Below are 56,017 nucleotides of genomic sequence, written 5' to 3' on the forward strand. Positions count from 1 at the left end.
TTACTGACGCGGTTGGATTTGCGCTGCTGGTGCCGCAGTTACGACAGGCCGCGTATCGGGCGATACGCGCGCGGGTGCATGTACAGGGGTTCGGCACGCCCGGCACGCCGCAGGACCGGGCCGGGCCCCGCCCAGACGTAATCGAAGGTGACTATCATGAGGTGTCGCCAGACCAGGCGAAAGACAAAGGCCCATCAGGCTGGACTAAGCATTGAGCGGCGCGCGCCAAACTGCTAAGCCCGGCTGGATTTTATTTCAAGTTTAGGAAACCAGACTATGGCCGAAGCCGAAGCAACACCACCCGTCCAGCCGCAGATGCGCGTTCTGGGCCAGTTCATCCGCGATATGTCGTTCGAAAATATCATGGCACAAAAGGGCGCGCCGGCCGACGTGCAGCCCGACGTGCAGGTACAGGTCAATCTGGACGCCAAAAAGCGCAAAGATGACAACCAGTATGAAACCGCGATCAAACTGAACATTTCGTCCAAGTCCAAGGATGGCGGCACCACGCTGTTTCTTCTGGAAATCGACTATGTCGGCATTTTCCACATCGACAACGTGCCAGAAGAGCAGCTGCACCCCTTTCTGCTGATCGAATGTCCACGGATGATCTTCCCATTCCTGCGCCGCGTGGTCAGCGACGTTACCCGCGATGGCGGCTTCCCGCCACTGAACCTGGAAAATATCGACTTCCTGTCGCTGTACCGGAACGAAATTGCACGTCGTCAGGCGGAAAACCCGCCAAAAGCCGACGCTTAATTATTCCACAATGCGCCGTTGCCCAGTTTGCTGATAAACTCAGCGTGGGCAGCGGCTTCTTGCTCCGACATACGGCTGGGCAGGGGCGCGGGCCGTGGCGGCGGGCTCCATTTCGTGTCGACCTCGCCGGTATTCTGCTGTGGCTGTGTCGACAAGGCAAAATCAGGCTGACGACCGCCGATCAATTCCAGATAAACTTCAGCCAGAATTTCACTGTCGAGCAAGGCGCCGTGCAGGGTACGCGATGCGTTGTCGATGCCAAACCGTCGGCACAGTGCATCCAGCGAGGCCGGCGAGCCCGGAAACCGTTTGCGCGCAATCGCCAGCGTATCAAGTGCCTGTTCCCACGGGATCTGTGGCAACCCCATCCAACCCAACTCAGCATTCAGAAACTTGATATCAAAGGCGGCATTGTGAATGATCAGCTTAGAATCCCCAATAAAATCGACGAAAGCTTGGCCGATTTCCGCAAACTTCGGCTTGTCGCGCAGAAAATCATCGCCCAGTCCATGCACCTGAAACGCCTCGTCAGGCATGCTGCGTTCGGGGTTGATATATTGGTGATAGGTGTTGCCAGTGGCGACATGCCCCATCAATTCTACCGCCCCGATCTCGACAATCCGGTCGCCGCTTTGTGGATCAAAACCTGTCGTTTCGGTATCGAGCACGATTTCACGCATGGCGTAGTTTTTCCCTGATATCCTGGATTACCGCCTGCACTTGGGCGCGGGCATGTTCAAGAGTGTCGGTTTCTATCACGTAATCCGCACGGGCGCATTTCTCTTTTGCGGGCATCTGCTTGGCGCGTATCGCGTCAAACTGCGCCTCGGTCATTGTGCCGCGCGCCAATACGCGGTCGCGCTGCACCTGCGGCGGGATGATCACGCAGGCGACAGCATCCATATGGGCATCACCGCCAGTTTCATACAGCAGCGGGATATCCAGCACGGCGATATCTGCCGTGGCGTTGGCCAGAAAAGCGGCGCGGTCGGCGGCCACCAGTGGATGCACAATGGCCTCGATCTGGGGCAGGGCGGCAGGATCTGCGGCAATGATGGTTTTCAACACATCGCGTAACACTGCCCCGTTAGCCACAGCATTCGGAAAAGCGTCTGACATGGGCAACACAGCCCCGCCGCCCACCGCATAAAGCCTATGAACCGCCGCGTCCGCATCCCATACGGCACAGCCTGCATCCGCGAACATCTGCGCCGTGGTGGATTTACCCATGCCGATCGACCCGGTTAGCCCGAGATGGAACATCACCGCAACGCAGCGGCACGGGTGGCGCGATCGACCTCCGGGCGTTTGCCAAACCAACGCTCAAAAGCCGGCACCGCCTGATGCAGCAACATGCCCAAGCCGTCAACGGTGACACAGCCCATCTGCTCGGCCGTTTCCAGCAGCCGTGTCTTGAGCGGGGCATAAACCAGATCTGTCACCACGGTCTGAGGGCGCAAGCCGTCCAACGGCACCCGCAGTTCTCCTTTGCCGATCATCCCGAGTGATGTGGTGTTCACCACCAGATCAGCATAATCCAGCATATTTCCCGCCTGTACCCAATCGGTGATCTGCACCCGGCTGCCGAAATCGCGTTGCAACCGTTCGGCCCGCACGCGGGTTCTGTTTGACAGGTAAATCTCTGGCACGCCCGCATCCAGCAGCGACGCGATAACAGCCCGCGCTGCACCACCTGCGCCCAACACTGCCGCTGGCCCGGCTTTGGCCCGCCATCCCGGCGCGCCGGCTTTCAGGTTTTCAATAAACCCATAACCATCTGTATTATCGGCATGAATCTTGCCGTCTTTACGAAAGATCAGGGTGTTCGCTGCGCCAATCAACGTCGCGCGATCGGTCACCAGATCGGCAATCTCCAGCACCGCTTCCTTATGGGGAATCGTGATGTTGACCCCGACAAAACCCATCTTTGGCAGGGCACGCAGCACCTCGCGCAGATCGTCAGCCGCAACATCAATCGGAATATAACGCCCCGCAATGCCATAGGTCTTGAGCCAGTGACCGTGCACCTGTGGAGATTTGGAATGTGCAATCGGTGATCCGATCACGCCGGCAAGGGGAATTTTTGGCAGGCTCATGTTTCGAGGTCTCCGCGCAAAGTCAGATAGTTTAACAGCTCAAGAAATGGCATACCCAGCACGTGAAAGTAATCCCCTTCAATACTACTGAACAGACGCACACCCTCTTCCTCTAGTTTATAGCAGCCCACAGCGTGACGGATGCTGTCCCAGTTACGCGCCACATAATCGGCAATATAGCTGTCGCTTGCCTCGCGCATCCGCAAGCGTACCTGCCCCACATGACGCCAGATCGGTTTGCCATCCTCGCAGATCACCGCCGCTGACAGCAGGCTGTGTCGATCACCGCGCAGTTGTGAAAGCTGGGCAATCGCATCTTGCGCGTCAACGGGTTTTGAAAGCAGCGCACCGCGATGCTCCAACACCTGATCACATCCCAGCACCAAGGCACCGGGGTGCTTTTCGCTGATCTTGCGCGCCTTCATTTCTGCCAGCGTATCTGCTATATCGCGGGGCTTGGCAGCCTCGGCCAAAAGCGCTGTTGTGATCATCTCTTCGTCGATACGCGCCACGTCGACCACGTGATCGACGCCCGCCTGCGCCAGCAGTTGCCGACGGATTTCCGAACCAGAAGCAAGGATGAGTGGCTGAGGCATGTGGATAACCCTGTGTGGACCTTAAGGAAATCTTAAGGACTTGTTCTGCAAAATTCGCGTTGACAGCACAAGTCCGCAAAACCGGGCAACTTCCGCCCGGTTGCTCGCGATTCCCACCCCGCTGAACAAGGATAACCACCAAGCCTGTGTAATCGTGACATTGCAAAGCTTATCCACAAAACCATACAGTTTTATCTGCCTAAATTTCATATCTATCTATTTGAAAATATTAGATTTTAAGTCCCGCGCCTTCGAACGTCCCCACGGGCGGTGTAAACTTGTTCACCTGTAGATAACTGAGCTGATAAAACAGTAATCCACAGGAATCCGGGTGCCTACATACAACATCATCTATCTTCTTTTCTTATTTATTATAGAAAGACAGGGATCACCCGGAGCACCTGCATGACCGACCTCTTGGCGCTGGCCTATCCTTGGACCAAAGCCTTTCATATCATTTCTATCATTTCTTGGATGGCTGCGCTTTTCTATTTACCGCGCCTTTTGGTTCACCATACCGAACGTGCCGGAACACACGGCGAGACACATGATCTTTTTTCGATGATGGAAGACAAACTGGCACGATTGATCATGCGGCCTGCCATGATCGCCAGTTGGGTGTTTGGCCTTTGTCTGGTCTTGACCCCAGGCATTGTCGACTGGTCGATGGTGTGGCCCTGGCCCAAGGCCCTCAGCGTCCTTCTCATGACGGCGTTTCACGTTTGGCTGGCGCAGCAGGTAAAAATCATGGCTCGCGGTCAGAACCGCGTTACAGGGCGCCAGTACCGCATCATGAACGAAGTGCCGACCCTGCTGATGATCGTGATCGTGATCTCGGTGGTGGTGAAATTCTGACCGGATTGACTTGGGTCACCCCGCCGCTTATATCTGCGCAACCGCCCCGTCCGGGGATGGTGCTTGCCTGCCACATTCATACCATCGAACAGCCAGCCGTCGTGCTGTGGCTGAACAGGATATTCCATGACAATCGAAACGCTGAACCTCGCTGATCTCAAGGCGCAAACGCCGAAAAACCTGCTGGCCATGGCCGAAGAGCTGGAGATCGAAAACGCATCAACAATGCGCAAGGGCGAGATGATGTTCCAGATTCTGCGTGAACGCGCGGATGAAGGTTGGGAAATATCCGGTGACGGTGTGCTCGAAGTGCTGCAAGACGGCTTCGGCTTCCTGCGTTCGCCCGAAGCGAACTATCTACCGGGCCCCGACGACATCTATGTGTCCCCAGACATGATCCGCAAATGGTCGCTGCGCACCGGTGATACCATTGAGGGTCTGATCAAGGCACCCGATGACACCGAGCGCTACTTTGCCCTGACCGAAGTGACCAAAATCAACTTCGAGGAGCCAGAAAAGGCGCGCCACAAGGTCGCCTTTGAAAACCTCACACCGCTGTATCCCGATGAGCGTCTGACGATGGAGGTCGACGATCCCACGATCAAAGACCGTTCGGCCCGGATCATCGACCTGGTTTCGCCTATCGGCAAAGGCCAGCGTTCCCTGATTGTGGCGCCGCCACGTACCGGTAAAACCGTACTGCTGCAAAATATCGCCAACAGCATCGAAAAAAACCACCCCGAGTGTTACCTGATCGTCCTGCTGATCGACGAACGGCCCGAAGAAGTCACCGACATGCAGCGTTCGGTAAAGGGCGAGGTGGTTTCTTCTACCTTCGACGAACCGGCAACGCGCCACGTGGCTGTCTCTGAAATGGTTATCGAAAAGGCCAAACGTTTGGTCGAACACAAGCGTGACGTGGTAATCCTGCTCGATTCGATCACGCGCCTTGGCCGTGCGTTCAACACCGTGGTGCCGTCGTCTGGTAAGGTTCTGACCGGTGGTGTCGATGCTAACGCCCTGCAACGCCCCAAGCGTTTCTTCGGCGCTGCACGCAACATCGAAGAAGGTGGATCGCTGACCATTATTGCTACCGCGCTGATCGACACCGGCAGCCGGATGGACGAAGTGATTTTTGAAGAATTTAAAGGCACAGGTAACTCCGAGATCGTGCTTGATCGCAAAATCGCCGATAAGCGCGTGTTCCCAGCCATCGACATCCTGAAGTCCGGCACCCGGAAAGAGGACCTGTTGGTCGACAAGATTGATCTGCAGAAAACATTCGTGCTGCGCCGGATTCTGAACCCAATGGGCACGACAGACGCCATTGAATTCCTGATCGGAAAATTGAAGCAAACCAAAACGAATTCGGATTTCTTCGACTCCATGAACACCTAAGTTATTTAACAATAACAGTGGGTTAATGAAATATGGACACGATATTCGCCCAAGCTACGGCACCGGGTAGGGCTGGCGTATCCGTCATTCGGGTCTCCGGGCCTTCTGCATTTGTCATAGCTGGTAAACTCGCTGGAACGCAGATAGCTAATCGCGCGACCACCTTACGCGCACTGCGTGATAACGATGGAGAGGTGATAGACCAGGCTCTGGTTCTGAGTTTTGTCGCACCACACTCCTTTACCGGTGAGGATGTTGTTGAGTTTCATCTGCACGGCAGTATTGCCGTGGTGGGTGCTGTACTAGGCCTCTTGGCTGACTTTCCAGATACACGCCTCGCTGATCCGGGCGAATTCACCCGGCGGGCACTGGAAAATGAAAAGCTAGATCTGGCGCAAGTCGAAGGGCTTGCCGATTTAATTGAATCTGAAACAGAGGCGCAGCGGAAGCAAGCCGTTCGGGTTCTTTCAGGGCACCTTGGTGCGCGAGTCGAGATATGGCGTAGAGATTTAATTCGCGCTGCGGCCTTGCTCGAGGCGACTATTGATTTTGCGGACGAGGATGTTCCTGTCGATGTTACGCCCGAGGTTAAGGCGTTATTGGCCCAAGTCGCCGAGGCTGTGACGAAGGAAATAGCCGGGACCAAAGTGGCGGAGCGGATTCGCGTCGGATTTGAGGTGGCCATTGTTGGTCCGCCAAATGCGGGCAAGTCTACTTTGCTAAATGCTTTGGCAGGGCGCGATGCAGCGATTACATCCGAAGTTGCCGGCACGACCCGCGATGTGATTGAGGTACGCATGAACCTCGGCGGGTTACCTGTAACCCTGCTGGATACAGCAGGCCTGCGCGACAGCAGTGACCGGGTAGAGAGTATCGGCATCGAACGCGCCATTTCACGCGCCGTTCAGGCGGACCTGCGGGTTTTTCTGGCACATCCAGATGAAAAATTGATCGTCGCCCCAGAACCGGACGACATCGTTTTGCGGCCTAAGGCTGATATAGGGGTAGGCGGGGAAAATTCTGTTTCTGGAAAAACAGGCCAGGGCGTTGCCGATCTGATAAACCGAATTCAGACCATTCTCGCGACGCGCAGTGCACAGGTCGGTCTTGCCACACATGAGCGCCATCGCGTCGCGCTGGAAACCGCCGCCTCGTATCTGGCGGAGGTTGATGTTATCCTTCGCAGAGGGCCCGATAACTATGATCTCGCAGCGGCTGAGTTGCACTTTGCGATCCGCGCGCTGGAATCGCTCGTTGGTCGAATAGACGTGGAAAACCTGCTGGACGAAATCTTCTCCAGCTTTTGTGTAGGTAAATGATGGAGTGTTTCACGTGAAACATTTTGATGTGATCGTCATAGGTGGCGGACATGCGGGCGCCGAAGCGGCGCACGCCGCGGCGCGGCTCGGCGCACAGACCGCGCTTGTAACGATGTCCCGCGATGGCATTGGGGTAATGTCGTGCAACCCGGCGATTGGCGGCCTTGGTAAGGGTCACCTCGTACGAGAAATAGACGCCCTGGATGGCGTAATGGCGCGTGTTGCAGATCGCGCTGGAATACAGTTTCGTCTATTGAACCGCCGCAAAGGCCCAGCGGTCCAGGGACCCCGAGCGCAAGCTGACCGAAAAATCTACCGCCAAGAGATGTTGCGCGAGATTGAGCAGCAGGCGAATTTGGAGATTATCGAAGGCGAAGTTGTTGATTTCTTGATGCGGGACGGCGCCCTAACCGGCGTCGAACTTGCCGATGGTCAAAAGATTGCCGCCAACTCGGTTGTGCTTACGACGGGTACGTTTCTGCGCGGCGTCATCCATATTGGGGACGAATCGCGGTCGGGTGGACGGATGGGCGATAAGGCGTCAGTACGTCTGGCCGAGCGAATGGATTCCTTTTCTCTGCCTATGGGCCGGTTGAAAACCGGCACCCCACCGCGATTGGATGGGCGCACTATTAACTGGGACGTCCTCGATAGTCAGCCCGGTGACGAAGATCCTGTGCTGTTTTCCTTCCTTTCTGATACTCCGATTGCCCGCCAAATATCGTGCGGGATCACTCATACTAATGCGGAAACGCATCGGATTATCCAGGAAAACCTTTCACGGTCAGCGATGTACGGAGGTCATATTGATGGTGTCGGGCCTAGGTATTGTCCTTCGATAGAGGACAAAGTCGTGCGTTTTGCAGATAAGGACTCCCATCAGGTATTTCTTGAGCCTGAAGGCATCGACGACCACACGATATATCCAAATGGGATTTCGACCTCTTTGCCTCAGGATGTGCAAGAACAGTATGTTCGATCTATGGTGGGGCTAGAAAACGCGGTTATCTTACAGCCTGGTTATGCCATTGAATACGATTACGTAGATCCACGTGCACTGGGTCTCGACCTTCAAGTGCGATCTGTACCCGGTCTATATCTGGCAGGGCAAATCAATGGTACAACCGGCTACGAAGAAGCGGCCGCGCAGGGGTTGGTCGCGGGGCTCAACGCCGCGCTGGCCGCACAGGGACTGGAGAAAGTCATATTCAGCCGTTCGGACAGTTACATCGGCGTGATGATCGACGATCTAACAACGCGGGGCGTGAGTGAACCCTATCGCATGTTCACATCGCGCGCAGAATTCCGGCTGTCATTGCGTGCTGATAACGCGGATCAGCGGCTGACGCCGATTGGACTGGCATTAGGTTGCGTGTCGCGCACGCGGGAAGCTGTATTTGTAGATAAGATGAGACGCTTGGAGGATGCAAAAGCAGACCTGACTGCGGTATCTTTCACGCCAAAGGATTTGCGACAGGCCGGAATTCAGGTCACTGAAGATGGCAGCCGACGCAATGCATTTCAGATTCTGTCGTTCCCCGACGTGGTATTTGAAGACCTTCTGCCTTTGAACGCCGCCTTTAAGAGTGTTGCAACAGATATTCGGCGACAGCTGGAGCGGGACGCCCTCTACGCAAATTACATTTTGCGGCAACAGAAAGATATTGACCTTCTGAAGAGGGACGAGGCATTGAAGATCCCTGGAGAATTCGATTTTGATGCGCTTGTTGGCCTTTCAAACGAGTTGAAAACCAAGCTTCAGGCAAGCCGACCGGCTACCTTGGCCCAAGCGGGCCGAATTGATGGGATGACGCCAGCCGCGTTGACGCTAATCCTTGCGCGCTTACGCCGTGGCGTTGGGAAAAAATCTGCATGACCAAGTGTGATATCGCAAATGTTTCACGTGAAACATCGGAAAAGCTGCACGCCTTTGCATCACTGGTCGAGAAGTGGAACCCGACCATAAATTTGGTGTCCAAGTCGAGCCTCCCTGACTTGTGGGAACGGCACATTTTGGATTCGGTCCAAGTGTATGATATTGCTTCTGGTGATGGGCATTGGGTTGATATAGGCAGCGGGGGCGGCTTTCCTGGAATAGTTGTCGCCATATTAAATGGCGAAGAATCTAGATTTAAGGTCACGCTGGTGGAAAGCGATCAGCGCAAATGCACATTTCTGAGGACTGCGCTGCGGGAGCTCGACATAGCGGCGACCATCCAAACCGCGCGGATTGAAACTATGGCACCTCAAAAGGCGGATGTGTTGTCGGCGCGCGCTTTGGCGGATCTTTCGAAATTATTGGGCTTCGCGAACCGTCACCTTTTGCCGACAGGCACCGCCTTGTTTTCCAAGGGGGAAAATTGGAAGTCAGAGCAAGAAGAGGCGCAGCGGATGTGGTCATATGAGTGCGAAGCGATTACAAGTAAAACGAACCCTGCTGCCGCTGTGTTGAAGATCAAGGATATCGCGCGTGTCTGACCTTTCCCGCCCATCAGGACCAAAAATAATCGCTATCGCCAATCAGAAGGGTGGTGTGGGCAAGACGACAACAACGATAAATCTCGCTGCTGCTTTGGCGGAGGGCGGAAAGCGCGTTCTTGTTGTGGATCTTGACCCCCAAGGAAATGCGTCAACCGGGCTTGGAATCGAGGTGGAAGACCGCGAGTTTACGACCTATGAGCTTCTTTTAGACGATGTCGAGCTGACTGAGGTTGTGCAGACAACTGCGAACGACGGCTTGTACATCGTGCCAGCCACGGTTGACCTAAGCTCTGCGGATATCGAACTGATTTCGAATGAAAAACGTAGCTTTCTGCTGCATGATGCGCTGCGACAGACGCAGATGGACAGCTATGCATTTGATTTCATTCTAATAGATTGCCCGCCGTCGTTAAATCTTTTGACGGTCAACGCAATGATCGCAGCACATTCCGTTTTGATCCCGCTGCAAAGCGAATTTTTTGCGTTGGAGGGTCTGTCCCAGCTAATGCTAACGATCCGCGAGGTCCGCCAGAGCGGGAATAAATCGCTGCGGATTGAGGGTGTGGTTTTGACAATGTACGATAAGCGCAACAACCTGTCGCAACAGGTGGAACATGATGCGCGTAGCAATCTGGGCGACGTCGTTTTCAAAACGGTCATCCCGCGCAACGTCCGGGTAAGCGAGGCGCCAAGCTTTGCTATGCCAGTCTTGAATTACGATAGCCTGTCCAAGGGCGCGGTGGCGTACCGTGCTTTGGCCAAGGAATTGATCGAAAACAATAGCTAACAGGGTGTTGCAAAATGGCAGATAAACACGATCGCAAGCGTGGGTTGGGGCGCGGGTTGTCAGCATTGATGGCCGACGTTGCCGAGGCAGAAGCACCGAAATCGCAGCCCGACGGCGGCGCAGAGCGGTTTGTGCCGATTGAACGTATCGTCCCGAATCCTGATCAGCCGCGTCGTCGATTCGATCAGGACAACCTTGACGACCTTGCCGCGTCTATTCGGGAAAAGGGCGTGATTCAGCCTCTGATTGTACGTGCGATGCCGGCTGGGAACTTCGAGATTGTTGCTGGTGAACGCCGCTGGCGTGCCGCCCAGATAGCGCAGCTGCACAAGCTACCTGTAATCGTGCGTGAATTTACTGACGTTGAAGTGCTGGAAGTTGCCATAATCGAAAACATTCAGCGCGCGGATCTGAATGCGATTGAAGAGGCGGCCAGCTATCGTCAATTGATGGATAAGTTCGGACACACTCAGGAAAAGATGGCCGAAGCGCTGGGAAAAAGCCGGAGCCATATTGCAAACCTGCTACGACTTTTGAACTTGCCCGAATCCGTGCTGGAGATGATCCGTGCTGGTGAGTTGAGCGCCGGCCATGCGCGCGCTCTTGTCCCGTCCGAAGACCCACTGAAACTTGCGAAGCAGATTGTGAAAGGTGGGCTATCGGTGCGCGCGACTGAGGCTTTGGTCAAGAAAGAGCAGTCGCCTGAGCCAGATAATATGTTTAAAAAGGAGCCTCTCTCGTCGCGCTCAGCTAAGGATGCTGACACTGTGGCGCTTGAGGGCGATCTGTCGGCCAATCTGGGTTTAAAGGTCGTTTTGGACCATAAAACAGGTGAAGAAGCCGGTCGAATGACACTGCATTATACATCACTGGACCAATTGGACGAGATTTGCCGGCTGCTAAGCGGCAGTTAAGGCAAAAGGGTCTCGATTACTGCGTTGAGTACCATAACCCCCTGATCTGTAACGACTAATCTGTTTCCCAAGACCTTTGCCATACCGATATTATCGAGGTGTGACAGAGCGTCGGGGGACAGATTTCTGCCGGTTAGAGCGGTATATCTGTCCATGTCGATCCCTTCGCGCAGGCGTAGGCCCATCAAAAGGAATTCCGTCGCCTGATCATCGCGCGAGAGCTGGGCGCGGGGTTTTTCGCTGGCGCCGGTGCTTACGCCGTCTAGCCAACGCTGCGGATTGCTATAAGCCACGGTTGCCCATTTTTCGTCGTCAATCGTGAGGCGCCCATGAGCGCCCGGCCCGATCCCGATGTAATCGCCGTAACGCCAATAGATCAGATTGTGCCGCGATGATGCGCCGTCGCGGGCGTGGTTCGATACCTCGTAAGCAGGCATGCCCATGTCGTTACAAATGTCTTGGGTCATGCTGAACATGTCCGCACCCAGGTCTTCGTCCGGGAGGCCACGCAGCTTGCCACGGGCATAGCGATCGCCAAATGCGGTGCCGCTTTCTATGGTCAGTTGATAGAGTGATATATGGTCTATAGCTAAGGATAGAGCCTGTTTCAGCTCTGATTTCCACTCGGCGGCTGTCTGGTTCTGACGCCCATAGATTAGATCAAAACTAACCCGTTCAAAGGCATTGCGCGCGACATCAAAGGCCGCCAGAGCTTCGTCAGCTGAATGAATGCGACCCAAGCGTTTGAGGTCGGGATCATTGAGGGCCTGAATGCCCATCGAAACACGTGACACACCAGCCTGACGGTAGGCCGCAAAACGGCCCGCCTCAACCGAGCCGGGGTTTGCTTCGAGCGTGATTTCCAGATCATTCGCTGTGGGCCAATGGCTGCGGATGGCGACGATGACGTCGGCGACGACATCGGGGTCCATCAAGCTGGGCGTGCCGCCGCCAAAGAATACCGCATTGAGCACGCGGCCGGGCGTTTCGGCGGCAGCGCGTTTCAGTTCGATCAGATAGGCATCGCGCCATGCCAATTGATCAATGCTGCGGCTGACATGCGAGTTAAAGTCGCAATAGGGGCATTTTGCCTCGCAAAACGGCCAGTGGATGTAGAGGCCAAAGCCGCCCTGTTGCCAATCCTCAGCCAAAGCAGCCTGCAATCAGTTTGGAAAAGGCATCTGCCCGGTGGCTGATACGGTTTTTCTGATCGGCGTCCATCTGGGCAAACGTGATATCGTGCCCGTCGGGCTGGAACATCGGGTCATAGCCATGCCCCTGCTTGCCGCGCATCGGCCAAACCAGCGTTCCGTTTACTTTGCCGGCAAAAACTTCGTCGTGGCCATCAGGCCAGGCCAGCACCAACGTGGCACAAAATCGGGCGCGGCGGGGGTGTGGCGCGGATTTCTCTTCGAGCAAACTATGGGTCTTGGTCATAGCCATGATAAAATCACGGCCATTTTTAGTTTCTGCCCAATCAGCGGTGTAGACGCCGGGCGCGTTGTCCAGCGCTTCGACTTCGATTCCGGAATCATCGGCAAGGGCAGGCAGGCCGGTGGCGCGTGCCGCTGCATGGGCCTTGATCCGGGCATTACCGATAAATGTGTCTTCGGTTTCATCCGGCTCTGGTAGGCTCATCTCGGCCGCGCCAACTACGGAAACCCCATGGGGTGCGAATAGCTGGCCCATCTCTTCCAGCTTGCCGGCATTATGCGTGGCAATAAGGATGCGGGTTTCCGTGAATTTGCGTGTCATGCGGTGGCGGCCTTTTGGATTTCGACCAGTTCGTTAACGCCTTTTTCAGCGAGATCCATCAATTGGTTCATCTGTGCGCGAGAATAGGTGGACCCTTCGGCGCTCATTTGAACTTCGATCAGTTTGCCCGATCCGGTCATGATGAAATTGCCATCAACGCCCGCTTCTGAATCTTCGGGGTAGTCGAGGTCAAGAACGGCCTGGCCCGCGTAGATGCCACAGCTGACCGCGGCGACCGGATCAACCAGCGGATCAGAAATGACATCGCCGGCTTTCATCAGCTTGTTCACGGCAAGGCGCAGGGCCATCCAGCCGCCAGTGATGGAGGCGCAGCGGGTGCCGCCGTCAGCCTGCAACACGTCACAATCGACGGTGATCTGACGTTCACCCAGCGCCACACGATCAACGCCGGCGCGCAGGGCGCGGCCAATCAGGCGTTGGATTTCAACGGTGCGACCGCCTTGCTTGCCCGAAGCGGCTTCGCGGCGCATGCGGGTATTGGTGGCGCGCGGTAGCATACCGTATTCAGCGGTAACCCAACCCAGACCCGACCCCTTGATAAAGGGAGGCACCCGGTCTTCGATGGTGGCGGTACAAAGCACATGGGTATCGCCCACCTTGATCAGTACCGAGCCTTCGGCATGTTTGGTAAATCCCGTTTCAATCGAAACAGCGCGCATTTCATCGAGTTTCCGGCCAGAGGGACGCATGATAAATCCTTTTTGATGTTGCCCGGGGATACCGCCCTAGCCATCATTGATGCAACCCCGATTGACGTTTGCAGGTGGGGTACCTTTAGTAGGCGTGATACAGGAAGCGCATGAGCAATAAGCCAGATCTGCTGAAAGACATGAATGACCGCTCGCGCGAGGTGTTTCGGCGGGTGGTTGAAGGCTATCTTGCGAATGGTGATCCGGTGGGGTCACGCACGCTGACGCGAGATTTCAGCGAAAAGGTATCGGCAGCGACGATCCGAAATGTGATGCAAGATCTGGAATATCTTGGCCTGCTCGACAGCCCACACGTCAGCGCCGGGCGTATTCCGACGCAATTGGGCCTGCGGATGTTCGTTGACGGCATGATCGAAATTGGCGATCCGTCGGACCTGGATCGCGAAAAGATCGACGCGACACTGGGCGATAATGCCGCGGATGTGGGTGGATTGCTGGATCGGATCGGGTCGGCGCTTTCGGGTGTGACCCACGGCGCATCGCTGGTTTTGACGCCGAAACATGAGGCGCCGATCAAACACATTGAATTTGTGTCACTTTCCCAAGACCGGGCGCTGGTCGTATTGGTGTTTTCGGATGGGCATGTTGAAAACCGCCTGTTTACACCGCCGGCCGGGCAGACACCCAGTTCGATGCGCGAAGCAGCGAATTTTCTGAATGCCCTCGTCGAAGGCAAGACCATCAGCGAGTTGCAGCGCGGTATTGCCCATGAAATTGCCAAGCGGCGTCAGGAAATCGACATTCTGGCACAGCAGCTGGTTGAAAGTGGTCTGGCTCTTTGGGGGGGCAACGACGAAAGCACCGAACGTTTGATTGTGCGGGGACGGTCAAACCTGCTGGGCGGTGAGGGCGAGGCCGAAGATCTGGCGCGCATCCGCAGTCTGTTTGACGATCTGGAGCGTAAGCGGGACATCGCCGAATTCCTCGAACTGGCCGAGGGAGGTGAGGGTGTGCGCATTTTTATTGGCTCTGAGAACAAACTTTTCTCACTTTCGGGTTCCTCTCTGGTGGTTTCCCCTTATATGAACGCTGATCGTAAGGTGATCGGAGCCGTGGGTGTCATTGGCCCGACCCGCCTGAATTATGGACGTATCGTGCCGATTGTGAATTACACGGCACAACTGGTGGGAAAGCTGATTTCCGACCGGAACTAGAGGTGGAAGATGGCAGAGTCTAAGGAAAACGAATTTCTTGACGATATCGACGGCGCCGAAGCCGAAGAATACGCAGAAGAGATGGCAGAGATTGACGATGAGGCGTTGGAGCTGGACGAGTTGCGCGCAGAGCGTGACCAGTTGCGCGACCGCTTCATGCGTGCACTTGCCGATGCTGAGAATGCGCGCAAGCGGTCTGACAAGGATCGTCGCGAGGCCGAGAATTATGGCGGGTCCAAGCTTGCCCGCGATATGTTGCCTGTTTACGACAACATGAAGCGCGCCTTGGAGGCCGCCACCGAAGAGCAGCGCGGCGTTTCCGGCCCGTTGCTAGAGGGTGTCGAGCTGACAATGCGTGAATTGCTGAGCGTGTTCAAAAAACACGGGATTGATGTGATCGCGCCAGAGGTTGGCGACAAGTTCGATCCGCAGCACCATCAAGCCATGTTCGAGGCACCGGTGCCAGGGACCAAAGCCGGCGAGATTATTCAGGTTGCCGCCGAGGGGTTCATGCTGCACGACCGTTTGCTGCGCCCCGCGCAGGTTGGCGTATCGTCCATGCCCGCAAGCTAAGGCGTGCGGCGCTGACGGCGTGAGCCTACGGCGAGAGCCATTTTAGCAAGGTTAAGAAGGGGGCGGTCAGGTTTTGGCCGCCTCTTTTAGTTTATAGATCAGATCGAGCGCTTCGCGTGGAGTCAGCTCGTCGGGGATGATCTCTTTCAGGCGTTCTTCTACCGCCGAGGCTTTGGTGGGTTTTGGTGGGGGCGCTGGACTGACCGAGAACAACGGCAAGTCGTCGATCAGTGTTTTCTGCGTGGCGCCGCCTTCGCGTTCGCCTTTTTCCAGCGCTTCGAGGACCACGCGCGCGCGCGCGATCACGGCAGCGGGCAGGCCGGCGAGTTGGGCGACCTGCACCCCGTATGATCTGTCTGCGGCGCCTTTGCGGACTTCGTGCAGGAACACAACCTCGCCTTCCCATTCCTTGACCGCAACAGTGGCATTGTCGACGCCCGGCAGCTTGCCGGCCAGCGCGGTCATTTCGTGATAATGCGTGGCAAACAGGGCGCGGCTGCGGTTCACGTCGTGCAGATGTTCCAGTGTTGCCCAGGCGATGCTAAGCCCGTCATAGGTCGCTGTCCCGCGGCCAATCTCGTCGAGGATGATCAACGCGCGATCGTCGGCCTGATTGAGAATTGCAGCGGTTTCGACCATTTCGACCATAAATGTAGAGCGGCCCCGTGCCAGATCGTCGGACGCACCAACGCGGCTGAACAACTGGCTGATCATACCGATGTGGGCCGAACTCGCAGGTACGTAGCTGCCGATCTGGGCCATCAAGGCGATCAGAGCGTTCTGGCGTAGGAACGTTGATTTACCGGCCATGTTCGGGCCAGTCAGCAGCCAGATATTGGCGCTTTTTTCGTCCGCACTCAAATCGCAATCGTTGGCGATAAACGGCTCGCCGGATTGTTGTGCCAGCGCGCGTTCGACGACGGGGTGGCGGCCGCCGTGGATCGCAAAGGCGCGGCTGTTGTCGACCCTGGGGCGGACCCAGTTTTCAGTCTGCGCCAGATCGGCGAGTGCGGTGGCCATATCAATCCGTGCAAGCCCGGCAGAGGCAACGCCAATCTCGGCTGCGTGATCGAGTACCGCGCCTTTTAGGCTTTCATAGAGCCGCTTTTCGATCTCTTGCGCGTGGTTGCCTGCATTCAGGATACGCGTTTCCAACTCGGACAGTTCAACTGTGGTAAAGCGCACCTGATTGGCCGTGGTTTGTCGGTGGATGAATGTTTCGGACAGTGGTGGCGACAGCATTTTTTCAGCGTGCGTGGCGGTGGTCTCGATGAAATAGCCCAAGACATTGTTGTGCTTGATCTTGAGCGCGGAAATACCCGTCTGAGTGACAAATTCCTGCTGCATCCGTGCGATCACACTGCGGCCTTCGTCCCGCAATTGTCTCGCACTGTCCAGGTCGTCGTCATAGCCCGGCGCGATAAAGCCTCCGTCGCGTACCAACAGGGCCGGTTCAGCAACAAGCGCATGATCCAGAAGGTCGATCAGCGTGTCATGCCCTTGCAACCCGTCAGCGGCGTCTTTCAGGTAGGGGGGAAGGTCGTGTTGGGTCAGGGCGCCGTGCAAAAGTGCCGCTTCGCTTAGACCGTTGCGGATCGCGGCCAGATCGCGGGGGCCGCCGCGGTCGAGCGATAGGCGCGACAACGCGCGGTCCAGATCGGCAACATTGCGCAGGCGGTCTCGTATATCCTGACGCAAGCGGTTGTTATCAAAAGAAAAAGTAACTGCATCGGCGCGGTCTGTCACGACATCGAGGACGCGAGAGGGACTTGAAATGCTGCGCTCTAGCAGACGTCCGCCGCCGGCGGTAACCGTACGGTCCATGATCGACAGCAAAGATCCGGCGCGCCCGCCGTTGAGGCTGTGGGTCAATTCGAGATTGCGGCGCGTGGCCGCGTCGATTTGCACGGTGCGGGCTTCGGCCTCCTTTTGCGGCGGGCGCAGCAGGGGCAGTTTGCCCTTTTGAGTGATCGTCAGATACTCGATCAGCGCGCCCATGGCCGACACCTCGGCTCGGGTAAACGTGCCAAAAGCCTCAAGTGTTGCGATGTCGAACAGGTCGCAGATGCGTTTCTCTGCGCTGGTGCTGTCAAATGCAGCGCGACCTAGCCCCGTCAAGGCGATGCCAAATTCAGAGACTAACTGGCCTAATTCGGCTTCTTTTGTCTCGGATACGATCAGTTCCGACGGGGCTAGGCGCGCCAGCTCGGGGCCAAGCCGCACCGGCGTCAGAGGCATAACGTGAAAGGCACCAGTTGATATGTCCACCCATGCCAGCGCAGTGGCATCGCGCACGTCAGCAAAGGCAGCGAGGTAGTTGTGGCGGCGCGCGTCAAGCAGCGATTCCTCGGTCAATGTGCCGGGCGTTACAAGGCGGACAACATCGCGTTTGACCACGGATTTATGACCGCGTTTCTTGGCCTCTGCCGGGCTTTCCATCTGTTCGCAAACGGCAACGCGAAACCCCTTGCGGATCAGGGTCAGCAGATAGCCCTCGGCGGCATGTACGGGAACGCCGCACATTGGGATGTCGTCACCTTGGTGCTTGCCGCGTTTGGTCAGGGCAATATCCAGCGCTTCTGCCGCGGCCACGGCATCGTCAAAGAACATCTCGTAAAAATCGCCCATTCGGTAGAACAGCAGGGCGTCTGCATAGTCTGCCTTTAGGTCGAGATATTGCGCCATCATTGGCGTGACTTTTTCTGTCTGCACCGACTGCCCCCTGTTGCAGACCGGACCCTACAAAACCCCCCGCTGCAGGGAAAGGGGTGAACGCAATAGACGGTTTGCCATGATGTGATACAAGTGGGGTAACATCCGTCATCACCACAGGAAAGCGCTGTCACCCTTGCGGAACAAGATTGACCTTTCGCTGCCGCCAGAAGCAGTTTTTCTGAACCCCTGGCAGGATGAGGGTATCGCCCTACTGCGCCGTCCTGAATTCTATTGGCGCCCTATCGCGCCCGCCCTGATCGAAGGGTTCTCCGTCAGCGCACATGTGGCGATCCATGACAAGATAACCAGTTTTCTCGCGGTGACAAAAAAGCACCGGTGCTTTGCGCAAGCGCTTGAATTCAATTCGGTGCCCGTGCTGTTGCACGAGGCCGGTTTTCGCAAGTCCTTTGTGATGGCGCAGGATCGGTTGCTGTTGAGCGGGGCCGCAGGCGTGCGCAGTCTAAACAGCTATCGCTGGGAAAACGAAGGCGAGGGCAAAGACCCCGAGGCGGATCTGGTGGCCTATTTCGAAGCATGCCAGATGGCCAATACCGAAGCTGATCTGCCCTTGGCGGCAGAGCTGTTTGACCCCGATCTGCCCTTTGCGATCGAGTGTCGCAATACGTTCAACTATTTTCATTTCGTGACGGAATCGCTGTCACAACTTTGCTTGCTGGATGATCTGGGTCATCGCGGGCCAATCTTTTTTCATTTTCCCAACGCCGAGGAGAAGCGCAGGCCCTTCGCACGGGCATTTGTCGATGCATTGTTTCCTGATCTGGCGGATCGGGTGGTGTTCGAACGGACGCCGAAAGACTATGAAAAAGTGCTGACCGCTTTTGATTTGTTGGGCGGGATATTTCAGGCACCTGACGCCGTCGTGGCGGGGCTGGATGCGCTGGCCCCATCCAACCACATATGGAAGGGTCGCGAAGCCCGCGTTTCGGCGCAAGGTATGTTGGCGGCAAACGCCGTCAGCAGCAGTCTGATCGCCTTGCGCGAGCGTGGGTTGCGCGCCATCCAAGGGCAGGATTTCACCCATTTGCCCCGCCGCTTTTTCGTTGGGCGCGATACGCGGCATAGTCGGTCGCGGGTGGTGCAGGGCGAGGATTTGCTGTTCGAGCATCTTCAGATGTTCGGGTTTGAATATGTGGTGTTCGAAAGCCTCAGCCCGGCCGAGCAGGTGGCGATCATGGCCAATGCAGAGATGATGGTTTCCTATCATGGGGCCGGCTTTGCCAATATGATCTTCGCCAACCCGGATGCCTATCTGATCGAAGTCGGCACCTTGCAGACTGCGCAGTTTCGCTGGGGAGATTTTTGGCAACACGCCCATGTATCGCAATGTCGATACATCAGTTTTTTTGCGGATTTCAACCAGGCTGACCCGCTGGTCGAGCCGAATTTTTCCAAGGATGGTATTGTGCCGGTTGCGATGTCTGCGGGCGCAGTTGGGCAGATCATGGGATTTGTCGTAACCCTTTTGGGCCATGTGCCGGACCTGCCCCGCGTTGATGATTTGCTGGTTCTCGCGCGCCAATTGTTTCAGGTCCGTGCCTTTGCGCAGGCCGAAGCGCTGTTGGCGCAGCATGATAAATTATGCATGTGGAGCGTCGACCTTTGCCTGCTCAAGGCCGATTGCCACAAGGAACTGGACGAGCCGAAGTCGGAACTGGTGGCGCTGGACCGCGCGTATAAGGCCGACAGGAAGCGCTGGCAGACGCTGATCCGAATGATCTGGTGCGCCAATCGTTGCAAGCGGCCTCAGGTTATCCGCTGGGCGCTGACGCGGTTGCAGGCCGATTTCCCAGAGCGGCACGATGCATTTGTGTCCAACCATGAATGGGTCCGCTACGTCGTGTGATGATCCCGTTGGCCGATTGTACCGCTGCGCGTTCCTAGCTATGACTTGGGCAAACAGCAGGAAGGGCCGCATCCCGTGACGAGAAAGAACCGTATCACCTCTGAAGAGGCGCTTGCCTTTCACCTTGAGCCAACGCCGGGCAAGTTTGAGATTTCCGCAACGGTTCCGATGACCACGCAGCGGGATTTGTCGCTGGCCTATTCGCCCGGTGTGGCCGTCCCGTGCGAGGCGATCGCGGCGAACCCAGAGACAGCTTATGACTACACCAACAAGGGCAATCTGGTTGCGGTAATTTCCAACGGGACCGCGGTGCTGGGCCTGGGCAATTTGGGGGCGCTGGCTTCCAAGCCGGTGATGGAAGGCAAGGCGGTTCTGTTCAAGCGTTTTGCAGATGTGAATTCGATTGATATCGAGTTGGACACAGAAGACACCGAAGCCTTTATCAATGCCGTGAAACTCATGGGCCCGACTTTTGGCGGCATCAACCTTGAGGACATCAAGGCACCGGAATGTTTCATCATCGAACAACGTCTGAAAGAGGAGATGGATATCCCCGTCTTTCACGACGATCAGCACGGTACGGCGGTGATCTGTGCGGCAGGGCTGATCAACGCGCTGCATCTGTCGGGCAAGAAAATTGAAGATGTGCGCATCGTGCTGAACGGTGCCGGGGCGGCAGGCATTGCCTGTCTGGAACTGTTGAAATCCATGGGCGCGCGTCATGACAATTGCATCATGTGTGACACCAAGGGCGTGATTTATCAGGGCCGCACCGAAGGCATGAACCAGTGGAAATCGGCTCATGCTGCCAATACCGAACTGCGTAGCCTCGAAGAGGCGATGCGGGGGGCGGATGTGTTCCTGGGCGTTTCTGCCAAGGGCGCCGTGACGCCTGACATGGTTGTCTCGATGGCTGATAACCCGGTGATCTTTGCGATGGCCAACCCTGATCCAGAAATCACACCCGAAGAAGCCCATGAAGTGCGCGTGGATGCGATTGTCGCTACGGGGCGCAGCGATTATCCCAATCAGGTGAATAATGTTTTGGGCTTTCCCTATCTCTTTCGGGGGGCGCTGGATATCCACGCCCGCGCCATCAACGACGAGATGAAAATCGCCTGCGCTCATGCACTGGCAAAGCTTGCCCGCGAAGACGTGCCGGACGAGGTGGCGCTGGCCTATGGCAAGACACTGACCTTTGGGCGCGATTACATCATTCCGACACCTTTCGACCCGCGTTTGATCCACCGCATCCCGCCGGCCGTGGCGCGCGCGGGGATGGACACTGGTGCGGCGCGGCGCCCCATCATCGACATGGACGCATACGAGTTGAGCCTGAAGTCACGGATGGACCCGACGGCGAACATCCTGCGCGGTATCAACGCCCGCGCGCGGGCCAATCAGGCGCGCATGATATTTGCCGAGGGCGACGACCCCAAGGTACTGCGTGCTGCGGTGATGTATCAGCGCGCCGGTCTGGGAAAGGCGCTGGTTGTGGGCCGCGAAGACGACGTGCGCGCCAAGCTGGAAATCAGCGGCATGGAGGATGCGGTGCGCGAGCTGGAGGTGGTGAACGCCGCCAATACGCAGCACTTGGAGGTGTACAAAGAGTTTTTGTATGAGCGTTTGCAGCGCAAGGGGTTCGACCGGAAGGACATCCACCGCCTTGCTTCGCGGGATCGGCATGTTTTTGCGGCATTGATGCTGGAGCACGGGCACGGCGACGGGTTGGTCACCGGTGCAACACGCAAATCGGCGCATGTGTTGGAGCGGTTGAACCATGTCTTTAACGCCGATGCCGAACATGGCGCGGCGGGCATTACAGCATTGCTTCACAAAGGGCGGATCGTGTTTATCGCGGATACGCTGGTGCATGAATGGCCCGATGAAAATGACCTGGCAAATATCGCAGAAAGCAGCGCACGTGTGGCGCGGCATATGGGGCTCGAGCCGCGGGTCGCCTTTGTCAGCTTTTCGACATTCGGCTATCCAGTGTCGGAGCGGGCAGAAAAGATGCATCTCGCGCCCGAAGTTCTCGACAGGCGCGGCGTCGATTTTGAATACGAAGGCGAGATGACCGTTGACGTGGCATTGAACGCTGCCAGTCAGGCGAACTATCCGTTCTCGCGCCTGACCGGGCCTGCCAATATCCTTGTCGTGCCTGCGCGCCATTCGGCCAGTATTTCCGTCAAACTGATGCAGGAAATGGCGGGGGCAACGGTGATCGGGCCGATTTTGACCGGGCTGGATAAATCTATCCAGATATGTTCATCGACCTCGACGGCGAATGACATCCTAAACATGGCCATTCTTGCAGCCTGCAAGGTGGGCTGATGATCTGGAACCTGGGGTCGATCAACGCGGATAACTTTTATCAATTGTCGCATCTGCCCGGCCCCGGTGAAACCATTTCTGCCTTGGATTTTCGACAGGGGCTGGGTGGTAAGGGGGCCAATATGTCGGTCGCCATCGCACGGGCAGGGGCGCGGGTCATGCACATTGGTGCGCTGGGCGCGGATGGGGCTTGGGGGTTGCAGCGACTGCTGGAATACGGCGTTGAAACGCCGCACATCACGCTGATGGAGGGGCCAACAGGCCACGCAAACATCGCGGTGGATGCTGCGGGTGAAAACAACATCGTGCTGTTTGCCGGGGTGAACCACCAAATCACCGACGAAATGATCGGCGCCGCGATTACAGAGGCGTCACCGGGCGACACGCTTTTGATGCAGAACGAAACCAATGGGCAGGTGTATGCGGCCAAAACGGCCAAGGCGCTGGGCCTGCGGTTGGCCTATGCTGCCGCGCCTTTTGATCCCGATGCGGTCAGTGCCATCATGGACGATATTGATCTGTTGGTTCTGAATGCCATCGAAGCCGAGCAGCTGCGCGCGGCGACGGGGCGAGATTTGGCCGATCTTCCAATTGACGATATCGTTGTGACGCTGGGCGCGGATGGCTGCAAATGGGTCTCTAACACGGGTAAAATCAGCCATGATCTACCGGCCTATACGGTGACACCGGTCGATACCACCGGGGCCGGTGACACCTTCACCGGGTATCTTGTTGCGGGGTTGGATCGCGGGATGCCGATGCTTGATGCCATTGATCTGGCATTGCGTGCCGGGGCGCTGATGGTGACGCGGTTGGGCACGGCAGACGTGATCCCGGACCTCAAGGAAATCCAGGATCATGATTTCACTCAGTGAGCAAAGGGCGCGTCATTGCCCCAAAGCTGTTTCACACGCGCATCGCGACCGCAGCCCTTGCGATAGCGTTTGTACGCCTCTGACTTTTTCACGCCGACACCGACGCTACTAAAGGCCAAACGCTCGTCGCTCTTGTAATAGTCCTGATGATAGGCTTCGGCAGGATAAAAGCGGGTCTTGCCCAGGATTGGGGTCACCACGTTTTGTCCAAGTGCGGTCTGGGCCTCTGCTTTGGCTGTTTCAGCAGCGGATTTTTGGGCCGCGCTACCTGCAAAAATCGCGGTGCGATAGCTGGCGCCACGGTCACAAAACTGCCCGCCCGCGTCGGTAGGGTCTACCGAACGAAAGAACAGGTTAAGCAGGGTATCACGGCTGACCACAGTGGGGTCAAAGCTGATTTGTACGGCCTCAAAATGGCCGGTGCCGCCTGCGGTCACCTGTTTGTAGGTCGGGTTTTTGGTGGTGCCGCCCGCAAAGCCGGATACGGCTTCCTTGACCCCTTTGACAGACTCGAAATCGGATTCGACGCACCAGAAACACCCGCCGGCAACAGTTAGCGTTTCCGTGACACCGGCGCGCGCGGCACTGACCTGCGCCAGCAAACCGATCGCAATCGACAGTGACAGGACAGCAGTCTTAACAGTGGAAAAATGGATCATATGTCGTCCCCCTTGGTGACATTGCTGCCTTGGGAAAGAAGATAGGGCAAGCGGTGTGAGGGCCAAGTCACGTGGTGGTGATGGTAATTTACCACTTGGCATCCCGACTTAACATTCCTAGCGTCCCGCAGAATTTAATAGTCAGGATACCCAAAATGCGCATCGCCATGTGGTCCGGCCCCCGCAATCTGAGCACGGCGATGATGTACAGTTTCGGGGCACGCGCCGATTTTACTGCATTGGATGAACCCTTTTACGCGGCCTATTTGGCCGCTACTGGCCTTGATCACCCAATGCGTGACCAGATCGTCGCCTCGCAAGAGCAAGACCCCGACAAGGTCGCGCAGGGGTTTGTGCAGAGAGGCGCGCGCCACCTTTACATGAAGCATATGGCGCAGCACATGTTGGACGGCTTTCCGCTGGACTGGGCAGAGGACTGTGTGAACATCCACCTGATCCGGCATCCCGCGCGGGTGATCACCAGCTACGCCGCCAAACGCGAAGCGCCGACATTGGAAGATATTGGCTTCGATAAACAGGCGATGCTTTTTGATGTGCTGGGGGGGCATGTGATTGATAGTTCAGACATACGCGCCAATCCCGAAGGGATGCTGCGCAAATTGTGCGCGGCGATTGATCTGCCCTTTGATCCCGCCATGCTGACCTGGCCCGCCGGGCCGCGCGCGGAGGACGGTATATGGGCGGCGCATTGGTATGGCGCGATACACAAAAGCACCGGGATCGCCGGGGCCGAAGGGCCGTTACCCCACCTGGAAGGCGCCAATCAGGCGCTGCTGGACCGCGCGTTGCCATATTACGAAAAGCTGCATCAGCGGCGTCTGAAAATTTAATCTGGTTGATCTGAAACTTCTTGCGGTGCTGCATCGTGTCTTTCCCATCTAACATTCAGGGAGATACGAGATGAAGTTTCTGACAAGCACCGCAATCGCATTAACACTGACGGCCGGTACGGCATTTGCCGATGCCCATGCCATGCCAATGGTCGAAGCGGCCAATCAAGATATGTCCAACGGCGTGGTGAGCGCTGACAAGGTTATGGCTGGTGAAAATGGCTGGCTGGTGGTGCACCGTACCGACGCCGAGATGAAACCGGGCCCCGTTGTGGGCTATGCCCCGCTTCGCGCTGGTGAAAACATGGATGTCGCCGCGATCCTTCAGGAAGAGGTCAAATCCGGCGAAATGCTGATGTTGATGGTTCACGCTGAAGAAGGCGGAATGAAAACAGGTGTGTTCGAATACACTCTGGGCGCCAAGGAAGACGGCCCGATCAAGCCAGACGGAAATCTGGTGATGAAGGTCGTGACTGCCGACTGATATCGGTTTTTCGGTAACGAGTATCAGGCCCGGGGGAATACTTCCGGGCCTTTTTATGTGGGCGGTGATTGGGGCAGGCCGCCGGGGGCGCTGCCCCCGGACCCCCGAGGGTATTTGAGAAAGGATGAAGGAGGGAGTGTGCCCCGAGCTTCAGCCCTTGAGCCGCTTGTCGCGGGCGGCGAGCAGTTTCAGGCGCAGGGCGTTCAACTGAATGAACCCTGCGGCGTCCTTCTGATCGTAGGCGCCGGCGTCATCTTCGAAGGTTACATGCGCTTCGGAATAGAGCGAATGTTCGGACCAACGGCCAACAGTACGGGCATGGCCCTTGTACAATTTCAACCGCACGGTGCCGGTGACATGGGTCTGGCTGGCGTCGATTGCCGCCTGTAGCATCAGGCGTTCAGGGCTGTACCAAAAGCCGTTATAGATCAGTTCCGCGTACTTTGGCATCAGTTCGTCCTTGAGGTGCATCGCACCACGGTCAAGCGTGATGGATTCAATCCCGCGGTGCGCCTCAAGCAGCAGCGTGCCGCCCGGCGTTTCGTAAATACCGCGTGATTTCATGCCGACAAAACGGCCCTCAACCAGATCAAGACGACCACAGCCGTGCTTGCCGCCCAGCTCGTTCAGCTTGGTCAGGATCGTGGCAGGCGACATTGCCTCGCCGTTGATGCTTACGGCATCGCCGCGCTCAAACCCAATTTCCACGTATTCGGGCGTGTCCGGCGCGTCTTCTGGGCTGACGGTGCGCTGATAGACGTAATCTGGGGCATCCACGGCGGGATCTTCCAGCACTTTGCCTTCGGACGAGGTGTGCAGCAGGTTCGCATCAACCGAAAACGGTGCTTCGCCGCGTTTGTCCTTTGCGATCGGGATCTGGTTTTCCTCGGCAAAGGCCAGCAGTTTGGTCCGGCTCGACAGGTCCCATTCGCGCCAGGGCGCGATCACCTTGATGTCGGGGTTCAGCGCGTAGGCAGCCAGTTCAAAACGGACCTGATCGTTGCCCTTGCCTGTGGCACCGTGAGCCACAGCATCAGCGCCGGTTTCTTCTGCGATCTCAACCAGACGTTTGGAAATCAGCGGCCGCGCAATGGATGTGCCCAGCAGGTACAGCCCTTCGTAGACTGCATTGGCGCGGAACATTGGGAAAACGAAATCGCGCACGAATTCCTCGCGCACATCCTCGATATAGATATTCTCGGGGGCAATCCCCATCAGTTCGGCTTTTTTGCGGGCCGGTTCCAGCTCTTCGCCCTGGCCGAGATCAGCAGTAAAGGTCACCACCTCGCAGCCGTATTCGGTTTGCAGCCATTTCAGGATGATCGACGTATCAAGGCCGCCGGAGTAGGCGAGCACAACTTTTTTGGGCGCGGACATGAGGGGTTCCTTTCCAGTTCGTTAAGCGAGGTATCGGGTTTTGTGAACGCGGGCAAGATTAAGCCTGCGTTGACCTGCCGCAGTTGCAGGCCTATCGACGATAAAGCGACAGTGGAGAGCAGAGATGACCGACGAATTTGCGACACAGGCACAGGCGGCGGCGCAGGCGATGCGGGCAGTTTTCCCTGCCACGCCCTTGATGCGAAACGAACATCTGTCGGAACGGTTTGGGGCGGATATCTGGCTCAAGCGCGAGGACCTTAGCCCGGTGCGGTCGTACAAGCTGCGCGGGGCGTTCAACGCCATGCGCAAGGTCATTCCTGGCCAATCGGTGTTTGTCTGCGCCTCGGCGGGCAACCACGCGCAGGGTGTTGCCTTTATGTGCAGTCATTTCGGGGTGCGCGGCGTGATTTTCATGCCGGTGACAACGCCACAGCAGAAAATCCAGAAAACCCGCATCTTTGGCGGTGAAAACATCGAAGTGCGTCTGGTGGGTGACTATTTCGACAAGACCTTGTCGGCAGCGCAGGCGTTTTGCACCACCGAGGGCGCGCATTTCCTGTCGCCCTTTGATGATGACGATGTGATCGAAGGTCAGGCATCGGTCGCAGTTGAGATCGAGGCACAGTTGGGCCGAGTCCCCGACCACGTGATCCTGCCGGTGGGCGGTGGGGGGTTGTCGTCGGGTGTCGTCAGCTACTTCGGCGACCAGTGTCGTTATACCTTTGTCGAACCCTCGGGCGCGCCCAGCCTTGCGCGGGCGTTGGAGGCGGGGGCGCCTGTCGACGTGTCACCGATCAACAGTTTTGTCGACGGTGCGGCAGTCGCCAAGATTGGCGCGCGCACCTTTGCGCGGCTGCGCAATGTGAACCCGTCAGATGTAATCGACCTGTCAGAGGATCGTATCTGTGTCACAATAAACGAGATGCTGAATGTCGAAGGGATCGTGCTGGAACCTGCCGGAGCGCTGTCGATCGACGCGCTGAGCGAGGTGGCCGATCAGATCAAAGGCAAGACGGTTGTCTGCGTCGCCTCGGGTGGGAATTTCGATTTTGAACGGCTGCCAGAGGTCAAAGAGCGCGCGCAGCGCTATTCCGGGATCAAAAAGTATTTCATCTTGCGGATGCCTCAGCGCCCCGGCGCGCTTAAGGAGTTCCTAAATATTCTGGGGCCGGAAGATGATATCTGCCGGTTTGAGTATCTCAAAAAATCGGCCCGCAACTTTGGTTCGGTACTGATCGGTATCGAAACACGCAGCCCCGAGAATTTCGATCCCTTCCTGCGGCAGGTCAAAGACGCGGGGTTTACCTTTACCGACATCACCAATGATGAGACGCTGGCGCAATTCGTTTTGTAGGAGCGCGCGATGAACTTTGCTGACAGGTCGGTCGTAATTACCGGAGGTGCGAGCGGCATTGGCGCGGCCCTGGCGCATGCGGCAGCGGCCAAAGGCGCGCGGGTTTGTATTGCAGACTTGGACGCTAGTCGGGCGCAGGCCGTGGCAGAGGCGATCGGTGGTTGTGCAATTGCCTGCGATGTGCGGCACGAAGACGATATTCAGGCCGCGATCCACTTCGCTGAAAAAGCCAGCGGTCCGGTCGACATATTTGTCTCTAACGCGGGGCTTGGGCGAGGCCAACCGGATCACGCGGCGTCGGCCAGCGATGCGGAGTGGTTGCTTAACTGGCAGGTGCACGTGATGGCCCAGGTCCACGCCGCGCGCGCGTTGCTGCCTGCCATGATCGCGCGCGGGTCAGGGCATCTGGTTAATGTGGCGTCGGCGGCCGGGTTGCTGAACCAGATCGGTGATGCCGCCTATTCTGCGACCAAACACGCCGCGGTCAGTTTTGCGGAATCGCTGGCAATTACCCACGGTGCTGACGGGATCAAGGTTTCGGTGGTTTGTCCGCAGTATGTTGCGACACCCCTATTGGGGCTGAGTGATGCGGATGCACAAGGGTCACTGCTGACAGCGCATCAGGTTGCGCAGGCTATCGTCGAGGGGGTGGAGGCAGACCGTTTTCGCATCTTGTCGCATCTGGCTGTGCACGACTACGCGGTGCAGCGTGCGCAGGACCATGACCGTTGGATCACCGGTATGCAGATGCTGCGGGCAAGGGCGCTTGAAACCCACGGACACGCCCGCGCCGAGGCGTTTTTTCAATTGGTCTGAGCGGCCAGACGCGCGGGGAGGTCGGCCAGGAATTCGGTTTTTGACTGGTGGTAGCAGGCCAGCACGGCTTGCACGTCGACCGCCGTTGCCTGACCGTTGGCAGACAGGGTTTCGCCCGTCTGGCACAGGGCAGAAAAGTCGACAAACCCAAGACTCAATGCGCTGCCTTTCAGAAAATGCAGATCTTCCTCCAGGGTCGTGTGATCGTGCCGGTCGCGCAGTCGGTCGGTTAACTCTTCTACCTCTTCGAGGAACAGAGCGACCACCTCGTCAAAATCCTCTGGCCCCACTTCATCCCGCAGAAGCATCACGCGCGCCCAGTCAATCATCGGCAACCCTCCTTTTATGACAGTCTGACGGCGAAGGTTTAACAAGCGGTGCCCAAAGCTGCTGGCTGGGGGATAATTTTGCAGTTCATGTATCGTTAAGTCGCCAGCCGTAGAAGTGGCGGATGCAAGTGGACTTTATTATCCGATGACCCCCGGACTGCCCGATATTCCCTTGCCCGCCGATCTTGACGCGGGCCCGATCAAGACACCCCTTGTCCTGGTCGTTGACGACAGCCGCTTGCAGCTCCGAATCCTGTCCAAGTCACTGGCGCGATGGGGGTATGACGTGATGGAGGCACTGTCGGGCGAGGCGGCGCTGGCCCTGTGTCGGGACCGTATGCCTGATCTGGTGCTCAGCGACTGGATGATGCCGGGCATGTCGGGACTGGAGTTTTGCCACGCCTTTCGCGCGCTGTCGGAGGGGACGTATGGGTATTTCATCCTCCTGACGTCAAAAAGCGACAAGGCCGAGGTGGCGCGCGGGCTGGATTCGGGGGCGGATGATTTTCTGACTAAACCTGTTAACAGCGACGAATTGCGCGCCCGGATCACGGCGGGGGAACGCATCCTGACCATGCAGCGCGAGTTGACTAAAAAAAACCGGCTGATCAGCGACACGCTGGACGAATTGCAACGGGTCCACGACCTGATTGATAAGGACCTGCGCGAAGCCAAGAAGCTGCAACAATCGTTGATGCGTGAACGCTACAAGGAATTTGACCGTGGCAGCCTGTCGATGATGCTGCGCTCCGCGGGGCATGTGGGGGGCGATCTGGTCGGCTACTTTCCGATCCGCGAGGGGCAGGTAGGGCTTTTTGGCATTGATGTGTCAGGGCATGGGATAAGTTCGGCGCTGATGACAGCGCGATTGGCGGGGTATCTGTCGGCCACAGCGCCAGATCAGAATGTCGCGTTGCAGCCAATGGGTGATGGCACCTATGGCGCTCGACCGCCGGGCGAGGTGATCGAAATGCTGAACGATCTGGTGTTGGATGAGATGGACACCGAACACTATTTCACGCTGATGCTGGCGATTGTCGAATTGGATAGTGGCAAGGTGACGATCGGGCAGGCGGGCCATCCACATCCGGTGATCCTGCGCAAGGACGGACTGGTGGAACAGTCCGGCACCGGTGGCTTTCCCGTGGGCCTGTTATCGGGCATTTCGTTCGATCAGTTCGAGGTGCATCTGGCACCCGGTGACAGGTTGCTGATCCTGTCGGACGGTGTGACGGAATGCCCCGATGCCAATGACACGATGTTAGGAGAAGCGGGTCTGGCGCGGATCATGGGCGAGTTACATAAAATCAGCGGCTCAGCCCTGCTTAGCGCGCTGGTCTGGAAGCTATCCGAATTCGCGGGCAGCACCGAGTTTCCCGACGATGTGTCGGGTATCTTGTTTGAATACGCCGACGTGGTTCAGTCGGCGTAGCGTTGCAGGAACATCCGGTCACCGTCGTTGGCCAGTGTTGCAAGGGCTTCATCGGCGGACAGCACCAGCGTTTCATGATGTGGCTCGGTTGGCTCGGCGATCTGGCGGACCGGGTGCGCGACATAGACATGGCATATTTTCCGTGCCCACAGGTCGTACTCTTCCATATAGACAAAGCGCTGAAATGCCCCCAGCCGGCGGGGTCTTGCGATGCGCCAACCGATTTCTTCCATCACCTCGCGATGTAGCGCCTGAATTGGTGACTCGCCTGGATCAATCCCGCCACCGGGCAATTGCACTTCGGGTTGGTTCGCCATTTCAAGCGTCATCAAAAAGCGCCGACCTAACGGCAGAATGGCATAGGCTCCGGGCCGGGCCGTGTACTTTTGCCCCGCCAGCGGGGGGTGCCCCATGCGTCTGATCATATCTTGCCCCTTTATCCATGGGTTGCTGCGCCTATATAGACGCGGTATGCCAAGCGGCCCCCGGTAAGGAAAGCCTAATGACCCAAGGAAATAAAATCGCGTGGGACGATACCGTTCTGCCCTTCCAGCTAGATCACGCTGACATTCGTGGCCGCGTCGCGCGGCTGGATGGCGTGTTGGAGGGCATTCTGGAACAGCACGATTATCCGCCGCAAGTTGAGGCACTGGTGGCCGAAATGGCTCTGCTGACCGCGCTGATCGGCCAAACGATCAAATTGCGCTGGAAGTTGTCGTTGCAGGTGCAGTCCAAGGGCGCTGTGAGGATGATTGCTACAGATTATTACGGCCCCGAGGCCGATGGAAAATCCGCCCGCATCCGCGCCTATGCCAGTTATGACGCCGAGCGCCTGACCGATGCCGCCCCGTTCGAGCAGGTGGGCGAAGGGTATTTCGCGATCATGATTGATCAGGGCAAGGGCATGACCCCGTATCAGGGCATTACGCCGCTGGCCGGTGGGTCGCTGGCCGCCTGTGCCGAGGCGTATTTTGCCCAGTCCGAACAGTTGCCTACCCGCTTTTCGCTGAGCTTTGGTAAATCCTCCGGCCCGGATGAGCCGGAACATTGGCGCGCGGGTGGGATGATGTTGCAGCATATGCCCAAGGCCTCGCCGTTTGCCGCCAAGGGCGAGGGCTCCGGCGAGGTACTGAGCGCAACAGATTTGGTCGATGGAGAAGAGGGCGAAAATTGGCACCGGGTGAATGTCCTGCTGGATACCGTTGACGATCTTGAATTGATTGGCCCCAGCGTGCCACCCACTGACCTGCTGTTGCGCCTGTTTCACGAGGAACAACCCCGCGTGTTTGACGCTCAGGCTGTGCGGTTCGGCTGTACCTGTTCCGAAGACCGCGTGCGTCAAAGCCTGTCGATCTATTCTGCCCGCGACATCGAAAAGATGACAACGGATGATGGACGTGTAACGGCAGATTGCCAGTTCTGCGGGGCGCATTACGACCTTGATCCTGCCGGCGTCGGTTTCGAGGCCAAAGAGGCATCGGGTGAGTGACCAGGTCCAGTCTTTTCGCGCGGCTTTAGCCCAAACCGGGGTCGAATCCTCAGACTTTGACCTGAATCCCGACGTGGTCTTGCCTGAGGGGCGCGTGCTGCGTCCTGCGGGTGTCCTGGCCCCGATCGTTGACGTTGGTGGTCGGCTGGAGCTGATCTTGACCAAACGGTCTTCCGCGCTCAAACATCATCCGGGGCAGATCGCCTTTCCGGGTGGCAAACAGGATGGCGGTGATGCCGATGTGGTTGCCGCCGCTCTGCGCGAGGCCGAAGAGGAAATCGGCCTGCCGCGCGGGATCGTTGACGTGCTAGGCACATTGGCCGCGCATGAAACGGTCACCGGATTTCAGGTAACACCGGTTATTGCCCATGTGACGCAGCCCTTTACCCTAAAGCCCGAACCGGGCGAGGTTGAAGAGGCGTTTTTTGTGCCTTTGGATCACGTGCTTGATCCACAGAACTATCTTGTTCATTCGCGGCGGTGGCGGGGGCAAAGAAGGTATTATTACGCGGTGCCCTACGGACCCTATTACATCTGGGGGGCAACCGCGCGTATGTTGCGCGCATGGGCAATTCGCATGACACAGTGATCCCGGCCACGACAGGCTGGCTTATCGACCCGGCGGCGCAGCGGGTGTGCGGGCTGATTGCCGAAGGCGGGTACAAGATATTCTTTGTCGGTGGTTGCGTGCGCAATGCCCTGATGGGGCTGGCCGACAGCGATATTGATTTGGCGACCGATGCACCGCCCAACGAGGTGATGGCACTGGCCAAGGCGGCAGGGATCAAGGCGGTGCCTACCGGCATTGACCACGGGACTGTGACACTGGTGATCAAAGGCAAACCGTTCGAAATTACGACATTTCGGCGCGATGTGGCCACCGATGGCCGCCGTGCCGTGGTGGCGTTTTCCAAAGACATCGCAGATGACGCGCGGCGGCGCGATTTCACGATGAATGCGCTATATGCCGATGCGGAAGGGCGGGTAATTGACCCGTTGAACGGCTTGCCAGACCTGCGTGCGCGGCAGGTGCGGTTTATTGAGGATGCCGACGCGCGTATCCGCGAAGACTATCTGCGCACACTGCGATATTTTCGGTTTTGCGCGCTCTATGGTGATCCGCAATATGGCTTTGACCCTGACGCACTGGCTGCGATTTCGGCAAATATCGACGGCTTAGAGACGCTTTCCGCGGAGCGTGTCGGGCAAGAGATGCAAAAACTGCTGAGCGCGCCGGACCCTGCGCCTGTGCTGTCGGTGATGCGCCAGACAGGGGTGTTGCCGGCGATCCTGCCGGGGGCGGATGACCGATTTATCGCGGTCTTGGTACACTTAGAGACGGAAATGAACGTCGGGCCAGACTGGCTGCGTCGGCTTGCGTTGCTGGGCGGGTCGGATGTGGCGGGGCGCCTGCGGTTGAGCAAGGCAAACGCGCGGCAACTGGCGCTGTTGCAAGATGTCGGATTTGCGGGCCCCTCATTGCCTGAAGTGGCGTACCGTCACGGGGAAAGCGTCGCGATTTCAGCGATGCTGCTGCGCGCCAGCATGTCTGAGCAGACGCCGAAACCCGCTGTGTTAGAGACAATTATGCGTGCCAGTCAGGCGCGTTTTCCGGTAAAGGCCGCTGATCTGATGGGGGGTTTCCACGGTCCGGCGCTGGGCAAACAGTTGGCGCTGATTGAACAGCGTTGGATTGCGTCTGGCTTCACTCTGGGCCGGGACGATTTGCTGGGGCGGACATGACGGGTCGACAGATGTGCGAAAGTCGGCTATCCCAACGCCAGGAAAACGGAGGAATGCAAAATGTATCGCGGGATCTGGTTCAGCTAAGGCTGTCATAACCAATGCCCCCCTTGTCGGCCCTGTATATGCAGCGCCGGATCATTTTGTGTATTCATTCCAAGGTTCTAACCATGTTCCGTTTTTTCGAAAACCTCGTCGATCCTTATACCCCTTATTCCGAGCAGAACGATCCGCCGCAAAAGCTGTGGCCGTTTCTGCGCGATTATGCCCAGCCTTTCAAAAATGTATTTATCCTGACCGGAGCAATGTCGATTGTCGTGGCGGCGATCGAGATTGGCCTGATTTATTACATGGGTCGTTTGGTGGACCTGCTAGGCACTGATCCCGCACAGTTGTGGGCGACGTATGGCACCGAATTAATTATTGTCGCCCTTTTAGTGATCTTTTTGCGTCCCGTTTTGCAGGGGCTGGATGTGGCGCTGCTGAACAACACGATCCTGCCGAACTTTGGCACTCTGATCCGTTGGCGCGCACATAGGCAAGTCTTGCGGCAATCGGTGGACTGGTTCGAGAACGATTTTGCCGGGCGTATTGCCAACCGGATCATGCAGACCCCGCCAGCAGCCGGCGAAGTGGTGTTTCAGGTGTTTGATGCGATGTCGTATTCGCTGGCCTACGTCATCGGCGCGGCGATTTTGCTGTCGACCTCGGATTTGCGTTTGTTAGTGCCGCTTTTGGTTTGGCTTTTCCTGTATTCGCTGTTGGTGCGCTGGACGATTCAGCGGGTCGGCCCGGCATCCAAAGCAGCCTCTGATGCGCGGTCGCAGGTGACGGGGCGCGTGGTGGATGCCTATACCAATATCCATTCGGTCAAAATGTTTGCACATCACGACCTTGAAGTCGATTTTGCCCGCGAGGCCATCGAGCACGCGCGGCAGACTTTCCAAGCGGAGATGCGGATTTTCACGATCATGGATGTGGTGCTGGTTGCGCTGAACGGTTTGTTGATCGTCGGGATCGTCGGCTGGGCCATGGCACTGTGGATCGCAGGCGAGGCAAGCGTCGGCGTGGTGGCTGCGGCATCGGCGCTGGCGCTGCGGCTTAACGCTATGACGGCCTGGATCATGTGGGCGCTGTCGTCTTTCTTTCGCGAATTGGGTGTGGTGGCTGAGGGAATGGAGACCATCGCGCAGCCCATTGCGCTGGTGGATGAACCCAAGGCGGTGCCGCTTACCCTGACCGACGGCCGGATCGACGTGAAGGGGCTGACGCATCATTACGGGCGCGCATCCGGCGGGTTGCAATCCGTCGATCTGACGGTCCACCCGGGCGAAAAGATCGGGCTGGTCGGGCGCTCTGGCGCGGGTAAATCGACTTTGGTCAAGCTGTTGTTGCGGTTCTACGATGCCGAAGCGGGTAAAATTCTGATCGACGGTCAGGATATTTCGGGGTTGCGCCAGGACAGTCTGCGCCGCCACATCGGCGTTGTGCAGCAGGACAGTTCGCTGTTGCACAGGTCGGTGCGCGAAAACATTCTATATGGTCGCCCCGACGCCACGGAAGACGAGATGATCGCAGCGGCCAAGCAGGCGCAGGCGCATGAGTTCATTCTTGATCTGACCGATCCCGAGGGCAACCATGGCTATGGTGCGCGGGTGGGCGAACGCGGCGTTAAACTGTCCGGCGGCCAGCGGCAGCGGATCACATTGGCGCGCGTCATTCTGAAAAACGCGCCAATCCTTTTGTTGGACGAAGCGACAAGCGCGCTCGACAGCGAAGTGGAGGCGGCGATTCAGGAAACGCTTTACGGCATGATGGAAGGTAAGACAGTGATCGCTATTGCCCACCGACTGTCGACAATTGCCGAAATGGACCGAATTCTGGTTCTGGATCAGGGACGTATCGTAGAAGAAGGGCCGCATGACGCGCTTTTGCAGCGCGGGGGGCTATATGCAGACTTCTGGGGCCGCCAATCCGGGGGGTTCTTGAAAATGGATGACGATACGTGAAGATTTCTGATTGGATCAACCCCTTTGACCCCGCCGATGGGCCGCCGCCGCAGACATTGGGCGCTTTCATGCGCTGGTGCCTGTCCGGTGCCTGGCCAGTGTTATGGCTGGCGGCGTTTCTGTCGGCTGCGGCCGGCGCGATGGAGGCGGGCACGGCCTGGATTCTGGGTCTGGTGATTGACGCCACTGTCACCGCCGGGCCGGATCAGTTCTTTGATGGGCGCAACATGGCGTTGATCCTGGGGGCGGTGGCGTTTTTCCTGGTGGCGCGGCCGATCCTGTTTGGTCTGTCATCGGCGTCAAACGCGATCATGGTGCAGCCGAACGTGAACCCGCTGGTTCTGTCGCGCCTACACCGCTGGACGCTGGGGCAGAATGTTGGCTTTTTCGACGATGATTTTGCCGGACGCATTGCGCAAAAACAGATGCAGGCCGCGCGGGCGGTGACTGAAGTCGCGTCGGAGATGATCAACGTCGTGGCCTTTGCGCTGGCTTCGCTGATCGGATCAGTTGTGCTGCTCTTGGCGATTGATTGGCGTGTCGCACTTGGGTTTTCAGTGTGGCTGGTGCTTTATATGGCACTGATCAACTGGTTCTTGCCGCGCGTTCGACGTCGCGCTGCCAGCCGCGCGGGTGCGCGGGCGATGGTTTCGGGGCAGGTGGTTGACACGATCACCAACATCAAGACGGTCAAACTTTTTGCCCATGCCGATCACGAAGACCGTGCCGCCCTGTCCGCGATGCAGGCATTTCGCAGCCGCGCGTTGGAATTTGGTTATCTCGCCGCCGGGTTTCGGCTGGCGTTGATGAGCCTTGCGGGACTTTTGCCGGTCCTGCTGATGGGTGGTACGATCATGCTGTGGCAGCGGGGCTTGGCCAGCGAAGGTGATATCGTTGCCTCGGGTGCTATTGCGATCCGTATTGCGCAAATGACGGGGTGGGTCAGCTTCACGCTGATGGCGATTTATTCCAATGTGGGCGAGGTCGAGGATGGGATGCGCACCTTGACCCCGCGCACGCGGTTGGACGATGCCCAAGGGGCGCGCGACCTTGTCGTCGAGCGCGGCGAAATCGCCTTGCGCGATCTTGGCTTTGCCTATGGGCGGCAGTCGGGTGGGATCGACGGCATATCACTGACGATCAAACTGGGTGAAAAACTGGGTATCGTCGGCGCATCTGGTGCCGGGAAATCGACGCTGGTTGCTCTGCTGTTGCGGCTCTACGTGCCTGAACAGGGGCGGATTGAGATTGACGGCGTCGATCTGGCAGATGTCACGCAGGAAAGCCTGCGGCGCAATATTGGCATGGTCACGCAGGAAACTGCGATGTTTAACCGGTCGGCGCGCGACAACATTCTGTATGGCCGCCCGAATGCCAGCCCGTCCGAGGTGATTGCGGCGGCGGAACGGGCCGAGGCGCATGAGTTCATTCTGGATCTTGAGGATCACAAGGGCAGGCGCGGCTATGACGCGCATCTGGGTGAACGGGGCGTTAAACTGTCGGGTGGACAGCGGCAGCGTATCGCCTTGGCGCGCGCCATCCTGAAAGACGCGCCGATCTTGGTGCTGGACGAGGCGACAAGCGCGCTCGATAGCGAAGTTGAGGCGGCGATCCAGACCGCACTTGATCGTGTGATGGAAGGCAAGACCGTACTGGCCATTGCGCACCGCCTATCGACGCTGACCGAAATGGACCGCATCGTTGTGATGGACGCAGGGCGCATCGCGGAAGTGGGCAGTCACGGCGAATTGCTTAAGCTTGATGGGCTTTACGCGCGCTATTGGCGACGGCAGTCGGGGGGCTTTCTGGATATGAAGGCCGCCGAATAGGCTTTCGCCGTGCGTGTTAGCGCGGTAAGGGCTGCCTATGACAGAACATGAAATCCTTCGATTGGGTCACCACGGTGACGGTATTGCCGATGGGCCGCTCTTTGCGCCGCTGACCCTGCCGGGTGAGGTTGTCACCGGCGATGTTGATGGGCAGACCTTACGTAACCTGAGAGTTGTGACCCCGTCAGATCAACGGGTGGCGCCGCCCTGCCGCCATTTCAAATCCTGCGGTGGATGCCAACTACAACACGCTTCCGACGCCTTTGTGGCGGACTGGAAGGTCGATGTTGTTCGCACGGCATTGGCGGCACATGGGTTGGAAACGGAATTTCGCCCGATCCAGACGTCGCCACCGCAGTCACGGCGTCGCGCTACCTTTGCCGCGCGGCGTACAAAAAAGGGCGCTATGGCCGGGTTCCATGGCCGCGCATCGGATGTTGTGATCGAGGTGCCAGGCTGCCAGTTGCTGGACCCCGCCGTGATGCGGGGGTTGCCGATTGCGGAACGGCTGGCCGAGATCGGCACCAGCCGCAAGGCGGCGCTGGCGGTAACGGTAACGTCCGCCGAGGAGGGGCTGGACGTGGCCGTGGCCAATGGCAAGCCGCTGGACGGTCCTTTGCGGCAGGTGCTGGCGCAGCTTTGCGACGAAATGGGGCTGGCGCGTCTGTCATGGGACGATGAGGTGATCGCCATGCGCGCGCCCCCGGTACAGCGGTTTGGTGTGGCCCGCGTCACCCCACCTCCCGGTGCCTTTCTGCAGGCCACCCGCCACGGCGAGGCGGCTTTGCTGGCCGCCGTCCAAGACGCAGTGGGTGGCGCGACCGAGATCGTCGATCTGTTCGCCGGCTGCGGTACGTTTTCGCTGCCACTGGCGCAGCAGGCGCGGGTGCACGCGGTCGAAAGTGATGCCGATATGTTGGCGGCACTACAGGCGGGCTGGCGCATGGCGAAGGGGTTAAAGCCTGTCACCACGGCGGCGCGCGATCTGTTTCGCAGACCGCTTTTGCCCGACGAATTGGCCAAGACGCAGGCCGTTGTGATCGACCCGCCCCGCGCCGGGGCAGAAGCGCAGGTGGCCGAGATCATCGCTGCCAAGGTGCCACGGGTGGCCTATGTCTCGTGCAATCCGGTCAGCTTTGCGCGGGATGCACAGGCGATGGTCGCGGCGGGTTACCGGCTGGACTGGATACAGGTGGTGGACCAGTTCCGCTGGTCTGCGCATGTCGAACTGGCCGCTTGTCTGACTTGGCCAGACGCCTGATGCGCAAAGGATTGCCGGTGCCTCTGGGGCACACGGCATGGTGTTCGCTCACCTCTTTTTGAATGAAAAAATCTGAGCTATGTGCTACGGCCAAACAAAACGGCCGGAACGGCCAGGGCTTTAGGGGCAAAAGTAATGAAACGCAGGACATTGATTCTGGGCGGCACCGCATTGGTTACGCTGGGCGCGTGTGGTGGCGACAGCAAATTCAAGCGCTACACCGGACCGGAAGTGACCTATGTGATCGTCAACAAGGCCGAACGCCGGATGATGCTGCTGCACCACAATCGTGTGCTGGAAGACTATAAGATCAAGCTGGGTTTCGCGCCGATCGGACACAAGACATTCGAGGGCGATGGGCGCACGCCGGAAGGGCTGTACCGGATCGACCGGCGCAATCCAAACAGCAAGTTCCACCTTTCCATCGGTATTTCATACCCGAATGAGAATGACGTCGCGGTGGCCGAGTCGATGGGCAAAAAACCCGGTGGGGATATCTTTATTCATGGCCAGAAAGATCCGCTGAGAAAAGACAGCGGCGATTGGACATGGGGCTGTATTTCGGTGACCAACAAGGAAATCGAAGATGTTTACGCGATGGTACGTGACGGCACGCCCATCGCGATCAATCCCTAAGGGCAGACAGGGCAGCGACCGATCAGGTCAGCTGCCCATCACCATTGTCCACCAGATTTTGCCGCCGGTTTCCTGATACCACGAAAAACCCATTGTGGTCGCTTCGCCTGACATGAGCACGCGGCGGGTATCGGGCTGTTCCATCCACGCGGCCAGCGTCTCAAGTTCTGTCTCGTAGGTTTCCGAAATCACTTCGCCGATAAGGCCACCTGTGTAGCCGACGCGCTGAATGCGGTCGATCGGAGAAGACCCGTCAGAGCCAAAGTGCCAAGGGCGGTTCTGCACCGACATATCGCGCGAATGGGTCGCAGCGGCGGCGTTCAGTTTAGAATCGAGTTGCACCTGAGCAACCCCGGCAGAAGCACGCAGTGCATTGACCGAATCAAGCATACGGAACTGAATTTTCCCGGCGTCGGCGCGGCTGATGCGATACACTTTGCCCTTGGATTTTCCATCGGGGCCAGTCGAGGTCGCGGGCACACAGGCAGAGAGTGCGACCGTCAGGGCCAGCAGGATGGACAGGATACGGATCATGGGGTCGCTCCACGCAATTGAATTTTTCCTGCCTTACATCGGCTGGCGTTGCAGTTCAAACGCACATCGGCGTGAGTCTGCCAGATGACGTCGGTTTGATTTGATACTGCGTCTTTCGAGCCATATATAGTAGAGAAATCACATAACTTGCCCCTTGGAGACATCAGATGTCCGCTAACCGATTCTCGATCAAGAGCCGCCGCGGCTTTCTGGCTGGTAGTGCCGCGATGCTGGCAGTGCCTGCGTTGGCGCAGGATACTTCGTCGGTCAACTCTGCCGCCACCACCGAAAACGAACGCGATCTAACAGAAAGCGTTCGTCGCAACGTATCCAGCTTTCGCACTTTGGATTGGCGGCCTTACTTCAGTAATACGCGCAATGGTGCCGTGCTTGTCGATATCGACAGCCGGGCGGTACACTACTGGTCAGAGGATCAGAGCGTCTACAAACTCTATCCGTCGTCCGTGCCACTGACCGAAGAGTTGACGCGCCGGGGTCGTACCCAGGTCGTTCAAAAGGTCGAAGGGCCAAGCTGGCGCCCGACACCCTCCATGCTCGAGCGCAATCCAGAGTGGCCAGAATACATTGGCCCCGGCCCTGACAACCCGCTTGGCACGCACGCGCTGTACCTCAGCTGGACCTATTATCGCATCCACGGAACCCATGACACACGCAAGATTGGCCGTCGTTCCTCCAACGGCTGCATCGGGCTTTATAATGAACATATTCAAGAGCTGTTTGCGATGACCAAGGTCGGAACCCAAGTGTTGCTAATTTGACGACATCCGGGTGATTGTAGGGCGCAATAGCTGAATCCGGGTTTGCAATCTTCCGCTTATGCTGTTTAGAAAGTTCTACGAGGTAAGTCTTGGGTGCGTGTATGTACATGTTACAGCACGCCTATTCTGGAGGTTATGATATGAAGAAACTAGTTCTCGCCGCTGCTCTGTCAGCTGCCGCATCGACAGCATTTGCAGGTTCGCTTGCAGAGCCAATCGTCGAAGCACCAGTCATCGTAGAAGAAGCTGGTAGCTCGTCCTCGGGCATCCTGCTGCCACTGCTGCTGCTGGCCCTGGTCGCTGCTGCTGTTGCTTCCGATTAATCGGTAACGGCTACTAAAACGAAAAAGGCGGTGTTCTGCACCGCCTTTTTTGTATTCTAAAACATGTTTTTCAACATGCCCCGATTTTTCAACATGCCGGCTTTTTTAACATGACTGGCCGGGGTTTACTCCAGCCAGCCGCGCAGGTTCTCCTGGATCACCGCTGACAGTGCTGCGATATGCGCGTCATCGTCGTTGAGACAGGGAATATAGGTGAAAACCTCTCCGCCCGCGTGTTCAAAGCTCTCTTTGATCTCTTCGTTGATCTCTTCCAGCGTTTCGATGCAGTCGGCGGAAAATGCGGGCGCACAGACCGCGATGTTTTTCTTGCCCGCCTCAGCCAGCCGCGCGACCTCTTCTACGGTGTAGGGCTGTAGCCATTCTTCGGGTCCGAATTTTGACTGGAAGGTGGTGATGATCTCGCTGTCATCCCAGCCCAGCCGCTCTTTCAACAGGCGCGTCGTTTTCTGACAGTGGCAATGATAGGGGTCACCTTCCATCAGATAGCGGATCGGCACGCCGTGATACGAACACACCAGAATGTCGGGCCTTTTGTCGGTCGCGGCATAGCTGCGTTCAATGGATTGGGCGAGGGCGTCGATGTAATCGGGGCGGTCGAAATAGGGCGCGACCGTGCGCGCGGCAGGCTGCCATTTTTCACGGGCCAGCGCGGCAAAGAACGCATCGTTCGCTGTGGCGGACGTGGCGCCAGCATATTGCGGGTAGAGCGGGAAAAACAGGATCTTCTGACAGCCCGCTGCCGTCATTTCCGCGACTTTTGACTGGGTGGATGGGTTGCCATAGCGCATCGCAAAATCGACCATGACATCATCGCCATAACGGGCCTGCATAGCGGTTTTGATCTTGGCCGTCTGCGCCTTGGTTATGGTCATCAGCGGGCTTTCGTTCTCCGCCTCGTTCCAGATGGATTTATAGGCAGCACCGCTGGTGAAGGGCCGTTTTGACAGGATTACCAATTGCAGCAACGGCTGCCATTTCCAAGGGCTATAGTCGATCACGCGGCGGTCCGACAGGAATTCGCTCAGGTATCGGCGCATCGACCAGTAGTCATAGCCGTCTGGCGTGCCGAGATTGGCCAGCAGGATGCCAACCTTGGGCCGCGGCAACTTTGGGTGGTTGGATGGTGCGTTTTCGGGTGTGCTGGCCTGCATGCGGAGCTTCCTTGCAACTGGCGTTCTGGGCGACTGACGTTCAGGCTGAAATAGCGGCTTTGGGTCGGGGGTCAATCAGGCAAACGGGTCTCGTCCGTATTCAACGCGGTCGCCAGACGCTGTTGCGCCGATCCGGGGCGCAGCGGTTTGGGTTGGCTTTCGTCAGGTGCCCAACCCGTCAGAAAGATCAGATCGAAGGTCGCGGTGATGCGGCCACTATCGTTTGAAAAATGGGTCTGGTACAGATCTGCGGCCCGTTCGAAAACGGCGCGTGCGGTGGGACGGCGCAAGCGGGAGCTTAGCGCATTGCCCTCGCCCATATGGCGCAAATCGCGCATCAAGTGCCAGGCATCGGTATATTCCACGGTCAATGGCAGGCTATCCGCAACGGGCAAGGCAAAGCCTGCACGTTGTAGCAAACCACCGAGATCGCGCAGTTCGGCCATGGGTGCGATGCGGGGGGACAGACCCCCGGTGACAGCGACTTCGGCCTGCCCCAGACAGCTGCGCAGTTCGTTCAGCGTCTGCCCGCCAAGTGCGACGGCATGACACAGCCCATCCGGGCGCAGTGCGCGCTTGCATTGGATCAACTGGCCGACCGGATCATTGGCCCAGTGCAGCGCCATGGCGTGGATGATCAGATCGTGAGCGGCGGTATCAAGCGGCAGCACCTCGGTATCGGGAATGATCGTCGCAGCGGGCAGCACGTTGGCCCAGACTTCGGGGAAGGCCGCTACAACGGCGGCTGCGGTAAACGACTTGTTAACCATTGCCAGCCGATCCTGGATCTCATCGGCGGCCGCCTGTTGCAGGAACATGCCCTTGGCGGTCGCGCGGGCGCGGCGCTGGGCCAGGGTGTCGAGATCGGTCAGGGCGGGCTGTGCTGTCATATAGGGACAATAGGATGCTGCGGCAGGGACTTCAAACAGCAGTGTCATTGATTTACCCGGCCCGCTGTCTGACCTGTGGCGGGCTGGTCGATAGTGATTTTGGCCTCTGCGGCCCCTGTTGGCGTGATACGCCGTTTCTGGGCGGTCTGGTCTGTGATGGCTGCGGCACGCCCCTGCCGGGTACGGATGCGGTCGGATCTGCGGAGGGCTCACTGCATTGTGATGCCTGTCTCGCCGCGCCGCGCCCCTGGGTGCAGGGCCGGGCGGCGATTGCCTATCGCGATACCGGACGCAAGCTGGTGCTGGCGCTTAAACACGGCGACCGTCAGGAAATTGCGCGGCCTGCGGCAGTGTGGATGGCGCGGGTGCTCAAGGCCATTGTACCCGAACACACCTTGATCGCGCCGGTGCCGCTGCATTGGCTGCGGTTGCTAAAGCGGCGCTATAATCAGTCTGCCCTGCTGGCCAAGGCCTTGGCAGCCGAGACTGGGCAGCCGTGGTGCCCCGATCTGTTGCAGCGCTATCGGCGCACCCGGTCGCTTGATGGCCTTGGGCGCGAGGACCGCTTTGCGGCGGTAGAGCACGCGATACGCGTGCACCCCAAGCGCAGGCACCGGATCATCGGGCGTCCGGTGTTGCTGGTCGATGATGTGCTGACCTCGGGCGCCACCCTCACCGCCACTACAAATGCCTGTCTTGCGGCGGGATCGGGGCCCGTTCGCGTGGTAACACTGGCGCGCGTCCTCAAAGATACCTAAATCTCTTGCAACAGATCAGTTGAAAGAGGCTATACCATGAAACCTGTCGAAATTTACACCTCCCCCTTGTGCGGGTTCTGCCATGCGGCCAAGCGGCTGCTGACGCAAAAGGGCGTTGTCTTTACCGAAATCGATGTGTTGGCGCAGCCAGAGCGTAAGGCCGAGATGATCCAGCGCGCGGAAGGTGGGCGCACGGTGCCGCAGATTTTCATCGGTGATTTCCATGTCGGGGGGTGTGATGATCTCTTTGCGCTTGACCGGGCGAACAAGCTTGATCCGCTGCTGAGCGCGTGATGAAGACCGCCCTGCTGCAGCTAAACGTGAGCGATGACCCGGTGGCGAACCTGCCGCTGACACTGGATATGTTGCAACAGGCGGTGTCGGGTGGGGCGGAATTTGTGCTGACACCCGAGGTAACCAATTGCGTGTCGACCAGCCGCAGCCACCAGCGTGCCGTGCTGGCCCATGAAGAGGATGATATCACCCTCGATGCCTTGCGCGACGCGGCAGCCGAGGCCGGTATCTGGCTGCTGATTGGATCGCTGGCGCTCAAAACAACGGATGCAGATGGGCGATTTGCCAACCGGTCGTTCCTGATCTCGCCTGCCGGCGAGATCGTGGCACGCTATGACAAGATCCACATGTTCGACGTGGACATCAGCGAGACAGAGACTTATCGCGAATCCGCAGGCTACCGGCCCGGCGCGCAGGCCGTCGTTGCCGATACACCGTTTGGCAAGTTGGGCATGTCAGTGTGCTATGACATGCGCTTTCCGATGCTGTATCAAGCGCTTGCCGGGGCGGGTGCGCGCATCCTGACGGTTCCTGCCGCATTTTCGCCCATCACAGGCGCGGCGCATTGGCACACGCTGCTGCGCGCCCGCGCTATCGAAACCGGGTGTTTTGTGTTGGCCCCCGCGCAGACCGGCACCCACCCCAGCGCTACGAACAAGACCCGCGATACCTATGGTCATTCGCTGATCGTGGCCCCCTGGGGCGAGGTGGAATTGGACGCAGGCACAGCACCCGGCGTTTACTTTTGCGATCTGGACATGGAAAAGGGAGATGCCGCGCGCCGCAAGGTGCCGAGCCTCGCCAATCGCCGCCCTTTTGACGCCCCCGATTCGGAAAACGCATGAATGACGACAAGAACACCCTTGCGATCCTGCTGTTCGGCGAGTTGCTGGCAGCGGATCATTCCGTGCGCAGCCGCCTGACACGGATATTGCCGCGTGGCATGGAGATTTCACATTTTTCCGTGCTCAACAGCCTGTCGTGGCATGGCGGCGAACGGTCGCCTGCGCAACTGGCCGAAACATTCAACGTGACGCGCGGCGCCATGACCAACACGCTGAGCAAACTGGAATGGGCTGGCTATGTCCATATCCGCCCTGACTGGGATGATGCCCGGCGAAAGATGGTCGCGATCAGCCCTGCTGGCCGATTGGCCCGTGATGCCGCTATCAACGCAATCACCCCGATGATCAATGCGGTCGTCGACGATCTGGGCGAGGCGCAGGTCCGTGCAACTTTGCCGATCCTGCGTGCCCTGCGGCGCCAGCTTAGCCAGGGTTAGGCGGGCTTTAGGCTGGCGGTGACGTAGTTCACACTTAGGTCACGGTCTGACAGGCGCCATGACCAGGCGATTGGGTTAAACACGAACCCCTTGCGATCCACTGGATCAAGACCAGCCTGCCGCAGCAGATCGAATAATTCGTCGGGGGTGATGAACTTGGACCAATCATGTGTGCCTTTGGGCAACCAGCGCATAACATGTTCAGCCCCGACAATCGCCATCATAAACGATTTGGGATTGCGGTTGATGGTAGAACAGATGTGCAGCCCGCCGGGTTTCAGCAACGTGCGGCACGCGGTCAGATAGCTGATGGGCGAGGCCACATGTTCGACCACTTCCATGTTCAAAACCGCGTCGAATTGTTCGCCCGCCTCGGCCATCGCTTCGGCGGTGGTGTGGCGATAATCAATGGTCAGTCCAGATTGTTCGGCATGAACCCGCGCCACCGGGATATTGCCCTCGGCGGCATCGGCACCCACGACTTCAGCCCCCAGTCGCGCCATTGGTTCGGCCAACAGGCCACCGCCGCAGCCAATGTCGAGGATACGCAGTCCGGCGAAGGGGGCGGGCGATTTCAGATCGCGGTCGAATTCACCGGCAATCTGCCGGGTGATGTAATCCAAGCGGCAGGGGTTGAGCATATGCAGCGGCTTGAACTTGCCATTCAAATCCCACCACTCGGCTGCCATTGCCTCAAACTTTGCGACTTCGGCAGGGTCCACCGTTGATTGATGCGCTTGCATTCTGATCTCCCTATGCTCTTTTGGGTTCAGTGACTATATAGGCCAGCAATGGACAAGTATCCCGACCAAAAACGCGCAACGCAGTATCTTTATCCTCCGTTTGATCCATTTGATCAGCGGATGCTGTCGGTTGGGCAGGGCCATCAGGTCTATGTTGAGCAATGCGGCAACCCCGATGGCATTCCCGTTGTAGTCTTGCATGGTGGCCCCGGCGGCGGGTGCAGCCCGTCTATGCGGCGCTATTTTGATCCGGCGGTTTACCGTGTGATCCTGTTTGATCAGCGCGGCTGTGGGCGGTCGCGGCCCCATGCCTCGGTGGTGGATAACACGACCTGGCATCTGGTGGCCGATATCGAGCTGATTCGCACCACGCTGAAGATTGACCAATGGATGGTGTTCGGCGGGTCATGGGGTGCAACGCTGGCCCTGATCTATGCCCAAAGCCATCCAGAGGCGGTGCGCCACCTGATCCTGCGCGGTGTATTCCTGATGACGCAATCGGAACTGGATTGGTTTTATGGCGGCGGGGCTGGGCGGTTCTGGCCCGAGGTCTGGGCCCGGTTCGAGGAGTTGATCCCACAAGACGAGCGTGATGATCTGATCGAGGCCTATCACCGGCGGTTGTTTTCCGGCGATCTGGCGGTTGAGCAGAAATACGGCCGCGCTTGGGCCGGGTGGGAAAACGCGCTTGCGTCGATCCATTCGACCGGCGGGTCACACGACGGTCCGGCGGGCTATGCCCGCGCCTTTGCCCGGCTGGAGAATCATTATTTCAGCAATGCGGGCTTTCTTGAATTCGACGGACAGATTCTTGAGCATATGGGGCGTATTGCGCATATTCCGGGCATCATTGTTCAGGGCCGCTATGACATGATCTGCCCCCCTGCCGGGGCGTATGAATTGGCCAAACGCTGGCCCAAAGCTGACCTAAAGATGATCCGCAACGCGGGGCACGCGCTGTCAGAGCCGGGGATCAGTGGTGAATTGGTGCGCTGCATGAACGAATTGGCCAAGGCATGACGCGGCGCAATCCCATTCTCGACCGACGGGCGCTATTTGCCACGGGTGCCGCGGCGGCTCTCCTGGGGGCGACGGGCGTTTCGGCCATGGCGGCACCTCGGCGCGGTGGGCGGTTGCGATTGGCCCTATCGGGAGCGGCGCGCGGGGATGATTGGGGTGCCGGTGACGGCCTGTTCATGCAGGTGGCGCGGCAGGGGCTGATCTTTGACACGCTTACAGAAGTGGCGGCGAACGGCATTTTGAAAGGCGAACTGGCGACCGATTGGCACGGCTCCGCCGATGGGCGTCTGTGGCAATTTGATCTGCGCCCAGGCGTAGCTTTTCACGATGGCCGCCCCTTTGGTGCGGCGGATGTGGCGGAGAGCCTGCAATCGGCGTTGGGCGCGGGGGCCGAGATATCGGCGCGCGGTGGGTTGCAGGTGACTGTGCGTTTGCAGGTGGCCAACCCCGACCTGCCGCTGTTGTTGTCGGGGCCGCAATTCGTGATCCGCCCAGCCCATGCGCCGCTGTCGGGGATCGGCACCGGGCTTTACCGCTTGCGGCGCTTTTCCGCCGGGCAGCAAGTGCTGACGGAACGTGTCGCAAGCCATTACAAGGACGGTAGCGCCGGCTGGTTCGACGAAGTGGAGCTGGTGTCGATCCCGGCAGATACGGTGCGGGCGCAGGCGCTGGGCGAATATATGATAGACGCCGCCGACCTGCCTGCGCAGGCGCCATTGCATGATCGCCGAGATGTGGCTGTGCTCCCCCATAGCGGGGGTGGCATAAATGCTGTGTCGGGTGACATTGCCATGCCGATGACGACAGGCCGCCAGCGCCCCCTGGACAACTTGCGCGCGGCAGAGCGGTGGTGGTTTGCCTGACAGGGGTTGCAGATCGGGCTTTGTGGGCGTATATCCCTTTTCAACAGCGGCGCGTTCGGGTCCACACCAAACGCTCCACCGATCTTGAACACGGGCCGCGCGCCCGTTTTTTTGTGCCTAATCGAACCTTGGGATATTCATGTCAAACGATCTGATTGCCAAAGCCGCCATTGACCGCCGCATGGCCGAGATCATCACTCCGGTGATTGAGGATCTTGGCTTTGAACTGGTGCGCGTGCGTCTGATGTCGGGTAAATCCACGACTTTGCAGATCATGGCCGACCGGCCAGATGGCGGGATCGAAGTCGACGAACTGGCCCTGATCAGCCAGGCCATCAGCGCGACACTTGATGTCGAAGACCCGATCTTGGAAGAATATACGCTTGAGGTTTCAAGCCCCGGCATCGACCGCCCTCTGACGCGGTTGAAAGACTTTGACATGTTCGAAGGCTACGAGGCCAAGATCGAAACCGAAGAGTTGATCGAAGGCCGCCGCCGCTTCAAGGGTGAGTTGGCAGGCATCGAGGGTGACGAAGTGCTGATCAACGTCGAAGAGGGCACTATCGGCCTGAAGTTCGAATGGCTGTCAGACGCCAAGTTGGTTCTGACGGATGATCTGATCAAGGAAATGTTGCGCCAGCGCAAAGCATCGGGCGCGATCGACGAAACCAAATTTGATGATATCGAGACTGAAGAGTCCGTCGAGGGAGACACCTAAATGGCCATTACATCAGCAAACCAGCTAGAGCTTTTGCAGACCGCAGAAGCAGTTGCACGGGAAAAGATGATCGATCCCGGGCTGGTGATCGAAGCAATGGAAGAGTCGCTCGCCCGCGCGGCCAAGTCGCGCTACGGCGCCGAGATGGACATTCGCGTCAGCATCGACCGCAAGACAGGCCGCGCCACCTTTACCCGTGTGCGTACGGTTGTCGCCGATGATGATCTCGAAAACTACCAGGCCGAATTCACCGTCGAGCAGGCCAAGCAGCATATGGACGCGCCCGAGATCGGTCAGCAGCTGGTCGAAGAAGTGCCGCCCGTTGAAATGGGCCGGATCGCGGCGCAGTCGGCCAAGCAGGTGATCCTGCAAAAGGTTCGCGAAGCCGAGCGTGACCGCCAGTACGAAGAATTCAAGGACCGCGCAGGTACGATCATCAATGGTCTGGTCAAGCGTGAAGAGTACGGCAACGTCATCGTCGATGTGGGTGCTGGCGAGGCGATTCTGCGCCGCAACGAAAAGATTGGCCGCGAAAGCTATCGTCCGAATGACCGTATCCGCGTCTATATCAAGGACGTGCGCCGCGAGCAGCGCGGCCCGCAGATTTTCCTGAGCCGTACCGCGCCTGAGTTCATGGCCGAGCTGTTCAAGATGGAAGTGCCGGAAATCTATGATGGCATCATCGAGATCAAGGCGGTTGCCCGCGACCCCGGTTCGCGCGCCAAGATTGCCGTGATCAGCTATGACAGCTCGATCGACCCGGTTGGTGCCTGCGTTGGTATGCGCGGTAGCCGCGTGCAGGCCGTCGTGAACGAACTTCAGGGTGAAAAGATCGACATCATTCCATGGAACGAAGACCAGCCGACCTTCCTTGTGAACGCGTTGCAACCTGCCGAGGTTTCCAAAGTTGTTCTCGACGAAGAAGCGGGCAAAATCGAAGTTGTTGTGCCCGAAGAGCAACTGAGCCTCGCCATTGGCCGTCGCGGTCAGAACGTACGTCTGGCCAGCCAGCTTACCGGTCTGGACATCGACATCATGACCGAAGAGCAGGAAAGCCAGCGCCGTCAGGCGGAATTTGAACTGCGCACCAAGCTGTTCATGGACAACCTCGATCTGGACGAATTCTTTGCCCAGTTGCTGGTGTCTGAAGGCTTCTCCAATCTCGAAGAAGTGGCCTACGTCGAAGTGGACGAACTGCTGGTTATCGACGGCGTTGACGACGATACCGCCAGCGAGTTGCAGGCCCGTGCCCGCGACGTTCTGGAAGCGCAGAACAAGGCGGCGTTGGAAAATGCCCGTTCCTTGGGTGTCGAAGACAGCCTGGTTGAATTCGAAGGCCTGACACCCCAGATGATTGAGGCGCTGGCCAAAGATGACGTCAAGACGCTGGAAGATTTCGCAACCTGCGCCGATTGGGAACTGGCCGGTGGCTGGACGACCGTGAATGGTGAGCGCGTCAAGGATGACGGCACGCTGGAACCGTTCGACATGAGCCTTGAAGATGCGCAGTCGATGATCATGACGGCGCGGGTAATGCTGGGCTGGGTCGATCCATCTGAACTGGAGACGGACGACGCCGAAGGTGACGACGACGAAGCCAGCGAGGAGGCCGAGGCCTGATCGCAGGCCTCGGGGACGCTTATGGGACGCGGTGGCGCCTCGCATGACCAACAAGATGGTCCAGATCGCAAGTGCATTGCCACGGGCGAGGTGCAGCCTAAGTATGGGTTGATCCGCTTTGTGGTTGGCCCGGATGATATGATTTTCCCGGATATTCTGGGTAAATTGCCGGGTCGTGGCATTTATGTTGCGGCGGATCGGGCGGCACTGGAATTGGCGGTCAAAAAGAACGCCTTTTCCCGATCGGCCAAGCAGCCGGTCAAGCTGCCTGAGAACCTGGTCGAAGATGTCGAGCAGCTTTTGGCGCGGCGTGTCGTCGATCTGATTTCGCTTCAACGCAAGGCGGGCAAGGCCGTTGCGGGATACGAAAAGGTCAAAGGCTGGTTGCAGACTGAAGAGGCCGAAGTACTAATACAGGCGGTTGATGGATCGGGCCGCGGGAAAAGCAAACTGAGCACGCCGCATTATGGCCATTACATTGGCTGGTTGACCTCAGATGAATTGGGTTTGGCATTCGGACGTCAAACTGTGATACATGGGGCGCTCGCCTCTGGTGGACTCACGCAACGTGTTGTAGAGGAAGCCCAACGACTAAGAGGCGTGCGCGTAAACGAGGGTGGCAACGGCCGCCCGAAAGGATAGACGAGCTAAATGAGCGATAGTGACGGCAAAAAAACATTGGGTCTGCGAGGCGCGCCTTCGCGCCCTGGCAACGTAAAGCAAAGCTTTAGCCATGGGCGGACCAAAAACGTTGTGGTCGAAACCAAGCGCAAGCGCGTTGTGGTGCCAAAGCCTGGTGCCGCCAAGACAGGTACGATCAACCCAGCATCTTTGGGCGACCCAAAGAAGCGGCCCGCAGGCATCACCGATGCCGAGATGGACCGCCGGCTGAAGGCTGTTCAGGCCGCCAAGGCCCGCGAGACCGAAGAAGCTGCCGCACGTGAAGCCGAGGAAAAAGCGCGCGCTGAAGACCGCGAGCGCCGCCGGGCTGAGATTGAGGCCAAAGAGGCCGAAGAGCGCGAGCGTGAAGAAAGCCTGAAGGCGAAGGCCGAAGAGGATGAGCGCCGCAAGCGTGACGCCGAAGCCGCCGCCGTGGCCGCCGCCGCCCCATCCGAGCCTGTCGTGGCCCGGACGCCCGGCAACAAGCCGCTGCCCGCTGCCACCCCGCGCAAGACGGAGCGTGACCGCGAGGACACCAACAAGCGCAGCAAAGGCAACGATGACCAGCGCCGTTCCGGCAAGCTGACGCTGAACCAGGCGCTGTCTGGCCGCGAAGGTGGTCGCCAGTTGTCAATGGCGCAGATGAAACGCAAACAGGAACGTGCCCGCCAGAAGGCAATGGGCGGTTCGGTTGAGCGTGAAAAGATCGTGCGCAATGTAAATCTGCCACCAGCGATCGTTGTGTCCGAGTTGGCCGCACGGATGGCCGAAAAGATCGGTGCTGTCGTCAAAGCTTTGATGAACAACGGCATGATGGTGACGCAGAATGAAGTCATCGATGCCGACACAGCCGAGCTGATCATCGAAGAATTCGGCCACAAAGTGGTGCGCGTCTCTGACGCCGACGTTGAAGATGTGATCAAGGAAGTCGAAGACGATCCAAAAGATCTGGTCGACCGTCCGCCGGTCATCACCATCATGGGTCACGTTGACCACGGCAAGACATCTTTGCTCGACGCCATTCGCAACGCCAAGGTTGTCGCCGGCGAAGCAGGCGGGATCACGCAGCACATCGGGGCCTATCAGGTGACCACCGATACCGGTGCGGTATTGTCTTTCCTCGATACGCCGGGCCACGCGGCCTTTACCTCCATGCGTTCGCGTGGGGCACAGGTGACTGATATCGTGGTTCTGGTTGTTGCGGCAGACGATGCTGTGATGCCTCAGACAATTGAAGCGATCCACCACGCAAAAGCGGCCAACGTGCCGATGATTGTGGCGATCAACAAATGTGACAAACCATCGGCGAACCCGGATAAGGTGCGTACAGATCTGTTGCAGCACGAAGTCATCGTCGAAAAGATGTCTGGCGAAGTGCAGGATGTCGAAGTGTCGGCAACCACGGGCAAAGGTCTGGATGATCTGCTCGAGGCGATTGCACTGCAGTCCGAACTGCTTGAGCTGAAAGCCAACCCGAACCGCGCTGCTGTTGGTGCTGTGATCGAAGCGCAGCTTGACGTGGGTCGCGGCCCCGTTGCCACGGTTTTGATCCAGAACGGTACACTACGTCAGGGTGATATCTTTGTTGTCGGTGAACAATACGGCAAGGTGCGCGCACTGATCAACGATCAGGGCGAGCGCGTGAAAGAAGCCGGACCATCGGTCCCGGTCGAAGTTCTTGGTCTAAATGGCACACCAGAGGCTGGCGACGTTTTGAACGTAACCAGCACCGAGGCACAGGCCCGCGAGATTGCGGAATACCGTGCCAACGCCGCCAAGGACAAACGCGCCGCTGCCGGTGCTGCCACCACGCTGGAACAGCTGATGGCAAACGCCAAGGCGAGCGAAGACATCAGCGAACTGCCCATCCTGGTCAAGGCCGATGTGCAGGGTTCTGCCGAAGCGATCGTTCAGGCGATGGAGAAGATCGGCAACGATGAGGTGCGCGTGCGCGTGCTGCACTCTGGTGTTGGCGCCATCACCGAAACCGATGTGGGCCTTGCCGAAGCTTCCGGCGCGCCGATCATGGGTTTCAACGTGCGGGCCAATGCCAGCGCACGGAACACAGCCAACCAAAAGGGCGTCGAGATCCGGTACTACTCGGTTATCTATGACCTTGTGGATGACGTGAAAGCCGCCGCTTCCGGTCTGTTGAGCAACGAGATCAAGGAAAACTTCATCGGTTACGCGACCATCAAGGAAGTGTTCAAAGTTACCGGCATCGGCAAAGTTGCTGGCTGTCTGGTGACCGAGGGCATCGCCCGACGCAGCGCTGGTGTGCGCCTGCTGCGTGACAACGTCGTGATCCACGAAGGCACGTTGAAAACACTCAAGCGCTTCAAGGACGAAGTGCCCGAGGTTCAGTCCGGTCAGGAATGCGGTATGGCCTTTGAAAACTACGATGACATTCGTCCTGATGATGTGATCGAAATTTTCGAGCGCGAAGAAGTTACTCGTACTTTGAGCTAAGTTCGTACTCAGTCGATGAAAGTTTGAGAGGCCCGGTCGAACTGCCGGGCCTCTGCTTTTTCGAACTGCCCTTTTGCATCGTCAAAGCCGACGCGCGTGATTGCGATATGGGCCGATGAAATATCAATTACATTGAAATCATTTGGTTCACCGCGCTGCCGTGATGACAGGCTGGTGCCGGCATGAAGTTGAATTGCCGTTTTGTCGCGCGTCGTGCGTGCGCGGTGCGCAAAGGTACCTGCGTGCCAGGTGTGCAAATGTCCCGACAGGATCATATCAGTACCGCAATCCAGCAATTGCCCCAGTGCGCGGCTTGCGCCGGGGATGGGTTTCTTTTTGGTTGTTCGCGGATGGTCCAGCGGGTGATGGGTGATCAGTACCCGTAATTGACCGGTAGTCGCTGTGCCGAAGGCCGCGCAAGCGCGCCGCAGCCCTCTCCATCCAACACGTCCTGTTTGCCATTTGAACCGATCGACTGTGTTCATCCCGACGGCAATGAAATCATCCCCTTGGTAAACCGGCGTCAGATCGCGCGAAATCTGCCGTCGATAATAACGCCAGGGTCTGAAAAATCGTGTAAATGGCCGGTGTACGGGGATATCGTGGTTGCCGGGAACGGACAGCACAGGTGCTGCGATTTGATCAATGAACTGCCGCGCGGCAATGTATTCGCGTTCCCGCGCGCGCTGGGTCAGGTCGCCGGAAATGATCACCAGATCAGCGGAAAACCCATTTACCGCTTGTAGCAGTGGGGCCAGAAGATCGGGGCGGTCCTTGCCAAAGTGCAGGTCTGAGAGATGCACAAGGCGGCTCATCTTAATTCCGGAACCGCGGCTTTCGGGACAATAATCTTGAGCGGGGACGCGCTATTTGCAAGACGGAATGGCCCTGCCATGGTCGAAATCTCGCCATCCCGCGCAACAGACCTCTTTTTGCGACGCATGTGAATGATAATTTCGGAACCGCAGAGCATTTCGTAATCAGTCTCGGGCCGCGCTATCCCCAATGCAAGGGCAGCGGCGTGGCGCAGCAAGCCGAGGCGTGAGGTATCTGGCGCGACAAGCAGCACCATCTTACCAGCCGCGATACAGTCATGCCCGCCCAGTCCCATCTGGCTTAGCTGAAAGGCATTGTTGATCGCAAAGACGAGGGGGGTTCGACGTTGCCGTTGCTCACCGTCGACTTCCAGCTTGAGGTCAAGTGCGGTGCGGAATGCAATCAACGCCTTGATCACTGACCAATAGGCAGCAATCCGGCTACGACCCCAGCGGCGATAAATACCTTCGCGCGTTTTGAGAATTGCGGGATAGGCCCCGATGCTGGCGTTGTTGAGAAATGTGTGACCGTTGATCGTAGCGACGGTAATATCTTGATCGTGACCTCCGGCAATGATGTCGACAGCCCCGCCCATTTCCTGTGGAATGCCCAGAGAGCGCGCGAAATAATTGAAGGTGCCCTGAGGAATGATCCCCAAGGGCCGGTTTTGCGAGACCATCACCGATGTCACACCAGAAATTGTTCCGTCACCACCCGCAACGCAGATCGTGCCTTCGCCCATGCCCAATGCTTTTCGGGTGGCGGCCGCAACGCTGGTACGACGTCCGATATGGACGAAATCGACGGCGATGCCGTGGGCCTCGAATGCGGTTTGAATGCCGTCTTCCTTGGCCTGACCGTCCTGGTTGCCCGACGCCCGGTTGATTATGACGATGGCGCGACGATGTGACATGTTGGTTCCTGCCTGATGCAGTGAACAAACGTGCTGTTGTGCAAAAAGTTCAGGAAATCAGAAAAGAAATCAGAAACTTCGGCTGCCCACCGGCTTGCCTTCAAACACTTTCCCATCGACCTGCACTGCGATACGCTCGTCAGAGATCATTTTGACAAAAATGCCCTGCACCGACACACAGCTTCCAATTGTAATTGTTCGCAGCAACGTCATTTCCTCCCAGAAGACATAGCTCATTCTAGGCAACATTCCGCCAAAACCAACACAATTGTTCACGCTGCGTTAACTATTTGTGAAATTGCTACAAGTTTACCGTGATGGTCCTCAGAGCCAATCACGGAGCGTCGCGATCAGCGGCACGTCAGCGGCGGGCATTGGATATTGTCGCATGTCATTTGGGCGGACCCACTTCAGGGCCTGACCTTCGCGTGACATCGGTGTCCCGTCCCATTTGCGACAGGCAAACAATGGCATCATCAGGTGGAAATCGTCATAGCTGTGGCTGGCAAATGTCAGCGGCGCGAGGCAGGACGCCCATGTGTCGATGCCCAGTTCTTCGTGCAGTTCGCGGATCAGCGCCGCCTCGGGGGTTTCGCCCGCCTCGACCTTGCCGCCGGGGAATTCCCATAGGCCCGCCATAGATTTGCCTTCAGGGCGCTGCGCCAGCAGCACCCTGCCGTCAGGA

Annotated in this window: 58 protein-coding genes (2 of these 58 only partly in view); 38 read left to right on the top strand and 20 right to left on the bottom strand. The window is 58.0% G+C overall.

Annotated elements, in window-relative coordinates; all coding sequences use genetic code 11:
* Together AC1965_RS00285 and secB are read left to right on the top strand one after the other, a co-directional pair.
* Positions 1–215 carry the 3' portion of an FxsA family protein gene (locus AC1965_RS00285; RefSeq protein ID WP_483885314.1) on the top strand. The gene continues 265 nt to the left of window position 1, outside the view, so 215 of the gene's 480 nt are visible here — the last part of the coding sequence; its start codon lies beyond the left edge, outside the window; its stop codon occupies positions 213–215.
* Positions 216–276: 61 nt separating this feature from the next.
* Positions 277–759, top strand: a complete 483-nt coding sequence (secB, locus tag AC1965_RS00290) for a protein-export chaperone SecB (protein WP_483885315.1) — start codon at positions 277–279, stop codon at positions 757–759.
* Here the strand turns inward: secB and dnaQ are convergent.
* From dnaQ to AC1965_RS00310, 4 genes are read right to left on the bottom strand one after another with little or no spacing between them, the layout of a single operon-like run.
* Positions 756–1,439: a DNA polymerase III subunit epsilon gene (dnaQ, locus tag AC1965_RS00295; RefSeq protein WP_483885316.1), complete on the bottom strand. Its 684-nt coding sequence runs from the start codon at positions 1,437–1,439 to the stop codon at positions 756–758. The two genes, secB and dnaQ, sit on opposite strands and share 4 nt — an antisense overlap.
* On the bottom strand, positions 1,432–2,022 hold the full coding sequence (gene coaE / locus AC1965_RS00300) for a dephospho-CoA kinase (RefSeq protein ID WP_483885317.1): 591 nt from the start codon (positions 2,020–2,022) through the stop codon (positions 1,432–1,434). The genes dnaQ and coaE overlap by 8 nt, the downstream gene beginning before the upstream one ends.
* Entirely contained in the window at positions 2,022–2,855 is an 834-nt protein-coding gene (locus AC1965_RS00305; RefSeq protein WP_483885318.1) for a shikimate dehydrogenase, read from the bottom strand. The genes coaE and AC1965_RS00305 overlap by 1 nt, the downstream gene beginning before the upstream one ends.
* Positions 2,852–3,451: a Maf family protein gene (locus tag AC1965_RS00310; protein WP_483885319.1), complete on the bottom strand. Its 600-nt coding sequence runs from the start codon at positions 3,449–3,451 to the stop codon at positions 2,852–2,854. Before AC1965_RS00310 ends, AC1965_RS00305 begins: the two co-directional genes overlap by 4 nt.
* A gap of 405 nt (positions 3,452–3,856) precedes the next feature.
* Here AC1965_RS00310 and AC1965_RS00315 point away from each other — a divergent pair, with 405 nt between their 5' ends.
* From AC1965_RS00315 to AC1965_RS00345, 7 genes are all read left to right on the top strand, one after another.
* The gene (locus AC1965_RS00315) at positions 3,857–4,306 is read left to right on the top strand and encodes a CopD family protein (protein WP_483885320.1); all 450 of its coding nucleotides are present in this window, start codon (positions 3,857–3,859) and stop codon (positions 4,304–4,306) included.
* A 126-nt stretch (positions 4,307–4,432) separates the two neighbouring features.
* Positions 4,433–5,704 carry a transcription termination factor Rho gene (rho, locus tag AC1965_RS00320; RefSeq protein ID WP_483885321.1) on the top strand — a complete coding sequence of 424 codons (1,272 nt, stop codon included), beginning with the start codon at positions 4,433–4,435 and terminating at the stop codon, positions 5,702–5,704.
* A 32-nt stretch (positions 5,705–5,736) separates the two neighbouring features.
* Entirely contained in the window at positions 5,737–7,023 is a 1,287-nt protein-coding gene (gene mnmE / locus AC1965_RS00325) for a tRNA uridine-5-carboxymethylaminomethyl(34) synthesis GTPase MnmE (protein WP_483885322.1), read from the top strand.
* A gap of 13 nt (positions 7,024–7,036) precedes the next feature.
* Positions 7,037–8,899, top strand: a complete 1,863-nt coding sequence (mnmG, locus tag AC1965_RS00330) for a tRNA uridine-5-carboxymethylaminomethyl(34) synthesis enzyme MnmG (RefSeq protein WP_483885323.1) — start codon at positions 7,037–7,039, stop codon at positions 8,897–8,899.
* Entirely contained in the window at positions 8,896–9,501 is a 606-nt protein-coding gene (rsmG, locus tag AC1965_RS00335) for a 16S rRNA (guanine(527)-N(7))-methyltransferase RsmG (RefSeq protein WP_483885324.1), read from the top strand. The genes mnmG and rsmG overlap by 4 nt, the downstream gene beginning before the upstream one ends.
* A complete protein-coding gene (locus AC1965_RS00340; RefSeq protein WP_483885325.1) occupies positions 9,494–10,291 on the top strand; it encodes a ParA family protein in 798 nt (265 codons plus the stop codon). The genes rsmG and AC1965_RS00340 overlap by 8 nt, the downstream gene beginning before the upstream one ends.
* Positions 10,292–10,305: 14 nt before the next feature.
* A complete protein-coding gene (locus AC1965_RS00345) occupies positions 10,306–11,205 on the top strand; it encodes a ParB/RepB/Spo0J family partition protein (protein ID WP_483885326.1) in 900 nt (299 codons plus the stop codon).
* On the opposite strand, the gene hemW is transcribed toward AC1965_RS00345, so the two are convergent.
* Genes hemW through rph form a run of 3 tightly spaced genes read right to left on the bottom strand, consistent with a single transcriptional unit; the run spans position 11,202 to position 13,670 of the window.
* Positions 11,202–12,356 carry a radical SAM family heme chaperone HemW gene (hemW, locus tag AC1965_RS00350; RefSeq protein ID WP_483885327.1) on the bottom strand — a complete coding sequence of 385 codons (1,155 nt, stop codon included), beginning with the start codon at positions 12,354–12,356 and terminating at the stop codon, positions 11,202–11,204. The genes AC1965_RS00345 and hemW overlap by 4 nt on opposite strands.
* Positions 12,349–12,960, bottom strand: a complete 612-nt coding sequence (gene rdgB, locus AC1965_RS00355) for an RdgB/HAM1 family non-canonical purine NTP pyrophosphatase (RefSeq protein ID WP_483885328.1) — start codon at positions 12,958–12,960, stop codon at positions 12,349–12,351. The genes hemW and rdgB overlap by 8 nt, the downstream gene beginning before the upstream one ends.
* Positions 12,957–13,670, bottom strand: a complete 714-nt coding sequence (gene rph / locus AC1965_RS00360; protein ID WP_483885329.1) for a ribonuclease PH — start codon at positions 13,668–13,670, stop codon at positions 12,957–12,959. Before rph ends, rdgB begins: the two co-directional genes overlap by 4 nt.
* A 110-nt stretch (positions 13,671–13,780) precedes the next feature.
* Between rph and hrcA the strand changes: the two genes are divergently transcribed.
* Both hrcA and AC1965_RS00370 read left to right on the top strand, forming a co-directional pair.
* Entirely contained in the window at positions 13,781–14,845 is a 1,065-nt protein-coding gene (hrcA, locus tag AC1965_RS00365; RefSeq protein WP_483885330.1) for a heat-inducible transcriptional repressor HrcA, read from the top strand.
* A gap of 9 nt (positions 14,846–14,854) precedes the next feature.
* Positions 14,855–15,418, top strand: coding sequence for a nucleotide exchange factor GrpE (locus AC1965_RS00370; RefSeq protein WP_483885331.1), 564 nt, complete (start codon positions 14,855–14,857; stop codon positions 15,416–15,418).
* Between the two features lie 66 nt (positions 15,419–15,484).
* Here AC1965_RS00370 and mutS read toward each other — a convergent pair whose 3' ends face one another.
* Positions 15,485–18,106 (bottom strand): DNA mismatch repair protein MutS, encoded by a 2,622-nt coding sequence (mutS, locus tag AC1965_RS00375; protein ID WP_483887086.1) that lies wholly within the window; start codon positions 18,104–18,106, stop codon positions 15,485–15,487.
* Positions 18,107–18,266: 160 nt separating this feature from the next.
* Between mutS and AC1965_RS00380 the strand changes: the two genes are divergently transcribed.
* From AC1965_RS00380 to AC1965_RS00390, 3 genes are all read left to right on the top strand, one after another.
* Positions 18,267–19,997, top strand: coding sequence for a glycosyltransferase family 61 protein (locus AC1965_RS00380; protein ID WP_483885332.1), 1,731 nt, complete (start codon positions 18,267–18,269; stop codon positions 19,995–19,997).
* A gap of 75 nt (positions 19,998–20,072) precedes the next feature.
* Positions 20,073–22,331: an NADP-dependent malic enzyme gene (locus tag AC1965_RS00385; RefSeq protein WP_483885333.1), complete on the top strand. Its 2,259-nt coding sequence runs from the start codon at positions 20,073–20,075 to the stop codon at positions 22,329–22,331.
* A complete protein-coding gene (locus AC1965_RS00390) occupies positions 22,331–23,206 on the top strand; it encodes a ribokinase (RefSeq protein WP_483885334.1) in 876 nt (291 codons plus the stop codon). The genes AC1965_RS00385 and AC1965_RS00390 overlap by 1 nt, the downstream gene beginning before the upstream one ends.
* Here AC1965_RS00390 and msrA read toward each other — a convergent pair.
* Positions 23,200–23,865, bottom strand: a complete 666-nt coding sequence (msrA, locus tag AC1965_RS00395; RefSeq protein ID WP_483885335.1) for a peptide-methionine (S)-S-oxide reductase MsrA — start codon at positions 23,863–23,865, stop codon at positions 23,200–23,202. The two genes, AC1965_RS00390 and msrA, sit on opposite strands and share 7 nt — an antisense overlap.
* Positions 23,866–24,020: 155 nt before the next feature.
* On the opposite strand from msrA, the gene AC1965_RS00400 reads away from it, so the two are divergent.
* Together AC1965_RS00400 and AC1965_RS00405 are read left to right on the top strand one after the other, a co-directional pair.
* Positions 24,021–24,716, top strand: coding sequence for a sulfotransferase-like domain-containing protein (locus AC1965_RS00400; protein ID WP_483885336.1), 696 nt, complete (start codon positions 24,021–24,023; stop codon positions 24,714–24,716).
* 70 nt (positions 24,717–24,786) lie between these two features.
* On the top strand, positions 24,787–25,200 hold the full coding sequence (locus tag AC1965_RS00405) for a DUF7282 domain-containing protein (protein ID WP_483885337.1): 414 nt from the start codon (positions 24,787–24,789) through the stop codon (positions 25,198–25,200).
* A gap of 150 nt (positions 25,201–25,350) precedes the next feature.
* Here the strand turns inward: AC1965_RS00405 and AC1965_RS00410 are convergent, their stop codons facing one another.
* Entirely contained in the window at positions 25,351–26,577 is a 1,227-nt protein-coding gene (locus AC1965_RS00410) for an argininosuccinate synthase (protein ID WP_483885338.1), read from the bottom strand.
* A gap of 124 nt (positions 26,578–26,701) precedes the next feature.
* Between AC1965_RS00410 and ilvA the strand changes: the two genes are divergently transcribed.
* Positions 26,702–27,934: a threonine ammonia-lyase IlvA gene (gene ilvA / locus AC1965_RS00415; protein ID WP_483885339.1), complete on the top strand. Its 1,233-nt coding sequence runs from the start codon at positions 26,702–26,704 to the stop codon at positions 27,932–27,934.
* A 9-nt stretch (positions 27,935–27,943) separates the two neighbouring features.
* Positions 27,944–28,750: an SDR family NAD(P)-dependent oxidoreductase gene (locus tag AC1965_RS00420; RefSeq protein WP_483885340.1), complete on the top strand. Its 807-nt coding sequence runs from the start codon at positions 27,944–27,946 to the stop codon at positions 28,748–28,750.
* Here the strand turns inward: AC1965_RS00420 and AC1965_RS00425 are convergent.
* Positions 28,738–29,079: an Hpt domain-containing protein gene (locus AC1965_RS00425; RefSeq protein WP_483885341.1), complete on the bottom strand. Its 342-nt coding sequence runs from the start codon at positions 29,077–29,079 to the stop codon at positions 28,738–28,740. The two genes, AC1965_RS00420 and AC1965_RS00425, sit on opposite strands and share 13 nt — an antisense overlap.
* A 145-nt stretch (positions 29,080–29,224) precedes the next feature.
* On the opposite strand from AC1965_RS00425, the gene AC1965_RS00430 reads away from it, so the two are divergent.
* Positions 29,225–30,511: a PP2C family protein-serine/threonine phosphatase gene (locus tag AC1965_RS00430; protein WP_483885342.1), complete on the top strand. Its 1,287-nt coding sequence runs from the start codon at positions 29,225–29,227 to the stop codon at positions 30,509–30,511.
* Here AC1965_RS00430 and AC1965_RS00435 read toward each other — a convergent pair.
* Positions 30,499–30,936 carry an NUDIX domain-containing protein gene (locus AC1965_RS00435; RefSeq protein ID WP_483885343.1) on the bottom strand — a complete coding sequence of 146 codons (438 nt, stop codon included), beginning with the start codon at positions 30,934–30,936 and terminating at the stop codon, positions 30,499–30,501. The two genes, AC1965_RS00430 and AC1965_RS00435, sit on opposite strands and share 13 nt — an antisense overlap.
* Positions 30,937–31,013: 77 nt before the next feature.
* Here AC1965_RS00435 and hslO point away from each other — a divergent pair, with 77 nt between their 5' ends.
* The 7 genes from hslO to AC1965_RS00470 all read left to right on the top strand — a co-directional run bounded on the left by hslO (position 31,014) and on the right by AC1965_RS00470 (position 39,478).
* Positions 31,014–32,000 carry an Hsp33 family molecular chaperone HslO gene (gene hslO / locus AC1965_RS00440; protein ID WP_483885344.1) on the top strand — a complete coding sequence of 329 codons (987 nt, stop codon included), beginning with the start codon at positions 31,014–31,016 and terminating at the stop codon, positions 31,998–32,000.
* Positions 31,993–32,589, top strand: coding sequence for a CoA pyrophosphatase (locus tag AC1965_RS00445; RefSeq protein WP_483885345.1), 597 nt, complete (start codon positions 31,993–31,995; stop codon positions 32,587–32,589). Before hslO ends, AC1965_RS00445 begins: the two co-directional genes overlap by 8 nt.
* On the top strand, positions 32,565–33,743 hold the full coding sequence (locus tag AC1965_RS00450) for a CCA tRNA nucleotidyltransferase (protein WP_483885346.1): 1,179 nt from the start codon (positions 32,565–32,567) through the stop codon (positions 33,741–33,743). Before AC1965_RS00445 ends, AC1965_RS00450 begins: the two co-directional genes overlap by 25 nt.
* A gap of 170 nt (positions 33,744–33,913) precedes the next feature.
* Positions 33,914–35,752: an ABC transporter ATP-binding protein gene (locus tag AC1965_RS00455; RefSeq protein WP_483885347.1), complete on the top strand. Its 1,839-nt coding sequence runs from the start codon at positions 33,914–33,916 to the stop codon at positions 35,750–35,752.
* Positions 35,749–37,581 (top strand): ABC transporter ATP-binding protein, encoded by a 1,833-nt coding sequence (locus AC1965_RS00460; protein WP_483885348.1) that lies wholly within the window; start codon positions 35,749–35,751, stop codon positions 37,579–37,581. Before AC1965_RS00455 ends, AC1965_RS00460 begins: the two co-directional genes overlap by 4 nt.
* A gap of 37 nt (positions 37,582–37,618) precedes the next feature.
* The gene (locus AC1965_RS00465) at positions 37,619–38,842 is read left to right on the top strand and encodes a class I SAM-dependent RNA methyltransferase (RefSeq protein ID WP_483885349.1); all 1,224 of its coding nucleotides are present in this window, start codon (positions 37,619–37,621) and stop codon (positions 38,840–38,842) included.
* Between the two features lie 135 nt (positions 38,843–38,977).
* On the top strand, positions 38,978–39,478 hold the full coding sequence (locus tag AC1965_RS00470) for a L,D-transpeptidase family protein (RefSeq protein ID WP_483885350.1): 501 nt from the start codon (positions 38,978–38,980) through the stop codon (positions 39,476–39,478).
* Between the two features lie 27 nt (positions 39,479–39,505).
* Here the strand turns inward: AC1965_RS00470 and dalA are convergent, their stop codons facing one another.
* Complete coding sequence (gene dalA / locus AC1965_RS00475) at positions 39,506–40,012, bottom strand: divisome-associated lipoprotein DalA (RefSeq protein ID WP_483885351.1); 507 nt, start codon at positions 40,010–40,012, stop codon at positions 39,506–39,508.
* Positions 40,013–40,179: 167 nt separating this feature from the next.
* Between dalA and AC1965_RS00480 the strand changes: the two genes are divergently transcribed.
* Together AC1965_RS00480 and AC1965_RS00485 are read left to right on the top strand one after the other, a co-directional pair.
* Complete coding sequence (locus tag AC1965_RS00480) at positions 40,180–40,791, top strand: L,D-transpeptidase (protein WP_483885352.1); 612 nt, start codon at positions 40,180–40,182, stop codon at positions 40,789–40,791.
* A gap of 140 nt (positions 40,792–40,931) precedes the next feature.
* On the top strand, positions 40,932–41,114 hold the full coding sequence (locus AC1965_RS00485; RefSeq protein WP_483885353.1) for a hypothetical protein: 183 nt from the start codon (positions 40,932–40,934) through the stop codon (positions 41,112–41,114).
* 125 nt (positions 41,115–41,239) lie between these two features.
* Here the strand turns inward: AC1965_RS00485 and hemH are convergent, their stop codons facing one another.
* Positions 41,240–42,286 carry a ferrochelatase gene (gene hemH / locus AC1965_RS00490; RefSeq protein WP_483885354.1) on the bottom strand — a complete coding sequence of 349 codons (1,047 nt, stop codon included), beginning with the start codon at positions 42,284–42,286 and terminating at the stop codon, positions 41,240–41,242.
* Positions 42,287–42,357: 71 nt separating this feature from the next.
* Positions 42,358–43,224 (bottom strand): methyltransferase domain-containing protein, encoded by an 867-nt coding sequence (locus tag AC1965_RS00495; RefSeq protein ID WP_483885355.1) that lies wholly within the window; start codon positions 43,222–43,224, stop codon positions 42,358–42,360.
* Here AC1965_RS00495 and AC1965_RS00500 point away from each other — a divergent pair.
* From AC1965_RS00500 to AC1965_RS00515, 4 genes are read left to right on the top strand one after another with little or no spacing between them, the layout of a single operon-like run.
* A complete protein-coding gene (locus AC1965_RS00500; protein ID WP_483885356.1) occupies positions 43,191–43,934 on the top strand; it encodes a ComF family protein in 744 nt (247 codons plus the stop codon). The two genes, AC1965_RS00495 and AC1965_RS00500, sit on opposite strands and share 34 nt — an antisense overlap.
* Before the next feature lie 36 nt (positions 43,935–43,970).
* Positions 43,971–44,228: a glutaredoxin 3 gene (gene grxC / locus AC1965_RS00505; RefSeq protein WP_483885357.1), complete on the top strand. Its 258-nt coding sequence runs from the start codon at positions 43,971–43,973 to the stop codon at positions 44,226–44,228.
* Positions 44,228–45,073, top strand: a complete 846-nt coding sequence (locus AC1965_RS00510) for a carbon-nitrogen hydrolase family protein (protein WP_483885358.1) — start codon at positions 44,228–44,230, stop codon at positions 45,071–45,073. The genes grxC and AC1965_RS00510 overlap by 1 nt, the downstream gene beginning before the upstream one ends.
* Positions 45,070–45,510 carry a MarR family winged helix-turn-helix transcriptional regulator gene (locus tag AC1965_RS00515; RefSeq protein ID WP_483885359.1) on the top strand — a complete coding sequence of 147 codons (441 nt, stop codon included), beginning with the start codon at positions 45,070–45,072 and terminating at the stop codon, positions 45,508–45,510. The genes AC1965_RS00510 and AC1965_RS00515 overlap by 4 nt, the downstream gene beginning before the upstream one ends.
* Here AC1965_RS00515 and ubiG read toward each other — a convergent pair.
* Positions 45,507–46,253 (bottom strand): bifunctional 2-polyprenyl-6-hydroxyphenol methylase/3-demethylubiquinol 3-O-methyltransferase UbiG, encoded by a 747-nt coding sequence (gene ubiG / locus AC1965_RS00520; RefSeq protein WP_483885360.1) that lies wholly within the window; start codon positions 46,251–46,253, stop codon positions 45,507–45,509. The two genes, AC1965_RS00515 and ubiG, sit on opposite strands and share 4 nt — an antisense overlap.
* Positions 46,254–46,301: 48 nt before the next feature.
* Between ubiG and pip the strand changes: the two genes are divergently transcribed.
* The 6 genes from pip (at position 46,302) to infB (ending at position 53,603) form a co-directional block, all read left to right on the top strand.
* A complete protein-coding gene (gene pip, locus AC1965_RS00525; RefSeq protein WP_483885361.1) occupies positions 46,302–47,273 on the top strand; it encodes a prolyl aminopeptidase in 972 nt (323 codons plus the stop codon).
* Positions 47,270–48,136 carry an ABC transporter substrate-binding protein gene (locus AC1965_RS00530; RefSeq protein WP_483885362.1) on the top strand — a complete coding sequence of 289 codons (867 nt, stop codon included), beginning with the start codon at positions 47,270–47,272 and terminating at the stop codon, positions 48,134–48,136. Before pip ends, AC1965_RS00530 begins: the two co-directional genes overlap by 4 nt.
* Positions 48,137–48,275: 139 nt before the next feature.
* Positions 48,276–48,854: a ribosome maturation factor RimP gene (rimP, locus tag AC1965_RS00535; protein WP_483885363.1), complete on the top strand. Its 579-nt coding sequence runs from the start codon at positions 48,276–48,278 to the stop codon at positions 48,852–48,854.
* Entirely contained in the window at positions 48,855–50,474 is a 1,620-nt protein-coding gene (nusA, locus tag AC1965_RS00540; protein ID WP_483885364.1) for a transcription termination factor NusA, read from the top strand.
* 21 nt (positions 50,475–50,495) lie between these two features.
* The gene (locus AC1965_RS00545) at positions 50,496–51,116 is read left to right on the top strand and encodes an RNA-binding protein (protein WP_483885365.1); all 621 of its coding nucleotides are present in this window, start codon (positions 50,496–50,498) and stop codon (positions 51,114–51,116) included.
* Between the two features lie 9 nt (positions 51,117–51,125).
* Positions 51,126–53,603: a translation initiation factor IF-2 gene (gene infB, locus AC1965_RS00550; RefSeq protein WP_483885366.1), complete on the top strand. Its 2,478-nt coding sequence runs from the start codon at positions 51,126–51,128 to the stop codon at positions 53,601–53,603.
* Between the two features lie 8 nt (positions 53,604–53,611).
* On the opposite strand, the gene AC1965_RS00555 is transcribed toward infB, so the two are convergent.
* The 4 genes from AC1965_RS00555 to mutT all read right to left on the bottom strand — a co-directional run.
* Entirely contained in the window at positions 53,612–54,418 is an 807-nt protein-coding gene (locus AC1965_RS00555; RefSeq protein ID WP_483885367.1) for a metallophosphoesterase family protein, read from the bottom strand.
* Positions 54,415–55,332, bottom strand: a complete 918-nt coding sequence (locus tag AC1965_RS00560) for a diacylglycerol/lipid kinase family protein (RefSeq protein WP_483885368.1) — start codon at positions 55,330–55,332, stop codon at positions 54,415–54,417. The genes AC1965_RS00555 and AC1965_RS00560 overlap by 4 nt, the downstream gene beginning before the upstream one ends.
* A gap of 69 nt (positions 55,333–55,401) precedes the next feature.
* Positions 55,402–55,569 (bottom strand): hypothetical protein, encoded by a 168-nt coding sequence (locus AC1965_RS00565; RefSeq protein ID WP_483887094.1) that lies wholly within the window; start codon positions 55,567–55,569, stop codon positions 55,402–55,404.
* 87 nt (positions 55,570–55,656) lie between these two features.
* On the bottom strand, positions 55,657–56,017 hold the 3' portion of the coding sequence (mutT, locus tag AC1965_RS00570) for an 8-oxo-dGTP diphosphatase MutT (protein WP_483885369.1). The gene runs 38 nt beyond the window's last position; 361 of the gene's 399 nt are visible here — the last part of the coding sequence; its start codon lies beyond the right edge, outside the window — the gene reads right to left on this strand; the stop codon is at positions 55,657–55,659.

Source organism: Sulfitobacter sp. KMM 9851, assembly GCF_057178245.1.

Excerpts from the sequence above, each read along its gene's own strand:
- AC1965_RS00405 (WP_483885337.1), top strand. The coding sequence starts at position 24,787 with ATGAAGTTTCTGACAAGCACCGCAATCGCATTAACACTGACGGCCGGT.
- rsmG (WP_483885324.1), top strand. The coding sequence starts at position 8,896 with ATGACCAAGTGTGATATCGCAAATGTTTCACGTGAAACATCGGAAAAG.
- AC1965_RS00410 (WP_483885338.1), bottom strand. The coding sequence starts at position 26,577 with ATGTCCGCGCCCAAAAAAGTTGTGCTCGCCTACTCCGGCGGCCTTGAT.
- AC1965_RS00450 (WP_483885346.1), top strand. The coding sequence starts at position 32,565 with ATGGGCAATTCGCATGACACAGTGATCCCGGCCACGACAGGCTGGCTT.
- ubiG (WP_483885360.1), bottom strand. The coding sequence starts at position 46,253 with ATGCAAGCGCATCAATCAACGGTGGACCCTGCCGAAGTCGCAAAGTTT.
- AC1965_RS00515 (WP_483885359.1), top strand. The coding sequence starts at position 45,070 with ATGAATGACGACAAGAACACCCTTGCGATCCTGCTGTTCGGCGAGTTG.
- rdgB (WP_483885328.1), bottom strand. The coding sequence starts at position 12,960 with ATGACACGCAAATTCACGGAAACCCGCATCCTTATTGCCACGCATAAT.
- dalA (WP_483885351.1), bottom strand. The coding sequence starts at position 40,012 with ATGATCCGTATCCTGTCCATCCTGCTGGCCCTGACGGTCGCACTCTCT.
- hslO (WP_483885344.1), top strand. The coding sequence starts at position 31,014 with ATGACCCAAGGAAATAAAATCGCGTGGGACGATACCGTTCTGCCCTTC.
- rimP (WP_483885363.1), top strand. The coding sequence starts at position 48,276 with ATGTCAAACGATCTGATTGCCAAAGCCGCCATTGACCGCCGCATGGCC.
- AC1965_RS00370 (WP_483885331.1), top strand. The coding sequence starts at position 14,855 with ATGGCAGAGTCTAAGGAAAACGAATTTCTTGACGATATCGACGGCGCC.
- coaE (WP_483885317.1), bottom strand. The coding sequence starts at position 2,022 with ATGTTCCATCTCGGGCTAACCGGGTCGATCGGCATGGGTAAATCCACC.
- AC1965_RS00455 (WP_483885347.1), top strand. The coding sequence starts at position 33,914 with ATGTTCCGTTTTTTCGAAAACCTCGTCGATCCTTATACCCCTTATTCC.
- ilvA (WP_483885339.1), top strand. The coding sequence starts at position 26,702 with ATGACCGACGAATTTGCGACACAGGCACAGGCGGCGGCGCAGGCGATG.
- AC1965_RS00345 (WP_483885326.1), top strand. The coding sequence starts at position 10,306 with ATGGCAGATAAACACGATCGCAAGCGTGGGTTGGGGCGCGGGTTGTCA.
- AC1965_RS00305 (WP_483885318.1), bottom strand. The coding sequence starts at position 2,855 with ATGAGCCTGCCAAAAATTCCCCTTGCCGGCGTGATCGGATCACCGATT.
- hrcA (WP_483885330.1), top strand. The coding sequence starts at position 13,781 with ATGAGCAATAAGCCAGATCTGCTGAAAGACATGAATGACCGCTCGCGC.
- AC1965_RS00560 (WP_483885368.1), bottom strand. The coding sequence starts at position 55,332 with ATGTCACATCGTCGCGCCATCGTCATAATCAACCGGGCGTCGGGCAAC.
- rph (WP_483885329.1), bottom strand. The coding sequence starts at position 13,670 with ATGCGTCCCTCTGGCCGGAAACTCGATGAAATGCGCGCTGTTTCGATT.
- AC1965_RS00510 (WP_483885358.1), top strand. The coding sequence starts at position 44,228 with ATGAAGACCGCCCTGCTGCAGCTAAACGTGAGCGATGACCCGGTGGCG.
- AC1965_RS00545 (WP_483885365.1), top strand. The coding sequence starts at position 50,496 with ATGGGACGCGGTGGCGCCTCGCATGACCAACAAGATGGTCCAGATCGC.
- AC1965_RS00310 (WP_483885319.1), bottom strand. The coding sequence starts at position 3,451 with ATGCCTCAGCCACTCATCCTTGCTTCTGGTTCGGAAATCCGTCGGCAA.
- nusA (WP_483885364.1), top strand. The coding sequence starts at position 48,855 with ATGGCCATTACATCAGCAAACCAGCTAGAGCTTTTGCAGACCGCAGAA.
- AC1965_RS00435 (WP_483885343.1), bottom strand. The coding sequence starts at position 30,936 with ATGATCAGACGCATGGGGCACCCCCCGCTGGCGGGGCAAAAGTACACG.
- AC1965_RS00420 (WP_483885340.1), top strand. The coding sequence starts at position 27,944 with ATGAACTTTGCTGACAGGTCGGTCGTAATTACCGGAGGTGCGAGCGGC.
- dnaQ (WP_483885316.1), bottom strand. The coding sequence starts at position 1,439 with ATGCGTGAAATCGTGCTCGATACCGAAACGACAGGTTTTGATCCACAA.
- secB (WP_483885315.1), top strand. The coding sequence starts at position 277 with ATGGCCGAAGCCGAAGCAACACCACCCGTCCAGCCGCAGATGCGCGTT.
- mnmE (WP_483885322.1), top strand. The coding sequence starts at position 5,737 with ATGGACACGATATTCGCCCAAGCTACGGCACCGGGTAGGGCTGGCGTA.
- rho (WP_483885321.1), top strand. The coding sequence starts at position 4,433 with ATGACAATCGAAACGCTGAACCTCGCTGATCTCAAGGCGCAAACGCCG.
- infB (WP_483885366.1), top strand. The coding sequence starts at position 51,126 with ATGAGCGATAGTGACGGCAAAAAAACATTGGGTCTGCGAGGCGCGCCT.
- AC1965_RS00565 (WP_483887094.1), bottom strand. The coding sequence starts at position 55,569 with ATGAGCTATGTCTTCTGGGAGGAAATGACGTTGCTGCGAACAATTACA.
- AC1965_RS00530 (WP_483885362.1), top strand. The coding sequence starts at position 47,270 with ATGACGCGGCGCAATCCCATTCTCGACCGACGGGCGCTATTTGCCACG.
- AC1965_RS00500 (WP_483885356.1), top strand. The coding sequence starts at position 43,191 with ATGCTGCGGCAGGGACTTCAAACAGCAGTGTCATTGATTTACCCGGCC.
- AC1965_RS00495 (WP_483885355.1), bottom strand. The coding sequence starts at position 43,224 with ATGACACTGCTGTTTGAAGTCCCTGCCGCAGCATCCTATTGTCCCTAT.
- AC1965_RS00430 (WP_483885342.1), top strand. The coding sequence starts at position 29,225 with ATGACCCCCGGACTGCCCGATATTCCCTTGCCCGCCGATCTTGACGCG.
- AC1965_RS00485 (WP_483885353.1), top strand. The coding sequence starts at position 40,932 with ATGAAGAAACTAGTTCTCGCCGCTGCTCTGTCAGCTGCCGCATCGACA.
- AC1965_RS00425 (WP_483885341.1), bottom strand. The coding sequence starts at position 29,079 with ATGATTGACTGGGCGCGCGTGATGCTTCTGCGGGATGAAGTGGGGCCA.
- AC1965_RS00465 (WP_483885349.1), top strand. The coding sequence starts at position 37,619 with ATGACAGAACATGAAATCCTTCGATTGGGTCACCACGGTGACGGTATT.
- AC1965_RS00555 (WP_483885367.1), bottom strand. The coding sequence starts at position 54,418 with ATGAGCCGCCTTGTGCATCTCTCAGACCTGCACTTTGGCAAGGACCGC.
- AC1965_RS00315 (WP_483885320.1), top strand. The coding sequence starts at position 3,857 with ATGACCGACCTCTTGGCGCTGGCCTATCCTTGGACCAAAGCCTTTCAT.
- AC1965_RS00470 (WP_483885350.1), top strand. The coding sequence starts at position 38,978 with ATGAAACGCAGGACATTGATTCTGGGCGGCACCGCATTGGTTACGCTG.
- AC1965_RS00400 (WP_483885336.1), top strand. The coding sequence starts at position 24,021 with ATGCGCATCGCCATGTGGTCCGGCCCCCGCAATCTGAGCACGGCGATG.
- pip (WP_483885361.1), top strand. The coding sequence starts at position 46,302 with ATGGACAAGTATCCCGACCAAAAACGCGCAACGCAGTATCTTTATCCT.
- AC1965_RS00480 (WP_483885352.1), top strand. The coding sequence starts at position 40,180 with ATGTCCGCTAACCGATTCTCGATCAAGAGCCGCCGCGGCTTTCTGGCT.
- grxC (WP_483885357.1), top strand. The coding sequence starts at position 43,971 with ATGAAACCTGTCGAAATTTACACCTCCCCCTTGTGCGGGTTCTGCCAT.
- hemH (WP_483885354.1), bottom strand. The coding sequence starts at position 42,286 with ATGCAGGCCAGCACACCCGAAAACGCACCATCCAACCACCCAAAGTTG.
- msrA (WP_483885335.1), bottom strand. The coding sequence starts at position 23,865 with ATGATCCATTTTTCCACTGTTAAGACTGCTGTCCTGTCACTGTCGATT.
- AC1965_RS00390 (WP_483885334.1), top strand. The coding sequence starts at position 22,331 with ATGATCTGGAACCTGGGGTCGATCAACGCGGATAACTTTTATCAATTG.
- mutS (WP_483887086.1), bottom strand. The coding sequence starts at position 18,106 with ATGATGGCGCAATATCTCGACCTAAAGGCAGACTATGCAGACGCCCTG.